Origin of the sequence: Dickeya sp. CFBP 2040, from assembly GCF_012273755.1 — a bacterium.
GTDB lineage: Bacteria > Pseudomonadota > Gammaproteobacteria > Enterobacterales > Enterobacteriaceae > Dickeya > Dickeya poaceiphila.
This window is the reverse complement of record NZ_JAAVXH010000024.1, coordinates 1-45,558: the sequence shown is the minus strand read 5'-3', so window position 1 is coordinate 45,558 and position 45,558 is coordinate 1. Positions and strand designations below refer to the sequence as shown.

General features: G+C 51.1%; 29 protein-coding genes and 3 pseudogenes. 7 read left to right on the top strand and 25 right to left on the bottom strand.

Translation table 11 applies throughout. The annotated features are described in order from the left end of the window. The 3 genes and pseudogenes from Dpoa2040_RS03255 to Dpoa2040_RS03245 form a co-directional block, all read left to right on the top strand. Window positions 1-2,029: pseudogene (locus tag Dpoa2040_RS03255) on the top strand (DUF927 domain-containing protein); the annotation flags it as partial. A 767-nt stretch (window positions 2,030-2,796) separates the two neighbouring features. Beyond that, window positions 2,797-3,747 (top strand): XamI family restriction endonuclease, encoded by a 951-nt coding sequence (locus Dpoa2040_RS03250; RefSeq protein WP_168640280.1) that lies wholly within the window; start codon window positions 2,797-2,799, stop codon window positions 3,745-3,747. Then, window positions 3,744-5,258 (top strand): Eco57I restriction-modification methylase domain-containing protein, encoded by a 1,515-nt coding sequence (locus Dpoa2040_RS03245; RefSeq protein ID WP_168640279.1) that lies wholly within the window; start codon window positions 3,744-3,746, stop codon window positions 5,256-5,258. Before Dpoa2040_RS03250 ends, Dpoa2040_RS03245 begins: the two co-directional genes overlap by 4 nt. 44 nt (window positions 5,259-5,302) lie before the next feature. Here Dpoa2040_RS03245 and Dpoa2040_RS03240 read toward each other — a convergent pair whose 3' ends face one another. After that, window positions 5,303-5,494, bottom strand: coding sequence for a hypothetical protein (locus Dpoa2040_RS03240; RefSeq protein WP_168640278.1), 192 nt, complete (start codon window positions 5,492-5,494; stop codon window positions 5,303-5,305). A gap of 391 nt (window positions 5,495-5,885) precedes the next feature. Between Dpoa2040_RS03240 and yafN the strand changes: the two genes are divergently transcribed. Beyond that, window positions 5,886-6,239: a type I toxin-antitoxin system antitoxin YafN gene (gene yafN / locus Dpoa2040_RS03235; RefSeq protein WP_246867234.1), complete on the top strand. Its 354-nt coding sequence runs from the start codon at window positions 5,886-5,888 to the stop codon at window positions 6,237-6,239. Further along, window positions 6,181-6,579, top strand: coding sequence for a type II toxin-antitoxin system YafO family toxin (locus Dpoa2040_RS03230; protein ID WP_168640283.1), 399 nt, complete (start codon window positions 6,181-6,183; stop codon window positions 6,577-6,579). The genes yafN and Dpoa2040_RS03230 overlap by 59 nt, the downstream gene beginning before the upstream one ends. A 151-nt stretch (window positions 6,580-6,730) precedes the next feature. On the opposite strand, the gene Dpoa2040_RS03225 is transcribed toward Dpoa2040_RS03230, so the two are convergent. The 13 genes from Dpoa2040_RS03225 to Dpoa2040_RS03165 all read right to left on the bottom strand — a co-directional run bounded on the left by Dpoa2040_RS03225 (window position 6,731) and on the right by Dpoa2040_RS03165 (window position 19,048). After that, entirely contained in the window at window positions 6,731-7,918 is a 1,188-nt protein-coding gene (locus Dpoa2040_RS03225) for a sugar MFS transporter (RefSeq protein WP_168640277.1), read from the bottom strand. A gap of 28 nt (window positions 7,919-7,946) precedes the next feature. Then, window positions 7,947-8,552 (bottom strand): NUDIX domain-containing protein, encoded by a 606-nt coding sequence (locus Dpoa2040_RS03220; protein WP_042868932.1) that lies wholly within the window; start codon window positions 8,550-8,552, stop codon window positions 7,947-7,949. Further along, the gene (locus tag Dpoa2040_RS03215; protein WP_168640276.1) at window positions 8,549-9,454 is read right to left on the bottom strand and encodes an extracellular solute-binding protein; all 906 of its coding nucleotides are present in this window, start codon (window positions 9,452-9,454) and stop codon (window positions 8,549-8,551) included. Before Dpoa2040_RS03215 ends, Dpoa2040_RS03220 begins: the two co-directional genes overlap by 4 nt. Window positions 9,455-9,467: 13 nt before the next feature. Beyond that, window positions 9,468-10,133: an HAD family phosphatase gene (locus Dpoa2040_RS03210; RefSeq protein WP_042868936.1), complete on the bottom strand. Its 666-nt coding sequence runs from the start codon at window positions 10,131-10,133 to the stop codon at window positions 9,468-9,470. Window positions 10,134-10,164: 31 nt separating this feature from the next. Then, on the bottom strand, window positions 10,165-11,049 hold the full coding sequence (locus Dpoa2040_RS03205) for an MTAP family purine nucleoside phosphorylase (RefSeq protein ID WP_168640275.1): 885 nt from the start codon (window positions 11,047-11,049) through the stop codon (window positions 10,165-10,167). Next, window positions 11,042-12,145 carry a fatty acid desaturase gene (locus tag Dpoa2040_RS03200; RefSeq protein ID WP_246867233.1) on the bottom strand — a complete coding sequence of 368 codons (1,104 nt, stop codon included), beginning with the start codon at window positions 12,143-12,145 and terminating at the stop codon, window positions 11,042-11,044. Before Dpoa2040_RS03200 ends, Dpoa2040_RS03205 begins: the two co-directional genes overlap by 8 nt. 23 nt (window positions 12,146-12,168) lie before the next feature. Further along, entirely contained in the window at window positions 12,169-12,846 is a 678-nt protein-coding gene (locus tag Dpoa2040_RS03195; RefSeq protein ID WP_042868939.1) for an HAD family hydrolase, read from the bottom strand. Window positions 12,847-12,858: 12 nt separating this feature from the next. Next, complete coding sequence (locus Dpoa2040_RS03190) at window positions 12,859-14,199, bottom strand: NAD(P)/FAD-dependent oxidoreductase (RefSeq protein ID WP_168640273.1); 1,341 nt, start codon at window positions 14,197-14,199, stop codon at window positions 12,859-12,861. After that, the gene (locus Dpoa2040_RS03185; protein WP_168640272.1) at window positions 14,196-15,305 is read right to left on the bottom strand and encodes a DegT/DnrJ/EryC1/StrS family aminotransferase; all 1,110 of its coding nucleotides are present in this window, start codon (window positions 15,303-15,305) and stop codon (window positions 14,196-14,198) included. The genes Dpoa2040_RS03190 and Dpoa2040_RS03185 overlap by 4 nt, the downstream gene beginning before the upstream one ends. Then, a complete protein-coding gene (locus Dpoa2040_RS03180) occupies window positions 15,302-16,231 on the bottom strand; it encodes a DegT/DnrJ/EryC1/StrS family aminotransferase (RefSeq protein ID WP_168640271.1) in 930 nt (309 codons plus the stop codon). The genes Dpoa2040_RS03185 and Dpoa2040_RS03180 overlap by 4 nt, the downstream gene beginning before the upstream one ends. A 74-nt stretch (window positions 16,232-16,305) precedes the next feature. Continuing rightward, window positions 16,306-17,430 (bottom strand): DegT/DnrJ/EryC1/StrS aminotransferase family protein, encoded by a 1,125-nt coding sequence (locus Dpoa2040_RS03175; RefSeq protein WP_168640270.1) that lies wholly within the window; start codon window positions 17,428-17,430, stop codon window positions 16,306-16,308. Between the two features lie 41 nt (window positions 17,431-17,471). Continuing rightward, the gene (locus Dpoa2040_RS03170; protein ID WP_168640269.1) at window positions 17,472-18,464 is read right to left on the bottom strand and encodes a Gfo/Idh/MocA family protein; all 993 of its coding nucleotides are present in this window, start codon (window positions 18,462-18,464) and stop codon (window positions 17,472-17,474) included. Beyond that, the gene (locus tag Dpoa2040_RS03165) at window positions 18,461-19,048 is read right to left on the bottom strand and encodes an NUDIX hydrolase (RefSeq protein WP_371810571.1); all 588 of its coding nucleotides are present in this window, start codon (window positions 19,046-19,048) and stop codon (window positions 18,461-18,463) included. The genes Dpoa2040_RS03170 and Dpoa2040_RS03165 overlap by 4 nt, the downstream gene beginning before the upstream one ends. Window positions 19,049-20,283: 1,235 nt before the next feature. On the opposite strand from Dpoa2040_RS03165, the gene Dpoa2040_RS03160 reads away from it, so the two are divergent. Next, complete coding sequence (locus Dpoa2040_RS03160) at window positions 20,284-21,198, top strand: LysR family transcriptional regulator (protein WP_042873798.1); 915 nt, start codon at window positions 20,284-20,286, stop codon at window positions 21,196-21,198. Window positions 21,199-21,647: 449 nt separating this feature from the next. Here Dpoa2040_RS03160 and ccrA read toward each other — a convergent pair whose 3' ends face one another. The 10 genes from ccrA to Dpoa2040_RS03110 form a co-directional block, all read right to left on the bottom strand. Further along, window positions 21,648-22,841, bottom strand: a complete 1,194-nt coding sequence (gene ccrA, locus Dpoa2040_RS03155) for a crotonyl-CoA carboxylase/reductase (RefSeq protein WP_168640268.1) — start codon at window positions 22,839-22,841, stop codon at window positions 21,648-21,650. A 149-nt stretch (window positions 22,842-22,990) separates the two neighbouring features. After that, complete coding sequence (locus tag Dpoa2040_RS03150) at window positions 22,991-23,422, bottom strand: PaaI family thioesterase (RefSeq protein ID WP_168640267.1); 432 nt, start codon at window positions 23,420-23,422, stop codon at window positions 22,991-22,993. 50 nt (window positions 23,423-23,472) lie between these two features. Next, a complete protein-coding gene (locus tag Dpoa2040_RS03145) occupies window positions 23,473-29,850 on the bottom strand; it encodes a type I polyketide synthase (protein WP_168640266.1) in 6,378 nt (2,125 codons plus the stop codon). After that, window positions 29,850-37,955 carry a type I polyketide synthase gene (locus tag Dpoa2040_RS03140; protein WP_168640265.1) on the bottom strand — a complete coding sequence of 2,702 codons (8,106 nt, stop codon included), beginning with the start codon at window positions 37,953-37,955 and terminating at the stop codon, window positions 29,850-29,852. Before Dpoa2040_RS03140 ends, Dpoa2040_RS03145 begins: the two co-directional genes overlap by 1 nt. Before the next feature lie 11 nt (window positions 37,956-37,966). Beyond that, window positions 37,967-39,409, bottom strand: coding sequence for a class I adenylate-forming enzyme family protein (locus tag Dpoa2040_RS03135; RefSeq protein ID WP_168640264.1), 1,443 nt, complete (start codon window positions 39,407-39,409; stop codon window positions 37,967-37,969). Continuing rightward, window positions 39,406-39,942: a coronafacic acid synthetase gene (locus Dpoa2040_RS03130; RefSeq protein WP_246867232.1), complete on the bottom strand. Its 537-nt coding sequence runs from the start codon at window positions 39,940-39,942 to the stop codon at window positions 39,406-39,408. The genes Dpoa2040_RS03135 and Dpoa2040_RS03130 overlap by 4 nt, the downstream gene beginning before the upstream one ends. Next, the gene (locus Dpoa2040_RS03125; protein ID WP_168640263.1) at window positions 39,939-41,081 is read right to left on the bottom strand and encodes a beta-ketoacyl-[acyl-carrier-protein] synthase family protein; all 1,143 of its coding nucleotides are present in this window, start codon (window positions 41,079-41,081) and stop codon (window positions 39,939-39,941) included. Before Dpoa2040_RS03125 ends, Dpoa2040_RS03130 begins: the two co-directional genes overlap by 4 nt. Further along, window positions 41,075-41,572 (bottom strand): 3-hydroxyacyl-ACP dehydratase FabZ family protein, encoded by a 498-nt coding sequence (locus Dpoa2040_RS03120; RefSeq protein ID WP_168640262.1) that lies wholly within the window; start codon window positions 41,570-41,572, stop codon window positions 41,075-41,077. Before Dpoa2040_RS03120 ends, Dpoa2040_RS03125 begins: the two co-directional genes overlap by 7 nt. Then, window positions 41,550-41,843, bottom strand: a complete 294-nt coding sequence (locus tag Dpoa2040_RS03115) for an acyl carrier protein (protein ID WP_168640261.1) — start codon at window positions 41,841-41,843, stop codon at window positions 41,550-41,552. The genes Dpoa2040_RS03120 and Dpoa2040_RS03115 overlap by 23 nt, the downstream gene beginning before the upstream one ends. Before the next feature lie 866 nt (window positions 41,844-42,709). Further along, window positions 42,710-44,383 (bottom strand): class I adenylate-forming enzyme family protein, encoded by a 1,674-nt coding sequence (locus Dpoa2040_RS03110; RefSeq protein ID WP_168640260.1) that lies wholly within the window; start codon window positions 44,381-44,383, stop codon window positions 42,710-42,712. A 568-nt stretch (window positions 44,384-44,951) separates the two neighbouring features. Between Dpoa2040_RS03110 and Dpoa2040_RS03105 the strand changes: the two are divergent. Further along, window positions 44,952-45,261 (top strand): annotated as a pseudogene (locus Dpoa2040_RS03105) (transposase); the annotation flags it as partial. Between the two features lie 153 nt (window positions 45,262-45,414). Here the strand turns inward: Dpoa2040_RS03105 and Dpoa2040_RS03100 are convergent. After that, window positions 45,415-45,492, bottom strand: a pseudogene (locus Dpoa2040_RS03100) (IS1 family transposase); the annotation flags it as partial. Between the last annotated feature and the right edge of the window lie 66 nt (window positions 45,493-45,558).

Genomic DNA, 45,558 nt, shown 5'->3' with positions numbered 1-45,558 from the left:
TGAAGGGCTGGCAACCGCGCTAAGTGTCAGCCAGATGAACCCAACGGCCATGACGGTGGCCGCCATCGATGCCGGAAACCTGCTGCCGGTGGCCCGCGCCTTGCGCACGCGCTTTCCCGCTACCCGGCTGATAGTGGCGGCGGATAACGACACCACACCGGGCAAGGCCAACACCGGCAAACAGTGGGCGGAGAAAGCCGCCCGCGAAGTGAACGGCTGGGTGGCTCTGCCGCCGACCGATGAAAAAGCCGACTGGGACGACTACCGCCAGCAGGCCGGTATCGAGGCGGCAACCCGCGCCTTTCAGGCATCGCTGTATCAACCGACCGACGACACCCCACCGGCCAGACGCGAGCCGCTGGCCCCGTTTGTGGACAGCCGCGCCACCGGGGTGTACTGGGTGACGCCCAAAGCCGACCGGGACAGCGGCGACATCATCCAGCACGAGCAGTGGTTATCCTCCCCGCTGGCGGTGGTGGGCGTCGGGCGTGATGACGCCGAGCAATACCTTATCCTGCGCTGGCAGCCTGCCGGGGCGACACAGGCCGTAACCGCTGCCCTGCCGCTGGCAGACGTGGGCGAGCGCGAAGGCTGGCGCACGCTCAAGGCGGGCGGTGTAACCGTCACCACCCGGCCCTACCTGCGCGCCATTCTGGCCGACTGGCTCTAGCGCCAGCACAGCGGCGAGGTCTGGCATATCGCCCACAGCACCGGCTGGCAGTGCGGCGCGTACCTGATGCCGGATGGCGAAGTCATCGGCACCCCGTCGCGCCCGGTACTGTTCCGGGGCCGCAGCGCTACCGCGTCCGGTTACGGCATCAGTGGCACGGCGGAAAGCTGGCGCGAGTCGGTGGCCCGGCTGGCATCCGGCAACCCGTCGATGATGACCGCCATTGCCGCCGCCCTGGCCGCGCCGCTGATTGGCCTGTCCGGTTCGGACGGCTTTGGGCTGCATTTCTATGAGCAGTCGAGCGCCGGGAAAACCACCACCGCCAATGTCGCCACCAGCCTGTACGGCGACCCGCAGGCACTGAAGCTGACCTGGTACGGCACCGCGCTCGGTATCGCCAACGAAGCCGAAGCCCATAACGATGGTCTGCTGCCGCTGGATGAAGTCGGCCAGGGAAGCGATGCACGGTCGGTGTCCACCTCGGCCTACACGCTGTTTAACGGTGTCGGCAAATTGCAGGGCGCGCGGGAAGGTGGCAACCGGGAGCTGAAACGCTGGCGAGCAATGGCATTCAGTACCGGCGAGATCGATCTGGAAAGCTATATCCGTGCTGACGGTGGGCGAGTGAATGCGGGCCAATTAGTGCGCTTGCTCAATGTCCCGATCACCAAAGCGACGGTATTTCATGGCTATCAGAATGGCAAAACCCATGCCGACGCGATCCGGGATGCCAGCAACGCCCATTATGGCGCGGTTGGTCGGGCGTGGATCGCCCACCTTGCCAGCCAGAAAGAAAATGCGCTGGCAACCTACCGCGAAACAGAACGGCGCTGGTTGTCACTCTTACCCGATGATGCCAGCGAACAAGTGCGACGTGTGGCGTCACGTTTTGCCTTACTGGAGGCGGCTTTGTTGCTCTCTGCCTCTTTTACGGGCTGGACAGCGCAAGAATGCCACGATGCGTTGCAGCATAGCTTCTATGCCTGGGTAAATGAATTTGGCATGGGCAATCGTGAAGCCAAAGCCTGGGTAGAACAGGCCGACGCTTTTTTGCATCAATTTGGCTACAGCCGTTATTTGCCCCACCCCAATCCTGATCCACGCGATTTACCCATCAAGGATCTGGCGGGGTATCGGGTGAAAAAGCCGGGAGCCGATACACTGGTATTTCACACCTTCCCCGCCGTGTTCAATAATGAAATTGCCGCTGGTGCCAATGCCGCCGCGTTTGCCCAGGTGCTGGCCGATGCCGGAATGCTGGATAAACCCGCCAAAGGCATTACACGTAAATCACTGCGCATTGACGGCAAGCAGCCACGCTTTGTGGTACTCATGACGCTCGACGACGAGGAAGAGTAAATCACGCGTAAGATAAAATAAGGTCGGTTCGGTAGGTTCAGTCGGTTCATTATTTTAATACATTGATTTATCGCTATTTTAACTTGAATAGTGAACCGCCTTTAGCCATTTTGAACCGACCTGACCAAATGCCCCTTTTCTGGCTGGCTTAATGAACCGACTTTCACACCGCGTGAACCTACCCCTGGGTCGGTTCAATTCTGAAAATAATTATCCTATCTATCAATCAGTTGACTACGTGAACCGACTGAACCTACCGAACCGACCCACTTTTGCTTATCTATAAGCATTTGCGCACACAAAAATCATGATGGGTTAATCCACTGTCAATGAAAAAGTGCGCAAAACGAAACCGAACGGCGACGGTTAAATGCGCAATGTGGTTCGCAGTGGGTGCGCATATCTGTGCGAACTGCGAACCACGCCGCAACCCGCGCCACACCTGATTTTATTCAATTTGAAATCAATTTTTTGGTCGGTACGCATGTATAGAAATGTTAAGGTTTTTTGCGCAGTCGGCACGGCGGGAAACGGTATGGGGAACGTACCTAATAATGGTAGATTAGGGGATAGTCTCGATCTATGGTCGAGTAAAACACAACTGGAGACTGGCTAAGCTCGACGGTCTGCTATGTGACAAAAGCGGACTCTGCAAGCGTTATGTTAATCTGTAAGGGAAGGTCAGGTAAATTAGATAGCTTTCAACAGAATTTTAATTTCAAGTGATTGATAAGATATAATTTTTATGTTGCGGGGGATTAGTAGTTATGGCAGTCAATCTTGATAAGCCACAGCGTTGGAAAGAAGATGTAGCAAGATCGGTTGATATGTATAACCAATGGTTTTTGAATTTTGCTCCTGGAGCTTTTCGCGCGACGCGGATTTCAGCTACAGCTTCTGTTGAAGCTAGCCTTCTAGCCACGTCATATCTTCGCGATATACGCCCAGAAACCATGAAGAAAACGCCCAGCATACTTTCGATGTTAAGGATGGCTACCTGTCCACCGATAGCGGTTGATAGGCTAATAGGGTTGGCTGGCGTGAATTCTAGCTTAGTCAAAGCCATGGAAAAAGATAATAGATTGCCTGTAAGAATTGCTGTTGATCTTCTGGATCGAGAGTTGCAGAAGATTGGGGAAATTATTGAGCGAATGGCCGATCCAGATATTTTTGTGTGGCTAGCTCGAGGTGATGAGCCAAAGCAAGAAGAAATTCATCGGGCGGCAACTATTGTAGCTGATCGATTATGCGGTGCTCAGGCTAACCCAATAATCCGTAACGAGCAAGAGAAGCGACAACTAGCAAAGATCAAAGCATGGCTAGAAGCAAGGGGCTATACCGAAATAGAGACAAAAGCCCGTGTCGATTTTCAAAATATGGAACCCGGCACGTTCAGTTTCCGCCTAAACGTAAAAGTTCGTGCTAATACGATTAATATTCCTGTTGATGCGGTAATCATGCCTATCACCGCTAATAAAGGTGACTTGCCGCTTTTGATTGAGGCAAAATCTGCTGGAGATTTCACTAATACTAACAAACGACGGAAGGAAGAGGCCACAAAAATGGTACAGCTCAAGCAGTCCTATGGTGATAGCGTTAATTTTGTACTTTTTTTATGTGGTTACTTCGATAGTGGGTATTTGGGTTACGAAGCGGCTGAAGGTATAGACTGGATTTGGGAGCACCGAATTGATGACATGGCAGAATTGGGTTTATGATGATTGAGAAATTAGAAGCAGAACGGTTATCCATCCAGTTAGCATTAGATAAAAAGAAAACCTCTGCGGAACGAAATCGACTTGGTCAGTTTGCAACTCCGCCCATGCTGGCACATGACATCCTAACTTATGCAAAAGGATTGTTGCCGAAAAATTGTCCAGTCAATTTTCTTGATCCGGCGTTAGGTAGCGGTGCGTTCTACTCTGCGCTTAAGCGTGTATTTGCTTCTGAACAGGAATTGATTAAATATGCAGCTGCGTTTGAAATTGATCCGCATTATGGAAAACCTGCGCAAGCTCTTTGGGAGTCCCAAGGACTGAACTTGACTCACGGTGACTTTACCAAGTTTGAACCAGATCCTCGTTTTAATTTGATCATATGCAATCCACCTTATGTTCGCCATCATCATTTGTCTGGCGATGATAAGATGAGGTTACAGAAGCGAAGCATGGACGTTAGTGGCTGCAAATTAAGCGGGCTAGCTGGACTTTATGCTCATTTCCTATTGCAAACCCATGCCTGGATGGCTCCCGGCGCAATTGCTGGGTGGCTAATCCCGTCCGAGTTCATGGATGTTAATTATGGCCGTGAAGTTAAACGTTATTTATTAGAAAAAGTAACCTTACTGAAAATTCATCGATTCTCTCCAGGTGACGTCAAGTTTACTGATGCTCTCGTTTCTTCTGCGATTGTATGGTTCAAAAATGAGTTGCCTTCTAAAGATAATCAAACGGTTTTTAGCTTTGGAGGAAGCCTTTTAGCTCCTCAAATTGAAAAAAATTTGAGCCGAAAGGATCTCACTGCTGAAAACAAATGGACTCGATTTCCTAAATATGAGGTTCGAGATAAAAATATTATAGAAACCCAACTGCTTGGTGATTTATTTTTTGTAAAGCGTGGGTTAGCTACAGGTGATAATAAATTTTTCGTGCTCAGTGAGCAGCAAGTGAAAGAGCGAAATATCCCTTACGCTGTTTTAAAGCCTATTCTTCCTAGTCCACGCTATGTTGAAGGGAATGAGATTATGATTGATGCTGATGGCTTACCCACTAATGTTAGTCGGTTGTTCTTGCTAGATCCTCAAATGGATGAGGACAAAATAAGATATACATATCCTACAGTGGCAGCCTATTTAGATGAAGGTAAAGTTGCTGGTGTTGATAATGGTTATCTATGCCGTGGACGAAAACGGTGGTATGACCAAGAGCAGCGATTACCAGCACCCATTGTCTGTACATATATGGGGCGATCCGATAGCAAGAGCGGACGACCGTTTCGCTTCATTCGTAATCGCTCACTAGCAACAGTGGCAAACTCCTATTTAGCTTTATATCCTAAACCAGCTTTATTGGAGTTGTTAAATAAGGACCCAATTTTTATTGACAGTATATGGCAACAACTCAACACTATTTCCCCTGAAATTTTGCTAGGTGAAGGGCGGGTTTATGGTGGTGGTTTACACAAGCTAGAACCTAAAGAGCTGAGCAAGGTTCCTTTGAAGCTGTTATAGAAGATTACGTTACAGGTGCATTTTTTTTGGTAAATTTTAATATGTCATTTGCTTCTTAGGCACCTCATTGGCATTTTGCTTTCATAGCCAGGAACACCAGCATCTTTCAATGACGCAATCAGTTCATCAAAATCAGCACCTGTAGTTGCTATCTGCTGATCGTTGTTTTTGGCAACTGCGACAACCTGCTTTTGTGAATCGTCAAAACTAACTTCAATATGCCAGCCGTTTTCCATGTTGTAGCCAATGCACATAAACACCTCAGATTCAGTTGAGTGCGCGCAAGCAGCGCCGGGCGATTTGGGGCGATGATTTCCCACCCGCAGACAACTTGCTTAACCCTGCTCGGTGGCTTGCAAAGCCAGGCCGGATGCGCTGGGAAACCTTTGAAAGAAAATTAGCTCGGTTGATAAAAACCGAGGCCGCATATTGGCGGGTGTCAGATGCGAAAATGGCAAGAATGACCGGACGGCTGATTAGGAAGGTAGAAAAGGTAGAGCGGGAAGCCAGAAAAGCAGCCTGTTAAACACCGGGCTGTGGCATTGTCTGTTTTTTAAGCGCGCAACTGGATGTTTATTATCATGTACATTAAGATGATCACTATAACAGACATTTCACAGGTGATTTATGGAACGCATTCTTGCTGAAAAATCTATCAACATCACCGAGTTAAGAAAAAACCCGGCGAAATATTTTATTGATGAACCTGTTGCCGTTCTCTCCAACAACCGCCCGGCTGGCTACATGGTCAGTGCCAAGGTGTTTGAAGAACTGATCGACCTGTTGGAAGAGAAGCAGGGCAGGGTGCATACCGTTGCGCGTTTTCGTCCAAGCGCTGAAAGGTTAAGCGAGATTGCGCAGAACGGGCAGACACTGCTGCAAAACGCCTCTGACAAGGATCTGACCGAGTTCTCTGAAGAGCATCAGGATTTTCAAATCAACGCTTATCCGCCAGCAATTAAGCCCGCAAGAGCTGGATGATTTGGTGGCGGATTTTCTGTCGTATAAAAAAGAGGGCGTGTTGCCGGATACCTTTGGCCGTGACGCCCCTTACGATGATGACCAAACCTATCCCCTGGTAAAAGAAGAACAGGTAGCGCACATCCATCTTGCTGATGCGGATGCCCCTTTCCCTAAATTTTTACGCCAGTTCAAGCGAACCAGCGATCAGGCTCACTTGGTGTACTGTCAGGGTGCCAGTGATCCAGATGACTACCTGCTTATTATCATTCTGAAACCCGAAGCGCATAAGATGGCGCGAAATAATAACCACATGCACAAGATAGGCATGATGGCCGAAGCATTCAGAATGAAGTATTGAGTTGTTTAAAAAACACCCAAATAATCGGGGCGCAAAAGCCGCTGGGGTATATTTGGGGGGTATCAATAAAGATGTAATGGATTATTTTTTAATATTATCAATATATTAATTTTTATATTTCATTCATCCGACCAGAAGATTCATCTTTTCCCTACCCCTGGTGTTTCGACAATCTCCGAGAGATTACATCGACAATCAGCATGACGGGAGGAATAACAATCAATGCGCCCATCGCGGGTATCAGGCCAATATCTTCCCCAAGCTTACCGAGGAATAACGGTGCTAAAAGCAGGGCCAGCCCCACTGACTGGGTCGCGCCAGCAGAAATTTTCGAGAGTAATTCTGGCGGCTGCCATGTTGCGATAGAGAGAATCAGCGGGAAAAAATTGCCAAGACAGGCGCCAGCCACAGTAAGACCAATAACCGCAGCGGTAATATCCGGCACCAGCCAAAGCAATAGCATACTCATACCACTGAGAATAATCGTCCATAAAAGAATGGCCTGAATGTTATAACGAACCAGCAAGCGGCTTACCACAATTCGCCCGGCAATCGTACCGCCAAAGAAAACCGCCATCATCGCCACACTGTTTGCTGCCGAGAGTGAAAGCTGTTCTTCCAGAAATTGTGCGCCCCAAAAGCCGATTCCCCATTCAGCAGCGATGCCAAGAAAAATCATCCCGAACATCAGGTAAGCGACAAGTGGCAAACGCGTAATGTTGGCGCCAGAAGTATGGGGGGTGATAGTGGCGCGTGGTGGCGTCGTTGGAATATTTTGGGGAATGACGCACAGCAAGGGCAGTAAGGCAATGAGCGGCAGAAACATGGCGATACGCCAGCCTGCACCAGACTCTACGGAATAACCAATTACTAACGGGCCAATAAATACGCCAATCGCGGAAAAAATGCACCCTTCGGTAATCGCTATGCCGCTGTTTTCGGTGTGGTGACGGGCCAACGCTTCCTGAATGGCAATCTGCATTGCTCCGCCAGACAGGCCAAGCACGAGCGACAGAATCAGGTTGCCGGCAATACCTAGCGGTAAGGCAAATACCGCGACAGTAACCGCCACTGCCCAGGAACTGCTCAGAAGGATCTTTTTAGGCGATGCTTTTGAGGCGACATGCGTAATAATAAAACCTGAAACAAACATGCCTATTGCATAAAGACTGAAATGCCAGCCAATGATGACTTTAGACATAGTGAGTTCATCACGCAGAAAAGGTGTAATAGACCCTAAAATAGCCTGATGAATACCGCAAACAACAGACATGATATACAGGTAAAGCGTGTAGTAGTCGCGCTTAAAGCGCGACTTTTCCAGACTCTGTTCAGCCATACATGAATTCCTTTCAGAGCGTAATGAATTATGGTGTACAGATGCCTTTAATCACTAAATGCTGAATCAGGATAATGGTTTTGGCATCAATAATGGTTCCTGCATCAATCATCTCAAGCGCCTCTTTAATAGGAACCTCAAGCACTTTAATATCTTCGCCTTCCGCAGCTATTCCGCCGCCGTCGTTGACACGCATGTCACGGGTGAAGGGCGCAATGAAAAAGTGCAGGCGCTCTGTAACCGAACCTGGGCTCATAAAAATTTCGCCAATTTTAGTGACTTCGCTGAGCTTGTAGCCCGTCTCTTCTTCAGCCTCGGTTTTTATCGCCAGAACAGGATCGCGCTCGTCCAACAGCCCGGCGCAGGCTTCAATCAACTCATAGTGGTGGCCAATTAGAAAGGCAGGCATACGGAATTGGCTGGTGAGGATGATGGTTTTATCATCACGGTTATACAGCAGAATGGTCGCGCCATGTCCACGGTCATACGCTTCGCGTGTAAAACGCTGCTCTGAACCGTCTGATCTGACGTAAGTCATGTCGTATTTGGTTAACGTTCCCCAGTCATTAGCCAGTATCTGTTGCTGATTAATGGTGGCGGTGGTGGCTACAGGGGTATACAAAGCGTGCTTCATAGTGATATTCCATTTGTGAGAGATTCAAGTTGAGTGAGCCAGCGAGTGCGATGTAATACCGCCTGACCGGCGTCAATGGTGAGATAGCTGTCATCGTTTTTTGTAAGGATAAGCTTATTAAACGAGGTGTAAATTCTGTTCGCTGCTTCAGTCTGGAGCCATTCCAGTATCTCTGAAACCGCCTCCCGGTGCGCAGAGGTGATGAAGCCGGCATACACTTCCGATTCTGTTCCCGTCGCTCTCGGCGGTTCGATAATCTTCAGACGGGGCAATTCGCGTTTGCGATTAAATGCGGCGATTTTAACCGTAACACCTGCTGCAATCTCGCCTTCTCCCGTCAGGCGGGCGGGTTCCCACGCTGAGTCAGGCCGAACCTGCACATTGCGGTAAATATCTGATAACAAAGGCCAGCCGTCGCTTTCACCGTAAGCTTGTAGCAGCGTAGTGAGCGCTAAAAATCCGGCGCCTGACTGTGCTGGATTGGGAAAGGCTATCCAACCGCGCAGGGCTGGATGAGCCAAATCCCGCCAGGTTTCGATATTGACGTTTAACTGTTTGAGAAGGTCAGGATCGACCACAATGGCTGTGGAGAATCCGGTGATACGAAGGTATCCATCCGCATCACCCTGAGGTGAAAATAGCTTATCACTGAGCGCAACGGTCTTGGCGGCGGTATCGGCCCAACCCAGAATCATATCGACCTGAGGGTTGTCCTTTTCGGCCTCCAGTCGGTTTCTCAGTGCAGCCGTAGACATGCGTTCAATCTCAATGGCAACATCGGGAAGATGCACAGCAAGTTGCCGCAGGTACTCTTCCAACTCGTACGGCTCGAATGAGCTATAGGCTTTTACACGTGCCCTTGAACCATCACCGGTTGGTGCTGAAATCACAATCGATGTCATGATGTTGTTTACCTCAACCTACAATGTTGCTAAAGCGGCTGGCCAGCAGCGGATCAGTGAAATCTGCAATCGCTGCTGAGGCGCCATACTTCAGCAGCGCATTTTCGTCGAGCGCACCTTTCAAACCAAAAGTGAAGATACCTGCGGCGGAGGCCGATTGTACGCCGGGACCTGAATCTTCAAACGCCAGCGCTTTATCCGGCGTGATCCCCAATCGGCGCATCGCTTCCTGATAGGGGTAAGGGTTTGGCTTGCTGTGGGGCAACTCCGCGCCAATCAGCAGGTGATCAACGGCGTCTAGCAGGTGTAAACCACGTAACATCATTTCTGCACTTTCGCGTGGCGCATTGGTCACGATGCAGATACCGACGCCATAGCGTTTGGCTTTCTCGAAAAACGCCGTGACGCCAGGGCGGCCTTCAAGCGGTCCGGTAAGTTGTTCACGAAACAAGGCTTCCTTACGTTCCCCCAGCTCATGACGTTCCTGCGACGGCATCTGCGGAAAAAGATCGCGAGTGATAGTCTCCATGGGGGCGCCCATGATTTTCTGATTGTAATAGTCAATGGTGACGGATTTGCCAAAATCGGCCAGTAACATATTGAATGCATTCAGATGCAGGCTGTCGGTGTCCAGTAGTGTTCCATCCAAATCAAACAGCAATCCCGCGTTCGTTTTCATGTCTGTTTATCCTTTTCCTGATGGGCTGATATCACTGACCTGGCTTCAACACGCGGTCCAGTAATGGGGAATAGCGTTGAATAGTGTCCGCGTTCATCAGGTTGGGGCTGGTCATAATGGCGCCATCCAGCGCATGTTGGCATCCTTTCGGGCAGGGTGAATCGTGCTGTGCAAGAGACGGAATGATGTGGGTCAATAGCGCCTCGGCCATCTGGATATTTTCTTTCATCTGCTGGCTTACCATGGCGGCATTCACATCGTCATGGGCGCTGTGCCAGCAGTCGTAATCTGTCACCATGGCTATCATGTTGTAGCATAGCTCAGCTTCTCGACAGAGTTTGGGTTCTGGCATCGCCGTCATGCCGATGACCGTACCGCCGATTTGCTGGTGAAAAAGAGATTCGGCGCGGGTTGAAAAGTGTGGTCCTTCCATCACGACATACAGACCTTCAGACAAATGAGGGATGGATTGCGCTTCCAGGGCGTTAACGATGTGGGTATGGTTATTGCCGCACACCGGCTCGCCGAATGGCACGTGGGCAACCACGCCGGAGCCAAAAAAGGTATTCACGCGGCGGTATGTGCGATCAATAAACTGATCAATGGCCACAAAGGTGCCAGGCGGTGCGGCTTGAGTCAGGCTGCCTACTGCGCTGAAAGAGAGAACCTGAGTAACCCCCAGCATTTTAAGCGCGGCGACATTGGCTCTGACGTTAATTTCTGACGGTAGACGAGTATGTCCAATGCCGTGACGATTAACGATGGCGACAGGCACACCGGCAATTTCACCCAAGGTGATATGTCCGGAAGGGTCACCGAAAGCGGTAGTGATTTCCACGCGCTCAGGAGATGCAATAATCGACAGCTTGTCCATACCACTGCCACAGATAATGCCAATGCGGGGCGTTTTATTCATGAGAGACTCCTGTGTCCATTTCGCTAACGGCATGGTGATTCGGTTTGACAAGGCGATGATAAAGTTCGGAGAGCGCAGCCGGTTGGTGTTGCGAACCCAAAATCATCCCTGTGGAAATATATTGTGTATATCGGGGTTCATTCACTTTAAGCGCCCAGTCCACGGCAGGCAGATATTGATAACGGACATTGGGATAAATATGGTGTGCCAGATGGTAGGCGTCGGATATGGGATATATCAGATAACGCTGAATGCTGCCGAGCAGACCTGAAAAATCGGTAGCGCGCCCGTGTTCATAATCGTGCGCTAATCGATCTCTTTTAGGATCATAGGTCGTATGCCAGCGATGCTTTGACAGCAATGACCACCATGCAAACAGCGGGTAAACCGTGAAAATCGGCACCAGCCAGCCCACTATTACGGCGGCAACACCGCCAAGAAACCAGTAAACGCCCACAATACTCAGCGTTGCGACTGCCCGAAGCAATGCAATATTTACCGTCGAATTCTCGTAAAGCGTGTCATGTATATTTCCACGGATATTGTTAATTATCCCCTTTGGGCGCACAGGATAAAGCAGTGCCCAAATGAACTGGGAACGGGTAATACCAGGATTCATACCTGCGGCACTGACGCGCCGCAGATTAGGGTCTTTCCCTGGAATATCCGCATTAGGATGGTGATCACGCACATGGGTATTAAAGCGTGAATCCATGTCCCTTTTTAAGGCAGGAAACTGGAAAAAGACGTTCGACAAAAACCATTGAAACTTTTTAGAACGACACAACGCAACATGCAGTGCATTATGTCCAATCTCTTGTAATGCACGCAGTCGGCCAGCGGTAATAATCGCAAGCAGTAATCCGGCCACAGGGTGATAATCTGACCAGCGGAAAAACAGCACCGACGCGAATATTTCCAGCCAGCAATAGATAAAAGGTAAGGGTGCCAGCATGGTGTCATAACGTTTGTAATAGGTGATATGTCCTTTCTCAGCCGGCGCCAGTTTCAGCTTGGGCAATATGCGCTCGCCATCCCGGTAATAGAATTTCAGAAGCAGGCGAATGCAGATGCTGAGCAGAATCATCGCCAGCATGACGTTAAAGACATGGGCCGAATTTAACATGTCAGTTCCTCCCGATGAGGGGTAAACCAGGCGCGGTGTACCGCAGGCAAATCATCAAATACCTGAGCATGGATCGCGCGCAGGCGTTCATCCGTTTGATGTCCATGAGAAACCGACGCCATCTGCCAGCCGCACAGTCTGGCAATCTCAATGTCATGATCGGTATCACCAATCATCAGTGCGGTGTTGCCAGGTTTACCCAGAGCCCTATCGAGCTGCTGAGCAATCTCCTGCTTGCCCATGGCCTGAGTATTTGTTAGCCCATAGACATGATCAACTAAATGACTAATGCCAGCATTATCAAGATTGTGCTGCAAAGTTTGATGCTGGCTTGCCGAGAGTACGGAAATGCTGATGTTACGGGCTTTCAAGTCTTGCATCATGCTAAGTGCGCCATGATGCAGTGGACAAAAACCAATCTCATTGTTGAAGATGTTGAGATAAGTTTTAATCAGATCATCGAACTGTACCGACTCGCAATCAATGCCCAATGCCTGATAAAAAGAACGGATAGGAAAGCCAAAGTGCTGGCGATACAGATCTGCATTGAGCGGCGGCAGCATTTGCGAATCTCTTACGGCATTCACGCCTTTTACCGCCAGAGCGAGATCGTCTACCAGAGTGCCATTCCAGTCGAAAATAACGTGATTGATTTTGCTGCGATAATTCATTGAGATAATTCCTTACCGTATGGTGCGCGCTATCGCGCTGGAGAGTGATGCCAGAACGATGGGCAGGCGAAACACCGACTCTTGTTTCTCTAGTAGATTCATAATTTTAAGCATGGTGATGGCAACATCGCGCCGATGAAAAGAGGCGGCCTGAACCAGATTGAGATAATGCGACGTCAGCCGGTGCTTAAAGGTAGTGATAGCTTCCGTGGGTTGCAGGCTCTCATCACTTTTCCTGGCCAGTTCCCAGGATACGGCGGTTGCAGCCACGAGCTTCTTAAAAACCAGCCGGGCTGACAGTGTTCCGTTAAGGTAGCCGGGAATTTGTTGCGCTAACGCTTCGATCTGAAGGGCGGAAACGCTCATTCCCTGACTATATATGGGGTTAATGCTGCAAAGCGCATCGCCGATTACCAAAAAGCCTTCTGGCCATGTTGGTAGTAAGTCATAGCGACGACGAAGGCTGGAGGGCATTTTAAATTGATGAAAATCACCCAACGGCTCTAGTTTTTGCACTTCATCATGAATATCCGTTACCGGTAGTTCCGCCAGAAAACGCATAAAATCGGCTTCGTTGGGTTTAGGGCTGTCGCCAAACCAGCCACCGGCGGTAACAATATATCTGTCGCCTTCAACCGGACTGATAACCGCCATGGTGCGGGTTTTCGGTAAATTCGGTGTGACCAGCAGCACTTTCCAGCCGGTTTGACGGGTGTTATCGCGCTTGTAGACACGGGAGACATAACCAAGCTGGTTGGCGACCTCTTCTCGTTCTACTTCACCGTATCCCGCCTGTTTCAACCAGGAAGATGCTTTAGAGCCTCTGCCGGAGGCATCCACAACCAGATCCGCGAGTATCTGCTGATCGTTGCCGGATTCACTGACAATCACTCCTTTAACCTTGCCGTCCTCGTGAATGAGTTGTTTCACCCTGGTGCCGTCAAGAACGCTGACGTTCGCAAGCTGAATAGCTCTGCGCCTGATTACGTGCTCCAGCAGTGTTCTTGAACAGTAGTGTGCGGTAATTCCGGTAGGCCAGCGTTGTTTCCAGCCAACTCCGGCGTAGCTTTTAACGCCATGTGATAAATCTATCTCTTGAGCACCGGCCTCAAGTAGCTGCGACTTAAGACCCGGATAAAGTGATTCCATAATCTGCAAGCCACGCTGGAGTAACAAATGTACGTGATGTTCCTGCGGCACGGTCTGGCGAGGTTCAGGGTTCTCATGAAAGCGATCAAAATCCAGCAGAATCACCTGCTGGAAATGTCTTGAAAGTACAGATGCAGTCAGGCAACCAGCAATACTGGCACCAATCACTACCGCTTTATTAGCGGAACAGGTGTGTTGAGTCATAACTGCTCCTCCTTGATATCTGAAGGCTGGAAACGGTTCAGAGCGTTGACGATGGTATCAATCTCAGGCATTCCAATTTCCGGATGAACGGGAATAGTGGTGATGGAAGAGAGCATTCGCTCCGCATTCGGACAAGAAGCGTGCCGTTCATGTAAAACCGGGTACTGATACAGCGCTTTACAGTTATAAAGGGCGATGTCAGAAGGAATGCCCGACTGGATCTGAAAGGCGAGTAGACTTTTATTGCACCCGGTTAAGGAACGAATCAGCAAGCGCGTGCCCGCAGGTTCACCGCCAGCAAGAACAGGCAAGGGTTGCAGAAAAGGATTGCGAAGCCGCTGACTTATCGTCTGCATGGTGTCCAGCCGGTGCTGTACGTCCTGTTCCAGGCGCTGTAGCCTGGCAATGCCGAGAGCGGCTTGCAATCCGCTGAGCGAAAAATTAAGAACCGGTTGCGCCTCGTTGAAGTGACACTGCGTAAAGGCTCTGGCTCTGTGTGCCAGTTCACGGTTGTCAGTCAGGACCGCGCCGCCTTCGCCCGTGACCAGCGTTTTACTGTGGTGTGTTGAAAACGTTGCCATATCGGCCCATTTCCACAGTAACTGACCACGCCATGTGGCCTTATGCGCCAGTGCAATATCCAACAGGTAGAAAAGTCCTTTGCTGTGGGCGAATTCACCGACACGTTGCGCATCTACCGGATAACCCCACATCGGGATATCGATAATGGCTTTTGTCCGGTCATTGATAAGCTGCTCAGCCATCGCCAGGTCGATGGTAAAATCATCAGGGCTGATGTCACAAAACACGGGTTCCAGCCGCAGAAACGTGAGGGCATAGACGGTACAAAGCGGGCAGGTCGGGGTTAATAAAACGTTATCGCCGGGTTTTAGCCCCATGGCACTTAACGCCACCACCAGAGAACCATATCCCGAAGAGGTTGCGATAGCTTCTGATGCACCAAAATGTCTTTTCAACTGTTGTTCATAGGTACTCACCACCTCTGAGTCGCCGCGAATCCCTTTTTTCAGTGCGTCTAACATCAGCGCTTCTTCTCCGGCGCCGGATGGATAAAAGCTTTCTTTAATGTGCTCCAGGGTCGTCATTGCGCGGCTTCCTCCTGAAGAGACATAACAGCCCATTTTTGCTGCATTTTTACTGCCTCAGGCGCTTGCCAGAACAACGGTTCAAGCAAACGATTGAGTATAGGAAGAGGCTGCCAGCTTATGCCGCACGTGGTGGCACGTTCTTTGTCTATTACCACGATAGAGAACGAGTTGTTTTGCAAATCAGGAAGTTGCGGAACGGAAACGCGTTCACAGTCAGTCTTCGCCCGGTCTATCTGCGCTTGCACGGCGCGGCGCTGGAGACCCAGAGTGTTAAGCCTCACCTGGCCCAATGCGCACTGGATGCCGCTAAGCTTATGATTAACACCTAAATGAATGCCGTCCAGATCGGAAAACTGTGAATAGCTTTTCGCTCGCGTACCCCAATCCTGGCGGCGATAAAATATTGCGCCGCCCTCGCCGGTAGACATTGCGGAGCTGCCTTCACGAAGCGACAGGAAAGCCATATCAAATCCGGCACAGCGCTGAGGTAGCTGCGGGTTCAACGTCAGTAGCGGAGTTATTTCAAGCAACGAAAACAGGTGTTGTTCTCTGCATAAATCATGGAGTGCAGAGAAATCCTGTCGGCAGTCAAAATGCGATGAAATCAGCACTGCACGGGTACGGCTGTTCACTTTTTTTCTTAATGTCGCAAGATTAAGTCGCAAGCTGTCGGGGGCATAATCAATCAGCGCCAGCGCTATTCCTGCATGTAGCAAGGCTGAAATAACCCAGTCGGAGACATCTGGGCTGACGATGACTTCGTCACCGGGCTGGAAATCAAGTGCGCCGATCATCACGCTCACCGCCCCCGTTTCGGACGATGTCGTTACGCAGCGTGAAAAGCACGCAAACTCAGCCAGTGCTGCCTCAAAAACGGACACGGCAGCGAGTGCATTGTCCATGTCACCTACGGCAACAGACATGACGGCATCGAGTTCGCGTTTAAGCTGCGACGTGGCGCACGAGTCGGTTAAAGTCGCGTTGCACATAATCAGCCTCAGCGAAGAAAATTGCTGCTGACGACACTGGCAATGTAATCAATATCGCTGTCATCCAAGCCTTCATGGCAGGGGACAGTGAAGATGGTGTCGATAATCTGTTCCGCATTGGGGCAAGGTTCGGCGTATTGCGTAAACGCTGGCTCTTGATAAAGCGGTTTGTATTTGTAGCGTGTGGTGTCAGACATCACGCCTTGATTTAGCATCTGAATGCCTTGCTCCACGCTGGAACCATTCAGGTGGTAATAAACCAGTGAATAGCCATTCACTTCCTCGCCCTGATAGCGGGGGAACTCTTTTATGCTGGGGATTTCTGAGAGTGCATGACGGACTTTGCTGGCACGAAGCCGGCGGTCAGCAATTTTCTGATCGAGTTTTTTGAATTGATTGATGCCCAGCGCGGCGCAAAGAGGCGGCAATTTTGCGTTGGTGCCGATGTCTTCGCCCAAAATATAACCGCTGCTGCGACTGGAGGCTTTAAGCCCGTGGTGTTGCCAGCTCAGCATCCGCTCGTAAATATTTTCATTGTTGGTAAGACAGAACCCGCCTTCACCGGTGCTGACCAGCTTGCGCTCATGGGTTGAAAAACAGGAAACATCGCCAAACGTACCGAGGTAACCGCCGTCTGAACGGGTGCCAAAAGCATGGGCACAGTCTTCGATGAGCTTAATCCCCTGCGCCTGACAAAAATCGGCAACGGCTTTCATTTGCAGTGGGTAACCCCACATCGGTACGACAATCAGCGCTTTTATTGGATGCCGTTGTACTAGCTGCTTCAGGTGGTTGAGATCCGGGCTGAACGTGAGCGGACCGACGTCACAAAAAACCGGCACACATCCGGTAGTGATGATCGGTAAAATCGTCATGATGGGCGCGGTGGGTGGAAGGGCGATGGCATCACCTGGCTCTAGCCCCAGGCCACGGATAGCCAGTTCAATCGCTACCGTACCATTGTTGCAGGCCAGCGCTTTTTGGGTACCGAAATAATCACTAATGACCTGTTCATATTCGCCAATAATGGGAGACTTTCCTGAAAAGCTGGTGGTATTAAAAGAATTAACCACCGCGTCATAGTCACTTTGATCAAAATTGATGTGCAGATTCTGGTAGGATTTATTAATCATAGTACTCGTCCTTAAATAAACCTGATTAAAAGCAAACCTGATTAAATGTTAACGGTCGCAGGTTGCTTACAACTTTTTTCAATAGCATCCATACAGCGATACGTTTCAATGAGTGTTGAAAAAGCGGTTTGTGAATCACGTTCACCTGATTGTATGGCTGTAATGAAGTCCAATATTTCTCCGGTGTATCCCGCGCGTGCATAACCTGATGAAAGTGGACTCGCCGCCCAGGTATCACACCAACGCTTGGTCTCACCTTGTAAATAGGTCTTGCCTAAATCGGCTACGCTCAGGCTGTTGAGTGAGGTGCTTTTTATATGCAGCCGATTATCGGCAAGTACATCAAGATCAAATGTAAAGTGAGGGGAGGTATTGCTGGTGATTAGCGTACCATGACAATTATTCGCAAATTCCAGTAATACACTAAATACAATACTGTTGTCGGTGCTGTTGTCCGCGACAGATAATCTTTTTACCGGGCCGCACAGATGAATCAGCAGATCCAGTCCGTGGATGGTTTGGGCATGTAAAAATGATTTGAATAAATCATCATAGTCCCATAAAGCCGATACGGGTTTATTGGCCATCTGACGCAGACTAATCATTTGAATGCTGTCGTCATAAATATTCTGGATACGCTCAGTAATTTCGGCAAAACGGAAGTTCATGCCAGATGCAGTGACAACACCTCGGCGCTTGGCCATTTCCGCCAGACGAATAACATCTTCGTAGCTTGATGCTACCGGTTTTTCAAGCAAGACCGGGATGCCGCGTTCAATGGCATCACAGGCAATTTTATAGTGCTCGGTAGGATAACAGGAAACAATCACCGCATCAGGCCGACACTTATCCATCATCTCACCGTGATGAGTGAATACTCTTGATTCGTCAAAATTGAATAATTTTGCTGCCTCACGGCACTTTGCCGGGTCACTATCACAGATGGCGGCTATCTCAACACCATAAATAGTATTGCAGGCAGGTATCAGGTTTTCTCGCGCCTGTGCACCAAAACCAACAAAGCCGATTTTCATATTACCTCCATTTTATCTCTTAAAATTAAAACAGAAGGAAGCTGAGTAAATTTATCCAGCTGTTCGAGATTTACCCACTCAACATGTGATGCTTCTTCATCGTTAATTTTCAAAGGAGACGTTATATCAGCAAAGAAAAGGAAGCGTACGTCATAATGGTAATGTTGGGGTTCACGCGTATTTTGGGGGATAATATGAATATCAATGTCATAAATGTCATTGTTAATGATTTCAATATCCGAAAGACCTGTTTCCTCATAGGTCTCGCGTACTGCCGTTAACAACGCATCCGCTTGATTATCACAGTGCCCCCCTGGCGGTAACCACATGTTCAGTTTCTTGTGGCGTAACATCAGCGCATGATTACACGACGAATCAATAATAAAGGCTGTCGCAGTGACATGGCCTTCAGGCGTGTTGCGGTCAAATGGTCTCAGTGTGTTGTCGATAAAATCTTGCAATTTTTTTGCGTTAATTTCATCCCTTTCTGACGTGACATTGAAGTTATAACATGTCTTTTCATCGAATTTTATAACGGTGCTTCTTTTGATGTTCACTTCCTTCTCCAATAAATTGTGAACCACTGAGATCCTGTTGGCATACTTTCATCTTTAATAGAGAAATATTAACGGCTGGAAATTAATAAAAACAAAGTAATCAGAGAGACCGTTAAAATGTTAGTGTTACGTTTTTTCTTCGATGCGGATAAACCGTGCTCCAAAATATACCAAGAATCTATGATAAGATTTGGATATGATGAAGGCGTTTTTCACCAGGTAACTGCTGGTGATTTAATAATAAATTCATAGTTTAAAACTGACTGACGTGAGCTTTAGCAAATAGTTATTCCTGCAAAGGTGAGTGCATTCTTATTTACGTTGCCAGTGATACTAAATCAAAGAGTAATTAAGCAAACTTAAGTTCAGTTAACTTAATGTCGCAAAAAAAATTATGCAATCCTATTTTTATCAAATTTGCATTAAAGTTACTAAATTGTTAAATGTTATGGTGTTTTTTTCCCTCACTGATTGAACTATCCCGCTAAAAAAACCGGTGCATACATAAGCAGAATTTCTTACAGGCCATGTCACGTTGTTTATTTCCCTTGTTTGGTGGAAGGGAAAGGTATTAATGTATTTGTTTTATAACTGATTTTGTGCTTTTTCATTGCAGTCCGCTCTCAGGCGTGTGTGATTTTTTTGTCGGGAAGGCTGGTAAGGGATGCTGGCTAACCGGAATACAGATGGTTTCTTGTTGGAACTATCACGCTTGATAACAAGATGATTGCGATGCTAAGACCGGTTGAGTTTGGGCCACGGTTTCCTAAACTGTGCCGTAAACAGGACACTTCATAGATAACATTAAAAACTTGAATGAATGTTATGCTGATGAGCGGATTGCAAAGCGCTGAAGGCTTCAGTGTCAGGTCATTCAGTGATTGATGGCGGTACGCGTTATTATATTCATACACCCCGCATCGGTGATTCCCCTGACTTCGTGCTCCCCATTTTATAAAATGCAATGTACGTGTTTTCTAAAAAATGAGAGGTGGGTCATAATTAACTTTCATACAATGGCTCTTATTAATTTTCGATAATTTGACTTATCTGAGTTTTGTGAGCTCATAACCCTCGCTTTAATTACTTTATAAACTAAACTTCCCCAATTAAAAAAGGGAAAATACTCATTGATACTATTCTTTTTTTTCATGATTAGTTTTTGAGACTGTTCTTATTCTGAGATTGTTCTTATGGTGGTGTGCTTAAATTCGCAGAGGTAACTATCGTGCTTTCAAATGTATAATAATTGAGGTAAATAGATGGATTGGACCAGGATTCCCCCTCTTTATGCATTAAAAGCTTTTGAATCGGCAGCCAGGCATCAATCTTTTACTTTAGCTGCTGGGGAGCTATTAATTTCACAAAGTGCTATTAGCAAGCATATTAATAATATAGAGGTTTTTTTTGGAAGAAAGCTTTTCTACCGTAAGGGACCAAAGATTTTTTTGACTAAAGAGGGGGAGGTTTTGGCTGAAGATCTGCAACGTGCATTCGGGATACTCAGCAAGGCATGTGAGAATATTCATCATGATGGAAATGTGCTGAATATTAGCTCGCCTTGTACTTTTGCTTTACGTCAGCTCATCCCTGTTTTTAAGAAGTATAAAAATCAAGGTGGCTTTCCAATGGTTAATGTTGAAACGTTAAATGATGAATTTTCTCATTCCATTGTTGATTTAAAAATTCACGACGGGATTATCATCTATGGAGATGGCAGATTTTCTGATGAATGGGATCATACCTTGTTATCCTCTGAATATCTGATTGCCGTAGTGGCACCAGAATTGTTATATCTTTTTGAAACGGATGAGAAAATTTCAATTGATCTTATCTATGTGAAATCTAAGGAGTTAGATTGGTTTTTTTGGTGTGAAGAGGCTGGGGTGAAGGAAAAATTCCAGATTATCAATAAGTATGAGTTTGAATCTATGGATTCGGCAATTAGTGCTGCAATTAAAGGATTAGGCGTCGCTATTGTTGATGTCAGCATGGTTTTTGATGAGGTGATAAGAGGTATTTTATCAACCCCATTTAAATGTGCGTTCTATTCTGGTAAGGGGTATTATTTTTTAAAAAAGAAGAATCACATGGATGATAATATATTTTCTTTATTGGAGTATATCAAGGTCGATTTGTCGGATAAAAGTATAATAAATCTCTATTTTAATAACTGATGTGTTTTGTGATTTTTAATTTTGACGTGTTTCACGTCTACAGGAAATGATGTAAAAGAGGGACGTGTCAGAAAATAGTCGCTGTTTATATCCGGGTTGCAGTAGTGTTGGTTTATTTCATCACCTGACGCTTTCGGATTTCGGAGCTTGCCTGCAGCGTTCAAATCGGCATCAGCCGATTTGTCGCTGGGGATGAGTTACGTTACTTTATTCTGGTGAAATCAAAAGAAATAACCAACCCTTCCTCTGTTGGTATTGTTGACATCCAGATAAACGGTCTACCATTGGTGCATTAATTTACGCAGGCTAATGTGTTTAGTGTCGTTAATGAAAAGTGATGATTCGACTTCGATAATGCTTTATATCAAGCAAGGTTTCTTATTATTATAAATAACTCGTTGTGAGCGATTTGTCATGATCAATTTTTCATGAACAATGCCTAAAACAGCTTAAGAAGCGGAGGGATTGACCCGCACCGCTGCATTTCCGAATATTCTTCCGTTTAATAATAGGTGATGAGCGTAAGGTATTTCATCAAAATCAAAGACCCTGTTCATTGTTGGTATAATCTTTTGTTGATTAACAAGATGAAGAAACTCATTACACTCATGGAGATTGGCGTAGTGAGAACCTTGTATCCTTTTCTGATGCATCCATAAATGGCGTACATCAAAATCACAATTGTAGCCGGAGGTGCCTCCAACCGTGACGACCATACCGGAGTGATCGCAAATTTGCAGCGATGTAGGGAACGTATCTTGCCCGGCATGTTCAATGACCAGCCGGGGAAGCTCTTTTTTTCCTAATGCGTTAAAGAAATCGCGTCTGAAACTGGCGAACGTTCTGGACCATGACGTATGTTCATCGGACGTCACATCAGGAAGTCGGCCAAAATGTGAGTATTTTTTCCTGACGATATACCCTACGGCGCCAAGCTTGCGGACATATTCTCCTTTCTCTTCACTTGACACGACTGCGACGGGGAGTCCTCCGAGGGCTTTCACAATTTGTACCGATAATGAGCCTAAACCGCCTGCGGCTCCCCAGATGAGGACGGCATCTCCCGGTTTGACGTTATTCGGCGTCCAGTGAGTGAGCTGCTTGTAGGCGGTGGGACCATTCAGCATTAGCGTCGCGCTTTCCTCCCAGGTGAGAAAATCGGGCTTAGGGAAACATTGATAATCTTCGACGATGGTGAATTCCGCGAATGATCCGTAATTCCGCTCATAGCCGTAAATTTCCTGACTGCGGGTGAACATCGGGTCGTTTGCGAGGCGAGATTCAAGTGAGGTCGCGTCATATACTGAGCATGAAACCACCACGGCATCGCCCACGCTAACATTACTGACATGATGACCAACGGAATAAACAATACCTGCGGCTTCTGAACCACCAATATGAAACGGCTCGGCGTCTTTGTTTCTTTTACGGCGTACCGAGATAACATCGACAGGTTTCCCTAATGCCGCCCAGACATTATTATAATTCAGCCCTGCCGCCATCACTTTGATGAGAACCTGATTAGGCGATAACCTGGGAATGCTGATAGTTTCCAGTTGAATCGCGCTAAGAGGATCGCCGTAACGTTCTGGCCGAATCAGATATGCTTTCATCTCTTGAGGAACAGAAAAATTTGTCGTCATGTTGAACTCCTTGGTGAAATGAATAAGTGCTATCAATCTGTTTTTTATCAGATCGCTTTGATGGTCATAACGTATCCGTGAATCGCCGTGGGCGGCGCTCCACTAAATTAAATAAAAATCAGGTTGGTTAGATGTTGATTGGCGCTATCTCATGCTATTCCTTCATTGATTTTACTTTTTAATACAATGCCTGCTCCCGTTGCGCAAATACCGCCATGTGCGCTGAATAGCGTGGCTGAAATAAAAGCGATGTGATTATTTTTAATATCTACACGCGCCTCGATACGACAGGGTTTTTTACGTATTATACGTAATATTTTTACTGAAATTTCAATCACTCCGGCAGGTTTTCGACCCAGGGTGTTAAATCCACATAAACCGATTGCCGATTCCAGCGCCGCGCTGATTACTGCACCGTTAATACCGATTGAAGTGAGTGCGCCAAAGCCGCCTTCATGGCAGGGGTTATTGTCATTTATCGTCATGACGATGGAATTATCTTTTATATCAATAATCGAAAATCCCAGCGTCTTGAATAAAACCGAATCATTGAAAATAGATGTCAGTTCATTTTCAATCATAGCTCTTCTCCTGCAGATTGAATTGCTTAACGGGAATGTCTTATGCGTTTTTAATCTGTGCTGTTTTTCGGCTTTTCTTTGCTGTACCGCTGCTTTTTCGACGCGGTTTTTTCTGTCTCACGGAGTAAGTCAGATAAATTTTTTGCTGTATGGACGGCATATTCCGTCAGGAGCTGGAAATGGCTCCCTGGCGTTATGACGCTTTTCACCAGATTCGGCCATTGATTCGCCCAACGCTGCGGCTGCACGTAAGCAGGATGCGCTTCGGCTTGCAGCATTAATGTCGGTGTTTTCAGGTGGGCGGGCGTCCACCGTTGGCCGAACAGTTCGAGATACCAGGCCATTGCCGTCATCTCATTATCGCCGTCTGACCAGAATTCGCCTTGGGTCGAAAGCCATGTGCGTAATACCTCTCCCATTGCGATTTCGCTCATGGCAGAAGGCGGGAAGCTGTCGATTAATACCACCGCTCTGGCTTGTAGACCACGAGCTTCCAACTGATGGGCGGCGGCATGGGCGACCAGCCCGCCGGTTGAGAAGCCGACCAGCGTAAAATCGCGTCCCGCCGCGCTGTTCTCCACTGCCGTGGCCAGCGCCGTGGCCGCGGCGTAGTCGGTGGCAGGCAGTGGTTCGCCATGATATCCGGGCAGCGGAACGGTCAACATGCTGTACTGCTCACGTAAGGCCGTGCTTAAGCGTTGATAGGTTAAATCCGCCGCAGCGGGAATGAAGGAGTTAAGGCAAATCAGTAGCGGCTTTTCCCGATCATTGCGCAGCCATACCGTTTCCGGCGCGTGCTGGTTATGCTGCTGGTGCGAGAAATGTTCGCGCAGACGCGCCGCTCCGGCCAGCACGTTAAGCCCTTCCTGCGTCATGTCCTGCTGCACGGCTTGCCGTAGCAGCTGATAGAATCCACCGGTGTTTTGCTTTGGTTCGGCGTGCTCTGTTGTCGGGGGATCATGTTTTTCTCCAACCAGCAGGCTCAGTAAAAATTGAGCCAGCGCTTGCGGTGTCGGATGAGCAAAAATTGCCGTCGCGGGGATGTGAATGCCAAGCAAAAGTGATAATCGACTACCCATTTCCACCGAGGTGAGCGAGTCGAATCCCAGCGTGATGAATTCTCCGTCGGTTCTTATGGCACTGGAATCGGGATGGTTTAGCACCTCTCCCGCGTGTTGAATTATCACCTTAAGCAGGTAGGGCAGTTGTTGCTGTTCCGACATGCTGGCGATCTGTTGCGATGGGGCGACGTTACGCTGAGATGCTGAGTGGTGTAAGAATACCTCTGTTAATAGCGAGGCGGCGCATTGCCCGTGCAGCGCTTGCAGATTCAAACTCGCGGGTATCAACAACGGTGAATGATTCACTCCTTGCGCGCCGATAACGGCATCAAGGAAAGCAAGACCTTGTGTACGAGAAAGCGGGATATGCCCGGTATCAATAATCTGTTGGATATCGTCGCTACCAAACTGTTCTCCCATTATTTCTGAGCGTTCGGCCCACATCCCCCAGGCCATCGAGGTGGCAGGAAGGCCACAGTGGCGCCGATGGTGCGCCAGTGCGTCCAGAAAGGCGTTGGCGGCAGCGTAGTTTCCCTGCCCTTGTTGCGCAAGAATGCTGACAGCAGAAGAGTAGAGAACGAATGCCGCGAGATCGTCATGCCGGGTGAGCCGGTGCAGATGCCAGGCGGAAACGGCTTTGGCGCGCAATACGTTGTCTAGCTGCTCCGTACTCATGGTATCCAGCATTGCCGTATCCGCGTTTCCCGCCGTATGAATAACCGCAGTGAGCGGATGTGCTGCGGGTATGGTGTTGAGCAGTGATGCCACTTCAATTGAATCAGCAGCATCACAGGAGACGATAGTCGCCTGTGCGCCAAGCTCGGCGAGTTCCTGACGTAAAACCGCCGCACCCGGCGCATCCATCCCCCGTCGGCTGGCAAGCAGCAGATGGCGGACACCGTGATGCTCAGCCAGATGTTTCGCGGCGATTTTCCCCAACGCGCCAGTGCCGCCGGTGATCAGCACAGTGCCGTCAGGGTTGAGGTTGCGGCACGGTTTTTTCGGTTGGGCGGTGTGGCTGGGAGCGGCAAGATCGTTGTCGCTGGCGGTTTTCACCAGCCGTGGCGCGCGTATTTTTCCGTTGCGTAGCGCCAGTTGCGGCTCATGCGGCAGGGTGTTAATCGCGGCTGTTATCAACGGCCATGAGGTGTTTTCTGCATCATCAATGTCGAGCAGGAAGACGCGCCCCGGATATTCCAACTGTGCGGTACGCAGCAACCCCCATAACGGCGATTGCGCCAGATTCGGGACATTTTCATCGTCATCCGTTGCCACTGCCCGTTGTGTCACCACCAGGAACGGGGTGGCGGTGGTACGCGGCTCCCTGAGCCAGGCTTGCAGGGCGCTGAGTACGCGGTATGTCGGATGAGGGGCGAAAAACTCATGAGCGTTGTCGGTTTGTGGCGCGATGAATGCCGCGATATCGCCCGGCTGCGGCGAGAAGCTGTTCAGCATAGGGTGAACATCGGCATAGACAGTGCAATCATCGTACTGCTTGAGTTTATCTGATAAGCGCGCCTGCACGCGGTCTTGTACAACAATCCAGCGCAGTTTCAGCGAGGTAGTGGCCGAATCTGCATCAATCTCACGCCATGCCAGACGATAAAACGGAGGTCGCTGCGGCTGCGTTCGTTGGGGGCTTGGCGATTTCAGTATGAGGGAGTCAACGGTGGCGACAGCACGCCCGCTATCATCCGCGAGTCGTAATGCATATTCCCGATAATCCAGTGACGGCGTTGCGGTTTTTCGCACCACATGCCCTCTGAGGCGTTGTACGCCTCTGGCATAGGTACGTAAACCACTGGTGAGGAAAAACAATCGGGGCCGACTATTTTCTGTTTCCAGGGTCAGGTTTTCGATTAATGCCGCCTGCATTCCCGCATCCAGTATTATTGGGTGCAGTATGAAGTCTCCTGACCGTTCTCCGTGAATAGGGGAGAGTATCGCTTCGATATAGTATTCATCGTGACGTTCCCAAACGTGGGTAAGTGGCTGGAAAGATTCACCGAGCACCACACCTTGTTCAGCAAGTTGCTCATAGAGCGGGCTGAAATCAATGGCTTTGGCATCAGCGGGTGGCCAGTGTGACGGATGTAAATCCGGCCAGTGTGGCGCAGGGCTGTCGTCTGGCATAAGGTGGCAAGTTGCATAGCGTTGCCAGATCGGTGTCTTATCCGCTACGTGTTCGGGACTGGAAATGTAGAAATAGGCGTCGGCCTGATGCCCACCATTCGCTTTCCGTTCGCTGATACGCAATTGAATCTGGGCGGTAGTCTGTTTCTCCAGCGGTAACAGGGTATGCAGGAACAGATCGTCCAGGCGTTGGCAGCCTAGTTGTTCACCGACATAAAGCAGCAGTTCGGCGGTTACGGTGCCGGCCACTGCCGCGACATCGCCGACTCTGTGCTCCAGTAACCACGGTTGCTTTGTCGCGTCCAGTTGCCCGGTAAAAATCCAGCCTTGCTGATCAGCGAGGCTGATGCCGGCGTGCAGGAACGGATGGTTAAGTGCGAATAATCCTCCGCCGAATGTCGGTTGCGCTGGCGGAGCCTGCAACCAATAGCGACGCCGCTGGAAAGGGTAGGTGGGCAGCGGCACGGGCGGCGTTCGGGCGAGTAATTTAGTCCAGTCCAGCGCTTGACCCTGTGCGTACAGCCTGGCCAATGCGGCGAAGAAAGAACGCCATTCGTCCCGTTCCTTGCGCAAGCAGGCGATCCACGCCGTGCCGGATTCGCTACCGGTACTGGCTCGTCCCAGCGCCGCCAGCACGCCGTCTGGGCCGATTTCCAGCGCGGTGACGGTATTGTGCACCTGAAGCCATTGAATGGCTGCGCCGAAGCGTACCGCGTGGCGGGCCTGATGCGTCCAATAGTCAACGGAACACGCCTGTTCATTAGTAAGCCGCGTGCCGGTCACCGTGGAAATGATCGGAATGGCGGGAGCATGAAGCGACAGGGTTGACAGTGTATTGCGCAAGCTATCAAGGATGGTATCAATGTGTGGCGAATGAAACGCGTGACTGGTTGTTAAGCGGTGCGTACGGTAACCGTGTGCCTGCCACTGTTCTGCGATATGCAGCACCTGGTCTGTGCCGCCGGATATCACCACGGATGAAGGCGCATTAATCGCGGCGATCACCACCTGGTCTTCGTGCCCTTTCAGCAACGGCAGGATGTCGGCTTCACTGGCTTCAATGGCGACCATTGTCCCCTCGGCGGTAATGGCTTCCATCAGCCGCCCACGGGTTGCCACGAAGGTGGCGGCATCGGGGAGATTAAACACGCCGGCAATATAAGCGGCGGCGATCTCGCCAATCGAATGGCCTGTCAGTACATCAGGATGCACGCCAAGGTGCATGACCGTCCGGCATAGCGCAACCTCGAAAGCGAAAAGCGCGGCCTGAGTAAAATCGGTTCGGTCTAGTAGTGCGGCGTCGGCGCTGCCTTTGTCGGCGAACATCACGGTTTTAACTGGTTGAGGCATCAGGGGGTCGAGGTGCCGGCATACTTCGTCGATAGCATCAGCAAAGACCGGGGACAGGCGGTATAGTGTTTGTCCCATTGTCGCCCACTGCGCGCCCTGTCCGGTAAAAAGAAATGCAACGTTGCCTGATGTAGCACGGACGCCCTGAGTGACGCCGGGCGCATAGCGCTCAACGGCCAGCGCCTCCAGTGCGTTGAGCACGCCGTTACGATCTTCCGCGCTCACCACGGCGCGGTAGTCAAAGTGGGTGCGGGTGGTCGCTAGCGTATAGGCGACGGCGGCGAGGTCGGGCGCGGTATCCCGGCTAATCCATGTATGCAGCTGTCTGGCCTGGGCACGCAGCCCTGCCGATGAAGCCGCAGACAACGGCAGCGCGATGCCGGGAACGGGGAGCGCCCTTTCAGGCGGCGTACACTCGGCTGGCGGTGCAGGCGGTGGGGCTTGCTCAAGAATGAGGTGTGCGTTGGTGCCGGAAAAGCCAAATGATGACACCGCCGCCCGTTTAGGACGCCCGGTATCGGGCCAGTCTCGCGCTGCGTTAAGCAATTTAACGTTGCCGCGCGACCAGTCTATGTTGCGAGACGGCATGTCGGCATGTAGGGTTTTGGGCAGGCGTCCGTGCTGAAGCGCCATCACCATTTTAATCATACTGGCAACGCCGGCAGCGAGCTGGACATGGCCGATGTTGGATTTCAGCGAGCCAAGCCACAGCGGTTGATCGTCGGGCCGATGTTTACCATAGGTGTTGAGCAGCGCGTGCGCCTCGATAGGGTCGCCAAGCGTGGTGCCGGTGCCGTGCGCTTCTACAACATCGATATCGGAAAAGGTCAGTTCCGCATTATTCAGCGCCTGACGGATAACCTGCTCCTGAGCGGGACCACTTGGCGCAGTCAGCCCATTGCTGGCGCCATCCTGGTTAATCGCGCTCCCTCGAATCACCGCCAGCACGCTATGGCCGGCCTGTACTGCATCGGAGAGCCTCTCCAGCAAGATAAGCCCAACCCCTTCGGAAAACCCTGTGCCGTCGGCATGGTCGGAAAAGGCTTTACACCTGCCGTCAGCGGCGAGACCGCCTTGACGGGTGAACTCGGCGAAGACTTCCGGCGACGCCATAATGGTTGCGCCGCCAGCGAGAGCCAGTGAACATTCACCGCTTCTCAGGGAGTGAACGGCCTGATGAATCGCGGTAAGAGACGCAGAGCAGGCGGTGTCTACCGTAATAGCGGGACCGTTCAGCCCCAGCACGTAAGCGATGCGGCCAGAACTGATACTGCTCAGGCTGCCTTGTAAGCGATAGCCGTCGGCGGCGGGGTTACGCCGCTCAATGTCACTGAGATAACCATTGTGCGTCGCGCCGATAAATACCCCGGTCTGGCTATTTTTTAGCGTGGCGGGAATGATGCCGGCGCGCTCCAGAATCTCCCAACTGACTTCGAGCAGTAAGCGTTGTTGGGGGTCCATCGCCAGCGCCTCGCGGTCAGATATCCGGAAGAAGCTGGCGTCAAAGCCCGCTGCGTCTTCCAGAAAACCGCCCTTCCAGGCGTTGGCAACCGCGTTGAGTTCAGGACGCTGTTCAAATAGCGCATCAAGATTCCATCCCCGGTCTGTGGGGAAGGGACCGATAGTTTCCTCGCCATCGCACAGCCGTTGCCAAAGCTGTTCGGGAGAGTGGATACCGCCGGGCAAGCGGCAGCCCATTGCAATAATGGCGACAGGTTCACGCGCCGCCGCGGTCAAATGCTGATTACGCTGTTTCAGCTGTTCGTTAAGCAACAGGCTATGACGTAACGCTTCGACCAGACGCGGATCGGCGGTTTCCCCACCAGTGATGGCGGTTTTGATATCTTGTTGCACTGCTGCGCGAGGGGTTGGTTTAGGCGTCATCATTTTTTCCTGTCGGACATCACCATAGACACCAGCTCATCCAGACTTGCAGATTCGATATCTGCTACCTGAGGCTGAGGATTGACCGGCACTTGCTCCACCGGTTCTATGCTGTTTGCTATCTGAAGTAATTCGTCCAGCAATCCGGCATTGCGCAGTCTTGCAAGCGGAATGGCCGCAATGCGCTGGTGAAGGCGTAACTCGTCCGTTTCCGTGAGGGATTCGCGTGTTGCTGCATCCTGCCCGGAGAACAGCTCTGCATCGAGATGTTCAGCCAACGCGGTAGGGGTTGGATAGTCATAAGTCAGCGTCGCCGACAGACGCAGGCCTGATGCGGCGGTCAGACGGTTACGTAACTCCAGCGCCATCAGCGAATCGATACCGCTCTCTTTAAATGACTGATCTGGCGCGAGGAGCGAGCCGTTTTCCAGGCCAAGGATGCCCGCCATGTTATCGGCGATGACGGCCTGTAGCTGTTTGAGCCGCGCACTGGGTTCCAGTGTGGACAGCGACTGGCGCAGGTCAGGTGTTTTTTCGCCGCCTGATTGCGTTCGACGTGTGTCCACCGGCCCCGCCAACCGTTCAAATAACGGATGGAGACGTCCCGATTGCGCATTTTTACGCAACACCTGCGGGTTTAGCGGCGCAGCGGTATAAACGGCGTAAGGCAATGCCAGCGCCGCATCGACCAGCGCATTCCCATGTTCAGGTGTGATCGGGGCCAGACCGGTGCGGGCGATACGCGCATTGTCGGTACTGCTGAGCTGGCTCGACAACCCGGTGACCGGTTGCCACCACCCCCAGGCGAGGGATGTGGCGCACCACCCTTGCCGACGGCGGTTATGCGCGATGGCATCCAGCGCCTTGTTCGCCGCCGCGTAGTTGCCCTGACCTGGGCTGCCCAACGTCCCGGCGCTGGATGAGTAGAGAACGAACGCCGCGAGGTCGTCAGTACGGGTTTTTTGGTGTAAGTGCCAGACTGCGTCTGACTTAGGTGAAAATACCGTATCAAGGCTCTCCACCGTCAGATTGGCAATGGTGGCGTCAGCCAATGCGCCTGCGGTATGAAATACGCCAGTCAGTGGATGTGCCGCCGGAATTGCCGCAAGTAGCCTGTCCTGCGCCAGCGGGTCGGTGATGTCGCAGGCGACGATCTCAACCATCGCTCCCGCGTTTTCCAACTCCGTTTTCAATTGCGCTGCGCCAGCGGCACGAAGGCCGCTGCGGCTGGCCAGTATCAGATGTTTGACCTGATGCGAGTCCACCAGATGATGGGCGAGCAACCCGGCCAGCGTACCTGTTCCCCCGGTAATCAACACCGTGCCGTTGGGGTTGAGCGGTTGGGGGAACGTCAGCACCACTTTGCCGGTGTGTCGGCCTTGCTGCATTAGCCGGAAGGCGTGTATCGCCTCTTTAATATCAAAGGCGGTGACCGGCAATGGTGCCAACGATCCCGCTTGCATCAGCGATAACAACGAGCTAAGCATCGCCGTAGTCTGTTCAGGATCGTGGTCCGCTCGGTCAAGGTAGTGATAAGTCAGACAGGCAGGGAAATCCTTACGAATATCGGTTTTACCCAGCTCGATAAAGCGGCCTTGTGAGGCCATCAGCGACATTGAGGCATCGATAAACTCGCCGCTCAGGGAATTGAGCACCACATCAAGCCCTTTGCCATTGAGTAACGGACGGAATTGTTCGGCGAACTCAAGGCTGCGTGAGCTGGCGATATGATCGTCAGGAATGCCGAGCCGACGCAGCACCGGCCATTTGTCAGGGTGCGCTGTAGCGAATATTTCCGCCCCCAGATGACGAGCCAGTTGGATCGCGGCCTGACCGACGCCGCCCGCCGCCGCGTGAATCAATACGCGCTCGCCTGAACGCAGCGAGGCGAGTTGCGTTAGCGCGTAATACGCGGTGAGAAAGACGATGGGGACGCCGGCGGCCTGCGCGAAAGTCCAGTCCTCAGGCAGGTGGAAGGTCATCGTCTGGTCAGCGATAACGGTCGGACCGAAAGCGCCTTCGGTCAGTACCATCACGCGATCACCGATGTTAAAGCCTGTTACCTCCGGCCCGACTTCCATGACGACACCGGCGGCTTCGGTGCCGAATTCATGCTGCGGCGCGATTAACCCCAATGCACACACGATGTCATAGAAATTGATGCCGGCCGCTCGCACGCTGAGCCGAATTTGCCCTTTGCCCAGCGTTGCGCCGGCTTCAGGAGCGGGCTTCAGCCTAAGATTGTCGAGATTCCCGGTATCCGAAATATCCAGACGCCACAGCGTGCTCTCGCAGGGAGGGCTGAGCAGTCCGGTTGTTACCGTTCTGCCAAGGTGTGGAATGAGCAACTGGCCCTGACGCACCGCGAACTGTGAGCGACCGCTGACCAGCGCTGCATGAAGCAATGCGGTATCGGTGAGAGGACGATTGGTATCAAGCAGCACGATGCGGCCAGGGTTTTCATTCTGGGCTGAGTGCAGCAGCGCCCACGCGGCGCTGTGGGCCACATCCACATGTTCATGGAAGCCCTGTTCCGTCGCGTGCTGAGTGATAACGAGCAGCGTGGTAGTCGCCATGCTCTCATCAGCCAGCCAGCGTTGGAGCAGGTTGAGAACCTGTTCGCACAGTGTGCGTGCCGCGCGTGGCACATCGTCGGTGTCCATGCCGCCGGTATTCGGTAACCGCCACACCAGCACCGACGGCGGAGTGGTTGATTCCCGCACGGCGGTGAGTTCCGACCATGTGTGGTAGTGAGCGGTAATGCCCGGCAGGCCGGCGTCGCTGGGATCGGTTGTCAGTAACGCCCAACTGGTGGCCGGGGGCGCTTCTCTGACTTTAGACGCGCCGGGTAACGCGCTCCAGATGGTGCGCAGTAGATCATACTGCGGCTGGATGCGTAACTGCTCGCGCAGCTTGTCTCGTGTGGTTTCCCGTAACGTGAGCGTTTCGATGGCAATCACCGTTGCGCCTGCCTCATCGGTGGCAATCAGGCTAACGGTATCGTTGGTTTTCAGGTGCAGGCGCGCACGCAACTGGCGTGGCTGTTCGTCGGTCAGCGTGATGCCGCTAAGGGCGAAAGGCAACCGCAGCGCCGTCGCGCCGTCGTCTTCAGGCAGGGCGATGGTATGGAGCAGGGCATCGAGCAACGCAGGGTGCAAAAGGTATCCGTTTGTTGACAGCGCTTCCGGCAGGCTGGCTTCGGCATACACATCATCGCCGTCGCGCCAGGCGGCGCTAAGCCCTTTAAAGGCGGAGCCATATTCATATCCGGCAGCGTAGAGCCGTTGATGCAGGCGGGTGAGATCAAGCGGTTCGCTGTTGACCGGCGGCCAGTCTGCGTTGTCGAACGGACGTTCCAGCCCCGGCGCGTCGCGCTGTAATTGCGCAGTGGCGTGCAGCGTCCACGCTGAGGCGTCGTGGTCTTCGTCGTGATGATGCCGGGCGTGCAGCGTGACGGCGCGTTGCCCCTGTTCGTCTGGACGTCTTACTCTGAGTTGCAGGTCCAACTCCCCTTGTTCGGGCAGTACCAGCGGGGTTTGAATGACCAGTTCGGTGATCGCGTGGTAGTCCGTGAGCTGCGCGGCGTAGTGAACCATATCCAGATACGCGGTTCCGGGAACCAATGCCACGCCGGTCGCGGCATGGTCGGCGAGCCAGGGATGGCCGGCGAGTCCGATTCGCCCGGTCAGCAGTACGCCTGCATCGTCCGGCAGATCGACTATCGCGCTCAGCAACGCGTGCTCCGCCGGGCGTTGTCCAACGGTGGCGACATTGCCGACGGCAGGTGGGGTAAGCCAGTAATGGTGATGCTCGAAAGGGTAGGTAGGAATATCCACGAGGCTGGCGGTGGGGTGGAGCGCCCGCCAGTTGATGTTATGCCCGCTGACGTACAACTGCGCCATCGCCTGCGTCAGGCACTCAACGGCGGGTTTGTCTCGTTGCATCGAACTGACAATCGTTGCCGTATTATCGGTCGTTTCTTCCAGTGCGGGCAGCAATACCGCGTGCGGGCTGCACTCCAGAAAAGTCGTTTTACCATTTTTGCTCAATGCCAGTATCGTGTCGAAAAAACGTACCGGGCGGCACAGGTTGTCGCACCAGTATTTGGCATCGAGCATGGCGCCTGGCAGCGGCGCATCGGGGGAGTAACCGTCTATGGTGCTGTAAAAAGGAATGTGTGTTGCGACGGGCTTCAGCTCGGAGAATAGCTCCATCAGAATCGGGCGCAGGGTATTGAGCTGCGTCGAGTGCCCTGCGACATCAACCGCAATCCGTTTAGCCCGAATCTGCTCTTTTTTACAACGACGCAGCAGCATTTCGATTACTCTGGCATCGCCTGAAACCACGGTTGAGGTCGGGCTGTTGAAGACCGCCAGGGTAATTTCCCCGTCATCCGCACAGAGGAACGCGCGGGTCTGCTGTTCAGACAGGCCGATCATAGCCATTGCGCCATGTCCTGACTGGCTGAGCATCAGCCGCGAGCGTAACGCCACGATCCTTACGGCATCCTGTAGCGAGAGCGCGCCCGCGATATAAGCGGCGGCAATTTCGCCCTGAGAGTGCCCCGCGACGGCGTGCGGAGTAAATCCGAAAGATTGCCACAGGCGCGCCAGTGCGGTCATCACCGCGAAAAGCGCCGGTTGTACGATGTCGATGCGGTCTAAAGGCGGCGTGTCGGGATTAGCGTGCAGGACGTCAATCAGCGACCAGTCAACATAAGCGCGCAGCGCGCTATCAACCTCATTGATAGCCTGTCGGTAAACGGAAAACGCGTTATACAGTTCCATCCCCATTTTCGGCCACTGCGAACCTTGCCCTGGGAAAATGAAGAGTAATTTGCCTGATTCGTTGGCCGCTGAAGCGCCGACGGTTAATGTCGGGTAATCCTGCCCGTTTTCAAGCGCCAGCAACCCTTTTAGCAATACCTCTCTGGATTGCCCCCTCACCGCGGCGCGACAGGGGAACTGGCTGCGTGAAATGCCCAGTGAGTAGCCGACATTGATAGGATCAACATCTTGTTTGTTAAGCAGATACTCCCGCAACTGCGCCGCTTTTTTACGCAGCGCAGTATCGGTTTTTGCCGCAATCGGCCAGAGCAGGTTCTGGGGTGCGGCAGCGGTTTCGGCATGGATGCGGCTAATTGGCGTCAATACCGGCGGCTGTTCCACGATAAGGTGACTATTGGTGCCAGAGACGCCGAACGAGGAGATCGCAGCGCGATAAGGCCGATCACCGACTGGCGGCCAGGGTTGAGGTTCCGCGAGTAGCCTTATCGCACCGCTTGACCAGTCGATTTCATGGGAAGACTCGGTAATGTGCAGACTGCGCGGCAGCATACTGTGGCGGAAGGCCATCAGCATTTTGATAACACCAGCAACCCCGGCGGCGGCTTGCGTATGGCCGATGTTGGATTTAATCGACCCCAGCAGCAACGGGCGTTCAGCCGAGCGTTGGCGGCCATAGGTCGCCATCAGCGCATTCGCTTCTATCGGATCGCCGAGCCGGGTGCCGGTGCCGTGTGCTTCGACAACATCGATATCCTGAGGCGTCAGACCCGCGTTAGCCAGTGCGTGACGGATGACCTGCTGTTGAGCGGTGCCGTTGGGCGCCGTCAAACCGTTGGAGGCGCCGTCCTGATTGACTGCGCTGCCGCGGATCACGCCAAGCACCGGATGTCCGTTCGCCTGCGCCAGAGAAAGCGGCTCCAGCAGTAACATACCGATGCCTTCCGATAGCCCCACGCCATCCGCTGATGCGGAGAACGCTTTGCATCGCCCGTCCGGCGCGAGCACGTGTTGTTGAGAAAAATCGATGAGTACGCCGGGCGTCGGCATAATGGTGATGCCGCCTGCCAATGCCAGTTTACAGTCGTTGCTGCGCAGTGCCTCACAAGCGGTATGGATGGCGACTAACGAGGAGGAGCACGCGGTGTCGATGGTGACCGCCGGCCCGTGTAGACCGAGGCTATAAGCCACCCTGCCGGAAGCCACGCAGGTTGCGGTTCCCATATAGCCGTAGCCTGAAACCTCCTCTGCGGCATGTTGAATCTGGGAACCATACTCTGTCGCCATGATGCCCGCGTAGATCCCGGTATTGGAACCGTATAAATCCGAAGGCGCTATCCCCGCGCGTTCAATGGTTTCCCAGGAAACCTCAAGCAGCAGTCGCTGTTGGGGTTCCAGCGTCAGGGCTTCACGCGGCGAGATACCAAAGAACCTGGCGTCGAACAGCGGCGCTTCATACAAAAAGCCGCTGGTGCGCGTGGAAATTTTACCAGGGCGGCCCGGCTGTGGATCGTACAGGTTTTTGACGTCCCATCCGCGATCAGATGGGTAATCACCGATGACATCGCGCCCTTCAAAGACCAGATCCCACAGCGCTTCAGGGCTGTTCACGCCGCCCGGATAGCGGCACGCCATACCAATAATGGCAATAGGTTCGTTGTGATGGCGTGTATTCAACGCATTATGCTCGCCGTCATCGGATGAGGATAAACCAAGCGCTTGTCTCAGGTATTCGCTCAATGCGCGCGGCGTGGGGTGATCGTAGAGCAGCGTGGAGGGCAGCGACAGCCCTGTGGCGATGCTGAGTCCGCGTGAAAACTCAACGACGTTTAACGAGGTAAATCCAATCTCACGGAACGCCTGCATGTCTGAGGAAAAGGTTTTTCCCAACAGCGTTTCGATTTCGCGCGATATCAGGCCCAGCAGGATGTCGTATTGTTCCGATGGGCTGTGATCGCGTAACGCCAACTGATCGATCTCGTCGTTGGGTTCGGTGTTAACCGGACTATCGCAAAGCAAAAGGGGCTCGTTGGTTGTGGGCGCGGCGGGGGCCGCGTGCTCTGGGAGCAGTTGAGTAAACACGCGGTTCCAGTCAACCGGTGCACCGTTAATAAACGCGTGCGTCAGGGCATGAAGGAAACTTTCCCGATCATTTTTCCGGCGTTCGAGTGTGGTAATAGCGGCGCCCTGAACGCCGGCGGCGCGCAGATGCTCTTCAATGACGGTCGCCAACACCGGGTGCGGACTGACTTCAATAAAAAGACGATGTCCGTCGTTAATCAAGGCGCGGATGCTGTTTTCGAACAAAACCGGTTCTCGCAGGATGCGATACCAATAGTCCGGTTGAAAATCGCTGTTGTTATAGCGCGTACCGGTTACGGAGGAGTAGTAGGCCGTCTGCGCCGAAGAGAGAATATTGCGCGGTGCCTGTTCCAGTACCTCATTTTTTAGTATGTCTATCTGAGGGGAATGGCCTGCTACCTCTCCTCCCGGTACTTTCCAGGTCCAGAATCCCGCTTTGGTTAATCTTTCCAGCATGGCGTCGGTGTCTGCCGTGCTGCCGCTTAATGTTACGCTTTTAGTGCTGTTGATTGCGGCAACCGCCAGTCTGCCGTCTGACTCGTTGAGTAAAGGCGTGATGTCGTCAACGGAAGCCGCCACCGATATCATCGCGCCCTGACCTTCGATACGCGTGAGGGTTTGCCCCCATAATGCGACCAGTCTGGCTGCGTCCTCCCGGCTTAAATAGCCTGCGCAGCAGGCCGCTGCCGCTTCACCGACGGAATGCCCGACTACGGCGGATTCTCTGATGCCAAACGCTCGCCATGTATCTGCCAGTGCGGAGGAGAGGGTGAACTGTATTGGCTGGATGTGTTTTTGACGGAAGAAAAACTCGCCTGCCGCCAGCGCATCGGCGGGGTTCCAGTTGAGGTGGGGTTGCAACATTGCACCGTTTTCGTTCACGCTTTGACGATAAACAGGCAGCGTGTTGAGTAGTTCGCTGGTCATTCCCGGCCACAGCGGTCCCTGACCGGAAAAAACCAGAACCGGGTTGGCACCCACAGCGGCGTTCCCGCTTAACACGTTGCGCGCCGCACGGCCCTGCACGAGGGACGTCAGCCCTTTGATCAATCCGGCTTTATCCGTGGCGAAAACAGCACTACGGTTTTTTGCATGTGGGAGGGTGAATTGATGCAGGCAAAACGTTGCTAATTCATCGTCGGATAACGATTCAAGTGTAATACGCAAGCGCTCGGCTACAATGGCGCGCGCCGACTCGGATTCGCCAGAAAGGATCAAGGGCAGGTGTACAGTATTCATAACGATTCCTGTTATTTAGCGACGATGTTTGGCGTTGCGTTCTTTCTCCACCCCAAGTCTGAAACGGGGTGAAGCACGATGATCTTCGGCTGCTCACTGCGAAGCAGAATCTTACTGAGCTGTCGTCGAATCTCCCCTTCGCTCAGTGAGGTGTCGTGACAATAGACATCCAGAGTAAATTCCACGCTTCCAGCCCCGGCGGCATCGCTATGTACCCAGGCTTCTGCGCGAGAAACCCCTGCGATGGTTTCGGCTATCTCACTGACCGATTTCAAACACACCTTTTCACCACGGCTCATGACATAGGTTGGGTTGCGCTGCTTAAAGAAGAGATAGCCTTCGTCATCAATAGTGAAGCGATCACCGGTACTGATGATGCGGCGACACTCGTTGAGAGGCGTCTCAATGTCTTCGCTTTGGCTGTGGATGCGCCGAATCATGCCGGTATCGGTTTCGACGATCAGTTCGCCATCGTTGTCGCTGGGGCTATCTTTGCGCAGGTAGACGTGAATGCCGGGGAACGGTTTGCCAACAGAGGCATATTTATCAGGTGGTACGCGATGGGCCGCCAGGGTTGCAACGCGTGGGCCAGCTTGGGTCAGGCCATAAGTGAGATAAAGCGCTATGCCGTGATTGCGAGCCAATAGGGCTTCAACTACGGGAGCTGCAAGCGCGTCTCCGCCGATGGTTAAACGGCGTAATGGCGCCGGGAGTGGCCCGGAGCTGGATTGCAGCCAGGCGTTGATCATGGTGGGCGTAACGGATGACTGGGTTATTTGATAGGTTTCAATCGTTCGCTCATAGTTGCCCGGCGTAAAGGGCGGCCTGGCAATAATCGCCTTATGCCCCAACGCAAAGCAGGAGAGTAATTGCGCGACGAAAGCATAGGAGTAGTACATCGGCAGATTGATCAATATTCTGTCTTGCGCTCGTTGTTCAACGGCCCGCGCATGGTTGAGCGCATTGCGAAATAAACTGTCGATGTGAAATAAACAGCCGCTGAATATGCCGGACGTGCCAGAGGTGAGAAGAATGATTTCGCCCGGTTGGTAGCGGCGCTTCCTGGATATATCCAGTCTGATTAACTGACCGGATTGCGACAGGGGTTGCGCGGGTTGTGCTTGCATCAAGCCGCAGGGGATGTGCAACGCGAGCAGGTCGTCGGCACCGATTACCTGTGCGATACGATAGATGCGGGATGCTGGCGCAGAGGAGGGCAGCAGTACAGGAACCGCGCCAATTGTCAGCAGAGCAAAAACAATGGCGGCAAATTGCACGCTATTTGGGATTGTCAGCATGACAGGCTTGCCGGGTTCAATGCCGAGTGAGCGAAGATCTTTTACGAGATCGCCAAAAATCAACGGCGTTGCCTCATGTGCGTTAGCATCGACCTGAATAAGCCCATCCACAAAGTGCTGAATCGCGTCGGGAGTCATGTGGCGCAGCGATGTCATTCGCGTTCCCCTCTGCTGTGTGTGACGACAATACTGTGGATGTGATGGCCTGATGCATCTACATGGTGAGTGGTAATAATGACGTGGGTTGCTGCGCCTTCATCCAGCCAGACACGTGCCAGCACGGCGGCATAGTGTTGTGTGTTGTCCGGGGACATACTCCATACCATACTCGGACCACTAAAGCGCCGAAATTGCGACGGGAGGCTGATGACCGTGCCAGGGCAGGCGCCCGAAAACCGTAGCGGTGACAGGTGCCCTGAAGAAAGCGTGGCGGCAATGTCGTGTATGGTCTTGAGCGTACACTGGTCACTGATGGCGATATGCCCTACCGATGCGCAGGCCGACGTGATGGCATCACGATGCCCGGCGATGGCTTGTTCAACCGTTTCAAGAATCAGCCAGGATAAAGGATCGGCATAGAGCGACGCTTTTTGTGCCGACTTATACGTGGACAAATCTGCCGTACTCGCCATCCCCTGACCGGCGATATTGAGACATTGTGCGGTTAGCGCCTCGGTATTGTTCATCATGCTGTGCTCCCTGCATGTTGGAACACCAGACAGGTATTAAACCCGCCGAATCCCAGCGTGATACTTAGCCCAGCCGTTGCACAACAGGTCATATTTTTTTGAGTAGCGACAGGCAAATTGAGGTCAGGGATGGGATCGCGCAACCCATGAATCGGGGGAAGTTGCTGCGTTTTTAATGCCAGTAATACGGTAATGGCCTCAATAGCGCCCGTAGCGCCAAGCGTATGCCCAAATGCGCCTTTTGTGGCGAACAAGGTCGGCGGATTGGGTAAAGCTGAAAACAGCTGTGAATAGGCTTTAGCTTCGACCGAATCGTTAATCGGCGTTCCTGTACCATGCGTATTAATAATGGAAATATCTTCCGGTCTTAAGCCCGCACTGTTGAGCGCGCGCTGTACGGTGAGCATGACATTTTGCCCCGATAAATCGGGCGCCACCGCGCTGGTGGCATCGTTTGCGGAACCCGCGCCGGCGAGGATGCCATAAGCCTCAATGCCACGACGTTTGGCGTGCGCTTCGGATTCCAGTATCAGAAAGGCGGCGCCTTCACCAAGGACAGTACCGTTATGGCTGACATCAAATGTGCGCAGGCCATCGGCAGACAGGGTGCCTAGCCGAGAATGGCCAAGCCGTTTTCCCACGGTAAGAATGTCGGCTCCCCCGCATACGCATATTTCGCCAAGGCCCGCCCTGATAACGTTCAGGCCGGCTAAAATGGCGTCGGCTCCGGCCGAGCAGGCCGTGCTTACGGTAATCGGAGATGTGATACAGCCGACTTCGTTAACGGCGCGTATTGACCATTCTGACAACGAAACGCTATCAGATGAGTCTAAATGGTGGCCGTAGCTGGTCCCCAGTATTGGGAGAATGTCTGGATCGTCTACAGAAACAGCGGCGTCCTTCAACGCGTTGCGTAAGGTTTTTACCGTCAATACGTGTTGACGTCTGGCGTCATCCCATTCCAAAGGAAGGTCGGGTATGGGGGCCGCCAGGTTGCTGCGTAATGATAACGCGGCATCGAGTTCGGTGATGCCGGAACGGTCTTTCAGCAGGGATTGCCAGACGGGGGCGATTTCATCGCCTAATGCGGTAGACCAGGCCATACCAGTAACCCAAACTGGAGAGTCGCTATTTACCATAGCTGTGTCCCCAGCGTGGATATATTCTGGCGCACCAGTGAGCCTTTGAGCATTCCCACTGTTTGCTTCGTGACTTCTGCCCGGCAGGAAAATGTGAGAAAGTTATCACGCAACATTTCACAATTAAGGTGAAAAATGATTTGATCTCCGGGCACCACAACACGAATAAACCGGGATTTAATGGAACCCACTAATGTTATTTCGTTGTCAGCTAATGGTGATGTTGAAAGCTGAAATAGAATAATTGCCGATTGTGATATGGCCTGCATCATGTGACTTGCCGGGAAAATAGCTCGCTCAGGAAAATGGCCGGCGATGGCGTCTGTCTGACCTGACACCGCCATGAGTGTTTTAATATAACTGGCGGGTTCATAATCAAGAACGCGGTCAAGATATACCATAGGATGTTGATGCCTTAGCCACCCTTTAAGTTCGGTGAATCCCATCACTCTGTGTTGATGCTTATTTTTATCTTGGGTTTGCGTGTTCATGGCTGTTTCCCTGGGTGTTGGTGTTTTTTATTAAGAATGAAATCAAATTTGTCAGTGTTGTTATTGAGTCAAAGTGTTGAGGCGTAAAGTACTCATCCTCGATTTTGATGTTAAAGGCGTATTCACACCGGGCGCGTAATTCACTGAAACCGAGTGAGTCTAAACCCAGCCCATCACGCATATTGATATTTACTTCAATTTCTGATCGGGGAATGCTAATGAAGAGATCATCGATCAGGATTTCGATAATAGTGTTTTCTATGTTTTTCAAGTTGACATTTCCTTTTGCTTTAACTGTTTAATATGTCTGTTGAAGATTTTTCGGTGTCATTAATATTCATTCGCCTGGATAGTTTAAACTTAAATGGCGTATGGTTATTCCTTAACGTTTTTGCTGTTATCGATATATGGCTGTAAATTCAATTTTTTCAGGCGGATCGGTATTCATCCTCCTGGCTTATACTTTCTTTCTATACCCGTCATACTTCAAGTTACAGGTGTGTTGGCTTTATTACTCGCTCATCCCTGGGCCTTGCCCTAACGGGCCAACGCGTTGCGTTGTTCAACACGCTAGCGTGTTGTCCTGCAACTCGAATTATTTATGCTATATAAGGTTTTTATTCTGTTTTATTTTAAATCACTCGCTTTTTGAAAGAGGTGCTATTATTTTTTCATATGACTTCTGCTTCACTATAAGTGAAAAAAGTGCGTTCTATGAAAAATCAAGATACAGCCATCACTCACTTTGAAATGATTGTTGATGATTTAATTTTATCAGGCTCTGTGAGTGGTTAAACATCAATACTGTTATTTTATAAACTAAAATCTACGGATTAAAAAAGGGAAAATACTCGTTGCTAATATTCTTTTTTTTCATGATTTGTTTTTGTGGCTATTCCTGTATCGAGGTTCCTGTTAGGGCTATGTTATTGAATTTATAAATATAAATTTCGTGATTTCAAATTTACATTAATTGAGTGGAATAAATAGATTGGCTCAGGATGACCCCTGCTCATACAGTAGAGTCGTTTAAATCGGCAGTCAGGTATCAATCTTTTATTTTACTTGTCGGCAATCCATTCATGTCACAGCGTGACATGAATGGACATATTAAGAGAAATGTGTCGTTGTTATACTTTAATTCGCTGTACTATTTACCTTGTTCTTTAATGTGACGTAATCCGATGCTATCTGCTGTCGGCTGATTTTTCCGGCGGACGATACAGGAAGCGTCTCCACCAGAATAAATTCGCGCGGCTGTTTGTAAGCGGGAAGACGACTGGAGAGATAGACGGATAATTCCCCCGTGTCCAACGCTGTTTCCGCACAGGGTTGCACCAGTGCGATGGGGTATTCACCAGAGATTGCATCAATAACGCCGAAAACGATGGCGCCTGCAACCTGAGGATGAGCCGTAAGCTCACATTCAATTTCAAGTGGTGAAACGGGGTAACCGCCCACTTTGATCATATCGTTCTGCCGGGCGATATAGAGAAGGCAGCCGTTCGGCAGTTGTCTGACGATGTCACCTGTCGCTAACCAACGTTTCCTGTCCAGATAATCGACGCCTGTACCGTTCCATAAGCCAATAGTATTGGCTGGGGAGCGGAGCTGTAGTTCTCCGCTCTCTTCTGCTGCAGCGTCAATGACGATGTCTACGCCGGGCAACGGCCAGCCAATGCTCGGTTCGGAACAGGAATCGATATTTGGTTGATAGACAACAGGGCCGCCCGATTCGGTTTGCCCGTAAGAATTGCGTAAATGAGTGCCGAATGTTTTAAAAAAATCTCGACTGACGGTAAGGGAACACGCCTCTCCACCCGTTACACAGTAAGTTCCGCTGAGATTGGGCGGTGGCGTTTTTGCTGCTCTGGCTGCGGAGATCAACGCGTTGAAACTTGAAGACGCGCCGGTAATGAAGCCTATCCGACCTGTACTCAGCAACGACAGGGTTTTTTCTGACGTGGGGGACGTCATCAGAGCCAGCGGACTGCCGCGCCGCAAGCCAGTGAGTGTCATTAGAATGTTCCATGGGATGATGAGGTCAAACATGGAACAAAAAAAGCTGGCGTGTTCTGCATTTTGCGTCGTCAGCGGGTTCATTGTTGTTTCCATCAGATTAACGGCGGCGCCAAGCGTTGAATAGGAATGGACGATGCCTTTGAATGTCCCACTGGTCCCTGAGGTATAAAAGATAGCGGCCAGGCTGTTGTCATCCGGTGAAGGGAAATCCCGTAATGGGCTGGCGAGCAATTCCGCCCAAGTGCGGGTGCGTTGCGTCGGGGAGGAAAAGTCAAGAATCCAGGCGCGTTCAAGGGTATTGCTTTTTTCGATGATATCGGCGGACACCATATATCTTTCCGTATCGGCCAGATAAAACCTGGCGGCACTGTGTGCGATTAGATATTCCGTTTCGCTACAAGAGCGTTTGATGTGTATTGGAACAAGTACGGCACCCGTGCCGAGACAAGCGTAATAAACAGCGATTAATTCCGGACGGTTTCCGATATGTATGGCTACTCGATCTCCTGTACGTAAACCGGCGTTTATCAAGCCGGAGGCAATATTCCTGGCGAGTGCGACAAGACGGGCGAATGAAATGTTTTTGTTGTCCTGGATGATCGCTGGTGCATCAGGACGCTGCTGTGCGATATGTTCGAGTTGGGAAAACAAAGACATGTGTGTTTCTCCTGTGTTGGTCATTACCAGAGATGTCAATATCTGCATCAGTGAGGCAGCGAATATATCGGCAAGATAGCCGCCAGGGACGACCTTGATTTCAGTTGAGGTGCCAGCGCCTGCGACTTTCACCGTTTCTATCTGAATGCGTTAATTTATGGTCTTTAATTCCATCGCTGCTAACAGGTGGTATATTAATTTCTTTGATAACATCATGTGTTAATTGTATCTATGTAAATTCTATGCCTTATACTTAATTAAAGTGCTTTTGATTCAGTGCTGATTTATTCTATTCAATGTGTTTTTAATATAGCTGTAACGATAACGTAATCAAAACGGAAAATATTCATTCTATAGATAACTGTTTTTCATGGTTTAAATGATAAGCGATGAGGTAGTGTGCCATTTTTTTAATGGAGTCTATGTTAATGAAAATGCTGATTAAGTGGGAGTGAAATGGAGGAGATGATATAAAATAATTCGTATGGATTGTCATTTAAACGGCGCATTACCTATTTTTTATTATGCTCATCCTGACAATAGGAACTGATTTGTTTTTGATTTATACCCGTCATACTTCAAGTTGCAGGTGCGTTGGCTTTATTATCGGCCCCTCCCTGTGTAAGTATCCCTGCAAACCGAACCATTCACTTTTAGAGATCTTCCGACATACTGATTATGTCCCTCTGAGGAGATCGCTATGCGTAAAGCCCGATTCACCGAACATCAGATCATTGCCGTTCTCAAGTCCGTCAAAGCCGGACGCACCGTCAAGGATGTCTGCCGCGAAGCGGGGATATCTGAGGCTTCTTACTACAACGGGAAAGCGAAGTATAGTGGTATGGGAGCCTCTGATATTAAGAAGATGAAAGATCTGGAGGATGAGAATCGTCGTCTCAAACAGATGTTTGCCGACCTCAGTCCGGCGTAAACAAGGACACGTCTGGAATCATAAGCGCGTTCACCGGATTTACTGCCTGTTGAAACTGAATTTTCGCCGTAAAGGGAAAGCAACGTCTGCCTTATAGTATATATTGGGGTTTCATTTAAAAAATAATCTACATGGATGTACCTGATTCGGGAGTACCAGAATTCGGATCTTCGGCGGGAGCATAACTCGCCAAAATATTTATTAGGTTAGCCATGTTATCTCATGGAGTGGAGTTATGTGTAGTGGGCTGCCCATGGCGATAAACCTGAGCAGACTGATAGCGGGGACAATAAATGTTAACGCTGATCATATGAGAACCTCAAAAATATCACCGAATAACCATTAAAGTGACTCGCATCATTTTAGCACAATAAAA

Coding starts and splice junctions, on each gene's coding strand:
- Dpoa2040_RS03250 (WP_168640280.1), top strand. CDS start 2,797: ATGGCAGTCAATCTTGATAAGCCACAGCGTTGGAAAGAAGATGTAGCA.
- Dpoa2040_RS03245 (WP_168640279.1), top strand. CDS start 3,744: ATGATGATTGAGAAATTAGAAGCAGAACGGTTATCCATCCAGTTAGCA.
- Dpoa2040_RS03240 (WP_168640278.1), bottom strand. CDS start 5,494: ATGGAAAACGGCTGGCATATTGAAGTTAGTTTTGACGATTCACAAAAG.
- yafN (WP_246867234.1), top strand. CDS start 5,886: ATGGAACGCATTCTTGCTGAAAAATCTATCAACATCACCGAGTTAAGA.
- Dpoa2040_RS03225 (WP_168640277.1), bottom strand. CDS start 7,918: ATGGCTGAACAGAGTCTGGAAAAGTCGCGCTTTAAGCGCGACTACTAC.
- Dpoa2040_RS03220 (WP_042868932.1), bottom strand. CDS start 8,552: ATGAAGCACGCTTTGTATACCCCTGTAGCCACCACCGCCACCATTAAT.
- Dpoa2040_RS03215 (WP_168640276.1), bottom strand. CDS start 9,454: ATGACATCGATTGTGATTTCAGCACCAACCGGTGATGGTTCAAGGGCA.
- Dpoa2040_RS03210 (WP_042868936.1), bottom strand. CDS start 10,133: ATGAAAACGAACGCGGGATTGCTGTTTGATTTGGATGGAACACTACTG.
- Dpoa2040_RS03205 (WP_168640275.1), bottom strand. CDS start 11,049: ATGAATAAAACGCCCCGCATTGGCATTATCTGTGGCAGTGGTATGGAC.
- Dpoa2040_RS03200 (WP_246867233.1), bottom strand. CDS start 12,145: ATGCTGGCGATGATTCTGCTCAGCATCTGCATTCGCCTGCTTCTGAAA.
- Dpoa2040_RS03195 (WP_042868939.1), bottom strand. CDS start 12,846: ATGAATTATCGCAGCAAAATCAATCACGTTATTTTCGACTGGAATGGC.
- Dpoa2040_RS03190 (WP_168640273.1), bottom strand. CDS start 14,199: ATGACTCAACACACCTGTTCCGCTAATAAAGCGGTAGTGATTGGTGCC.
- Dpoa2040_RS03185 (WP_168640272.1), bottom strand. CDS start 15,305: ATGACGACCCTGGAGCACATTAAAGAAAGCTTTTATCCATCCGGCGCC.
- Dpoa2040_RS03180 (WP_168640271.1), bottom strand. CDS start 16,231: ATGTCTGTTGCCGTAGGTGACATGGACAATGCACTCGCTGCCGTGTCC.
- Dpoa2040_RS03175 (WP_168640270.1), bottom strand. CDS start 17,430: ATGATTAATAAATCCTACCAGAATCTGCACATCAATTTTGATCAAAGT.
- Dpoa2040_RS03170 (WP_168640269.1), bottom strand. CDS start 18,464: ATGAAAATCGGCTTTGTTGGTTTTGGTGCACAGGCGCGAGAAAACCTG.
- Dpoa2040_RS03160 (WP_042873798.1), top strand. CDS start 20,284: ATGGATTGGACCAGGATTCCCCCTCTTTATGCATTAAAAGCTTTTGAA.
- ccrA (WP_168640268.1), bottom strand. CDS start 22,841: ATGACGACAAATTTTTCTGTTCCTCAAGAGATGAAAGCATATCTGATT.
- Dpoa2040_RS03150 (WP_168640267.1), bottom strand. CDS start 23,422: ATGATTGAAAATGAACTGACATCTATTTTCAATGATTCGGTTTTATTC.
- Dpoa2040_RS03145 (WP_168640266.1), bottom strand. CDS start 29,850: ATGACGCCTAAACCAACCCCTCGCGCAGCAGTGCAACAAGATATCAAA.
- Dpoa2040_RS03140 (WP_168640265.1), bottom strand. CDS start 37,955: ATGAATACTGTACACCTGCCCTTGATCCTTTCTGGCGAATCCGAGTCG.
- Dpoa2040_RS03135 (WP_168640264.1), bottom strand. CDS start 39,409: ATGACATCGCTGCGCCACATGACTCCCGACGCGATTCAGCACTTTGTG.
- Dpoa2040_RS03130 (WP_246867232.1), bottom strand. CDS start 39,942: ATGATGAACAATACCGAGGCGCTAACCGCACAATGTCTCAATATCGCC.
- Dpoa2040_RS03125 (WP_168640263.1), bottom strand. CDS start 41,081: ATGGTAAATAGCGACTCTCCAGTTTGGGTTACTGGTATGGCCTGGTCT.
- Dpoa2040_RS03120 (WP_168640262.1), bottom strand. CDS start 41,572: ATGAACACGCAAACCCAAGATAAAAATAAGCATCAACACAGAGTGATG.